Source organism: Streptacidiphilus albus JL83, assembly GCF_000744705.1.
Classification (GTDB): domain Bacteria; phylum Actinomycetota; class Actinomycetes; order Streptomycetales; family Streptomycetaceae; genus Streptacidiphilus; species Streptacidiphilus albus.
In genome coordinates, this window is the sequence record NZ_JQML01000001.1 from 9,767,101 (window position 1) to 9,823,596 (window position 56,496).

The window sequence follows — 56,496 nt, forward strand, 5'->3', positions numbered from 1 at the left end:
ACCGGGCGAGCTTCCGCCGGGAGCGGCACCCCACGGGATCCCATGGGGTATCACGGGGGGTACGGACACCGATCAGGACAGGACGGGACACGGCAACGGTATGGACATCGACCTGCGCAAACTGCGGTACTTCGCGGCGGTCGCCGAGGAACTGCACTTCGGCCGCGCCGCCGAGCGACTGCACATCGCCCAGCCGGCCCTCTCCCGCCAAGTGCGCGCGTTGGAAAGCGACCTGGGCGTTACTCTCTTGCGCCGCGACCGCAGGGGCACCGTCCTCACGCCCGCCGGAGCCCAGCTCCTCGACGACGTGGGCCCGCTCCTCTCGGCGGCCGAGGCCGTGGTCCGCCGGGTCACCGCCGCAGCCGCCGCCGCACGGGTCTTCACCGTCGGCTTCATGCCCGGCATCACCGTCACCCCCGGCGTGCGGGCGCTCACCGCCCGCCATCCCGGACTCGACGTGCGGCTGCTGCGCACCGGCTGGGAGGACCAGGTCGAGGTCCTGCGCGACGGACGGGCCGACGTCAGCATCGTGCGTCTGCCGATCGATCAGAAGGGGCTGCGCGTACTGCCACTGTTCAGCGAACCGCGCGTCGTGGTGCTGCCGACGGACCATCCGTTGGCCGACAAGCCGGCCCTCACCGTCGCCGACCTCGCGGGCGAGCACCTCCTCCAGGACCCGGACGCCGTACCGGAGTGGCGCGACATCGCGCAGGAACTGCGCACCGGCGAACGCTCCGACATTCCCCCTATCCACAGCGTCGAGGAAAAGCTCGAACTGGTTGCCGTCGGCGCGGGCATCTGCGTGATCCCGCTGTCCACCGCGACCTTCTACACACGCGCCGACGTCGTTGCCCGGCCGGTCGAGGGCCTCGGCCCGGGGCAGGTCTGCCTGGCCTGGTCCGCCACCCGCGATTCCGGGCTCATCCGCGAATTCGCCGACATGGCACAAGCCCTGGCACCACCGCCCACCGCATCATGATTGCCCACCCGACACGGACGTGCCGCCATCGCCGCCCGCTGAGGGGCGGCGGGTGGGGTGCTCCGGCCGGCAACGGCGAGACTGATCCCGCCCGTCACCCCGGACTCATCGTTCGGCGCCGAGCCCCTGGACGCGGTTGAGGTGGGTGTGCACGAGGTGCTGCAACGAGTCCTCCGCCGGGACGGAGAAGCTGCTGGATGAAGAGGGTCTGCCAGTAGCTCACTCGAGTCATGCTCCGAACCGGCTGCCGGTGGTCTGCCGGTGGTTCAGTAAGATCCACTGCATGCCTTGGATACGACGGCGTGCTCGCGACGCCGAACCGCCTTCGGACCGTCTGCCCGACCTTGAGTTCCTCGCCCTGGTGAAGGCGAGCCTTGAGGAGCATGCACCTGGTGTGACACAGGGCGCGGAGCTCAAGGGCAGTTCACTGATCAGCCCGAGCGGGTGGGTGGTGGCCGTGGCCCCGCCCCATCACGGAGGCGGCCACCACTACGACCTCGTCGCGTTGCCTGACGTGAGCCTCCAGCCGGACGTGCCCTGCTTCCTGGACTGCGTCGTGGCGATGGCCGAGGACCCCCGCAGGGCGGCCGACAGCTGGGTGCAGACGACCGGGGCCTGCCTGCTTGAGCTCCTCGACCGGCGCGAGCGCTTCGCGGACCATGCCGGCCCCGACGACAGGCGCGGCGTCCCCGGCTGGCACTCGATCACCTCCGGCGCAGTCGGCCTGGGGCTCGACGCCGCCGAGAGCCGTCGCCTGCAGACCGCACTGGTCGACGCGAACGTGCTCCACCGCATCGCGGGCACCTTTACCGCGGACCTGGAATCGCCGTTCTTCAACGGGGTCAAGGTCTTCTACGGCGGGAGCCCGGGCGCGATGCAGGCCGAGGTCCGGGTCAATGGAGAACGTCACGAAGCCGCCTCTGCCGCGATGGCGGCGCTGAAACTCCCCGAACCCACAGCGTTCACCACCGTTCGCTACTACGCGCTCCTGCTGCCGGTGCCGACGGGCGGCGGGGAGCCGGGCTATCCGTCCACTCGCCTCGACCTCGTCGACACCCCTCACACCCACGATGCGGCTTGTGGCTGCGGCGGGCACCTGGACCCGGAGCACCCCGGCTTCGATTTTCCCCTGCCCCACCTGGTCGCCGAACTCTCCGAGGAGGAACGCGCCAAGCGCGTCAAGGTCGACACGGGAGCGATCATGATCACGGATGGAGTCGGCAACTTCCTCAAGGTGCGCCTCCCCGTCCGACTCGACGACGGACGCACCGTGGTCTACCTCGCCTGGGTCTACCTTCAAGCCGAGGTGATCGACGAATTCACCGCGAGGGTCCGCAACGAGACCCTGACCGGCTACCGCTTCGAGGGCCTGTTGTGCAATGCCGTGGGTCCCTGGGGCGAGGAACTGCTGCGCGCGCCGGTCGTCCTCGGGGGCCAGCAATCCAACGGGGACGGATCGATCCGCCGCAGCGAGGTGATCGCATCCAGCCACCCGCTACTGGGCAAGGTCCTGCGGGAGCCCTGGCCATCGGAGTTCGTGCTCGGCGATCGCGATCCTCGCCTGCGCACGGGCTGACTGGCTGCGTCACTCAACGCGGGAGTCGTTCCGACGTGACTTCGGCAGCCAGCCAGTCAGCTAGCCACAACAACGGCTGACCTGGGCGCTCGCCGAAGGTCCCGGCCGGCGCTGGCGCTGGGGCGGTGCAGAGGTCGGTGGGCGGGGCCGACGGAACCGGGTAACGTCTTTGTGGTATTTCTTCCAGGCGCCGATTCACGAGTGAGAGCGTGATGGGCCCCTGCCGGCGTCCTTTCGACGTCGCTGCCCGTCCCCCCACCGATGAATCCGTAGACCACTTCACATCATTACCGGGAGAGCCCGTGACCGACAGCAAGAACATCAACAACCCCGTGGGTATGGGCGGCGGCCAGCGGAAGAGGCTGTCCCGCGCCGAACGGCAGAACAATGGTCCGCACCGCAATCTCGACCGCCAGGGTGCGGCCGACCAGAAGGCGGAGCTGTTGCGCAAGATGCGCGAGAAGGCAGGCACGGCTGAGGGCACCGGGCAGGCGGGCGACGACACTGCACAGAGCTGACGCACCGCCGCCGAAGGGCGACACTGCACGGGGCGGGCCCTGCTGCCGTACCGGGCGCGGCCAGCCCCGCCCGCCTTCTCGGCCGACCATCCGGGGCAGCTACAGATTCGGCGGCCGGCGGCACGGCGCGGGGCGGAGCCGGGAGCAAAGCGGCAGCTGAATTGTCCCCGCCCAGCCATGTGGACGCCACTCTCAACCAGGGCGACACCGGGCGGCCCGGAGTCGCCGAGCAAATGCTCGCCGATGCCGGTCTGGAATACGTCGACCGGGGAACCGCGAAAGTCGTCAACGAGTGGCCGGACCTGGACCTGGCCGTGCGGGCGCTCGCGTCGGCGGGGCCGTCCTGGCCCGCCCTGCAGGAGGCCGGCCACGAGCGATTCGCCGACGCGGTGCGCGAGGCGGTCCGCCCCCTCTACGCCGATGGTCTCGGTGTCCGGATCGTCTCCGAGTTCGGCTGGATCGTGGGGAGGGTTGCAGGCGAGTGAAACGGCGCACGACCCGGCCGAGCCGCGTCGAACGCCCGAGGCTCCGGGGAGGGCTCGGGCACAAGCCGCAGAGTGTGCGACTCGATTGAGCGACGGCTCAAGGCGTGGGTCATTGCCTCGTGCGGGGGTCGGGCTGTCGGTCTCGGCTTCGGGAGGTCATGGAGCTCCGCCCCGCCGTGAGGCGTGCGCCGGCGCGGACCGGGGGCACCAGGTGGGCGCGCCGGTGATCGCGGGCCATCGCGCCCGGGCGGACCCGACGAGGGTGAACACCATCGCGAGCGCGGCAGTGGGGCTGCCCACACCCCGGATGACCGTGAGTCAACGTGGGGAGTGCGTGTGCTCGGCAGTCCGCGGCTCGGTCGAGGTCAGTTCATCGATCAGGACGCGGACGCGGAGCTGGATGGCGTCGCGGATGGGTCGGACGGCCTCGATGCCCTGGCCGGCGGGGTCGGCGAGCTGCCAGTCGAGATAGCGCTTGCCGGGGAAGACCGGGCAGGCGTCGCCGCAGCCCATGGTGATGACCACATCGCTGGACTGCACTGCTTCGGTGGTCAGGACCTTGGGGGTCTCGGCGGACAGGTCGATGCCGACTTCGCGCATCGCCTCCACCACGGCGGGGTTGACCCGGTCGGCGGGCACGGAGCCGGCGGAGCGGGCCTGGACGCGGCCTGCGGCGAGGTGGGTCAGGAAGGCGGCGGCCATCTGGGACCGGCCGGCGTTGTGAACGCAGACGAACAGCACGGACGGGACAGCGGGCGTGCTCACGGCGAGTGGTTTCCCTCGGGGTCGGTCGGGATCGGTCGGGGCCGGCTCAGCGGCCGGGAGCGGTGGCGACGAGCTCCGGCTCGCCATCCGGCACGACGACGTCCTCACCTGCGGCGGGACGCCCGAACAGGGCAGCGACCAGGCCCACGCCGATGGCGGCGCCGAGCAGTTGGGCGGCGATGAAGGGCAGGACGGAGGCGGGGGCGATGCCGGCGAAGGTGTCGGTGAAGGCGCGGCCGATGGTGACGGCCGGGTTGGCGAAGCTGGTGGAGGAGGTGAACCAGTACGCCGCCCCGATCCAGGACGCGACCGCGACCGGCGCGAAGTGCGCGCGGCCGGTCCGCGCCAGCCCGAAGACCAGCAGTACCAGTCCGGCGGTTGCCACGACCTCGCCGAGCCACAGGTGGCCGGCGAAGCGGTCATGAGTCGACCACTTCGCCAGCGGTTCGGCGAACATGGCGTCGGCCAGGATCGAGCCGCCGACAGCACCGGCGATCTGGGCCGGGACATAGGCGGCGACCTCACGCAGGTCCGGGCCCTCGCCCGTCCCGCGGCCGGTCCACCAGGCGGAGAGGGTGACCGCGGGGTTGAGGTGGGCGCCGGATATCGGGCTGAGCAGGGCGATGAGCACACCCAGCCCGAAGACGGAGGCCAGGGAGTTGGCCAGCAACTGCACGCCGACGTCGGAGGAGAGCTTGGTGGCCTGGATACCGGAGCCGACCACGACGGCGACCAGCACGGCCGTCCCGACCGCCTCGGCCGCGGAGCGGCGGCCGAGCGGGGCCGGGGCGTTCATCTCGCGCCTCCGGCGGCGGAGACGGCTTCGGGGGCCTGGAGGAGGCCGGAGAGCTTGGCCAGGGCCGGGGGCAGGACCCAGTAGTAAACCCAGGTCCCGCGTCGCTCGGAGCCGACCAAGCCGGCCTCGCGCAGCACTTTGAGGTGGTGGGAGATCGTCGGCTGGGACACGTCGAACGGGCCGGTCAGGTCGCAGACGCAGGCCTCGCCCCCTTCGTGGGAGGCGATCAGGGACAGCAGCCGCAGCCGCACCGGGTCCGACAGCGCCTTGAACATCTTCGCCAGGTCCACGGCGGCCCCTTCACCCAGGGGCTCGCGGACCATCGGCGAACAGCAGGCCGTCCGGTCGAGCACCGGCCGTTCCAATTTCGACATGCGTCTATGTTGACATCCATCTACATAGAGGGCAACCATAACTGCATCGACAGCCGTCGATACAGCATCGGATCTGGGGAGACGCCATGTCCCGCGTTCAGCTCGCCCTCAATGTCGCCGACCTCGAAGCCTCGGTCGCGTTCTACTCCAAGCTCTTCGGCACCGAGCCGGCGAAGCGCCGCCCCGGCTACGCGAACTTCGCCATCGCCGAGCCCCCGCTCAAGCTCGTCCTGATCGAGGGCGCCCCCGACCAGGAGACCCGCCTGGACCACCTCGGCGTCGAGGTCGAGACCACCGACCAGGTCACCGCCGCCACCGGCCGCCTCAAGGACGCCGGCCTGGCCACCTTCGAGGAGAACGACGCCTCCTGCTGCTACGCCCTCCAGGACAAGGTCTGGGTCACCGGCCCCGGCAAGGAGCCCTGGGAGGTCTACGTCGTCAAGGCCGACGCAGACCAGCTCGGCAAGGGCGCCGTCTCCGGTGGCGACGCCTGCTGCGGCAGTCGACCCGAAGCCGCGGCGCTCGCCGGGGCCGCCGCCGGATGCGCCTGCGGCAGCTGAGTTCCACACACAGAGTCACCCAGCGGCGAACCGGGTATCACCCGAGCGCCCGGATCCCGCTCCGGTGATGCGGCCAAACCATTGGCCGCATGCCGATCGTGCAGGTGCGGATCGGCGGCCACTGGAGAATCGACGCGGTCCGGGAGCGATTCGACTACCCGGGCGGGACGGCCTACCAGGTCCTCCTCGACCCGGGCAGCGGGTATGTAGGCTCTCGTTTCCACTGTCCTTTTCTCATTGACGGTGGCCTTCGTCCGGCCCAAGGGACAGGGCGATGAGACGAACGCTTGTCCTCTCGCATTGAAGCTGTCGGATTCTCACGGCTTCTCGTCCGCGCTGCCAGATTCTCATGCGGTGTGGAGCTCAAGGAAGGTGATGGATTCCGTGGGGTCGCGGTGGCAGGCGATGGATCCGATGCGGTGCTCGGGGACTTCGGCCAGGAGACAGCGCAGGTCTCCTTCGTTGCGGTGCAGAACGAACCAGTCCATCACCGCCTCCAGGTAGGCGGTGTCACGGAAGTAGGTCAGGTGCGGAATCAGCAGCCGTCCGCCGGGTGCGAGAGAGGTGACCAGCGCCCGGGTAAGCGGCATCGCGGTTCGATCGCTGAGGTAGTCGTACAGGCCCGCGCAGGAAATGAAGTGAACCGTCTCCGGCAGGCGGCCAGCACGCATGATGTCCCGCACACCCATGGGCACACCGATCACTCCGTACTGGCTGTACTCGTGCTCGGCGACCTTCAGGGACTCGCGGTCCTGATCGACGGCAAGGTAGCGCGGAAAACTGCCGTTACGGATGGAGACGGACTCGTTGACCTCGCGCAGGTGCCCCGCACCTACAGCAGCGCCCGTGCCGCCGAAGTGGACGGCTGCGGCGGCGTCGGCCCGCTCGCCGCAGTGCACACGCCGGTAGCGGGCAGCGGCAAAGACCGGCAGACGGTAGGTAAAGGAGTACACAGCTCCGGCAAGGCCGTCCGTGGGCACGTTGTCGTGCATGCCGTACAGGAGGTCCATGGTCACGGCGTCGCCCGGGTAGCCGCGGGGCTTACTGAAGGCCCGGTCCGTGAGCGGGCACAGCGTACGTAGCTTGAGGGACAGTGGATGGTGCAGGGTGTATTCGCGCAGGTCTTCCCACTGGGCTGGGGTCAGGAAGCGCCTCTGGTCGCGTAGCCAGTCGCGCACTTGAAACAGGGCAGCATCAAGTTCTTCCTGAGTGATCCCCTCGCGCAGGAGGGCATGTGTGGCGTCGAGGATATCTGTCCTCACAGGGATGCCTGTGGTCACTGGCTGCTCCGAACGCTCTGGCGGGAGACTCTTGCAACTGACCGCGTCATATGTGCGGCATGGTCGTCTACAAACGATGGATCATCCGAATTGGTTGCCAACAGCTGAATTCCGGACAGATTGCAACGGGGTCCCGGTGGTCGCAAGGCGTTTTCTTTGTGTGCTCGTGACTGTGGGGCAGGTGGGATGATCTCCGATCATGGCTCGTGGGATTGGTTGAGACTTCTGATCCTCCTATTCCCGGTGGGCCGCATGTGAGGGTGGCTGATTGAGGCGGGCGAGACTACCGCCAGCGCCTACCTTGGCAGCGACGCCCTCCCTTCTCACGTGCGGTGCTTCACGATGACGAGAATCAGTTTCAGTGATGACGGTTACGGCGACTACTGGGATGCCGTGATTGAATCTACGGAGAAGCTCGATCTGCGCTCCAAGGAATCCGTATATGCGGAAGTCAGCTTCTATCACGCCGTCCAGAGGTACGACATCGACGCATCTGGGATGTGCAGCCCGGCCGCCTTATGGCGCTGGTTCGAGGAAGCTGAAGGTGCCCTTTTGGAAAGGGTGGGACTGGAGCCAGGCTTCTGTTTCCGGCTCCTGGCCGTGCACCAGGAAATGGACTACCGTCGCCGACTCCGCCACGCGGATGAGGTGGAGATCCGTCTGGCAATCGCCGGCGTGGGACGCTCTACCGTCTGCTACCGACTGCGGGCCGAGCACGATGGTCAGATATGTATGTCCGGCCGGACCGTACGCGTGCTCGTCGATCCGGCAACAGGCGGCTGCCAGCCGTGGCCGGACATGGTGCGCACTCTTCTCACGCGGTCGCCGGACAGCGATGATCGCGCACGGTAGTGGAAGCCATGTCCGTTGGCCGTGTACCACCTGGAGCGCGGGCTTCGTTCCCGCTGATGACATCGCCCCGCCCCGCCCCGGATTCCACAGAAGCCAGATGCAATGGGAATCCCGAGCCGAGTGTTCTCATCCGACCTGGCAACCCCGCAGCTCAGCACAAGATCCACAGACAGGCCCAACGCGACCGGACAAACGCTGTTGAGCGTTCACCCGGCGCGGATCAGATCCTGGGAGTGGGCCGGATGGATTCTGTGGCGTTCCAGCCGGCGAGGAGGTTGAGCGCCTCAGCGTCGCGGCTGCCGGGTGCGACACCGCACACGATCAGGGACAGGCCCCCCACCGGCGTTCTCGATCTCGGGGGTGTACGGGCTGTCGCGGTGTCCGGCCCTGCTGGCGACGACCAGGCCGGCTCCGCCGGGGGCGATGACGCGGGCGAAGGCGTCCAGGACCATCGCGGTGCCCAGCAGGTCGACCTGAAGGATCCGTTCGATGGATGCCTGGGTCGGGGAGACCCCGGCGGTGTGGACGACCTGGGTGACCGGGCCCAGGGCGGCTGCGGCATCGGCCAGGGCTTCGACGGCGTCGTGGTCGCTGACGTCGGTGATGCCAGGGCATGGGCCTGGAGAGCACCCCCGGCCAAGGCATGGGAATCTACGTCGCCGAACCCGGCGCCCCGGACCACGATGCCATGCTCCTGCTCGACATGACCGCGCCCCAGCAGGCAACCGCCACCCAGCCCGAGCAGAGAGAGCCCCCGGGCGGATTCGGATCTTCGCGGCTCCAGCCTGGCGCCGTAGGAGTTCCGTCGATGAGATTGCGGCAGTTGTACCGTGTACCCGTCGACGAAGGGAGCACATCATGCGCAAGATCATCCTTTGCACGTTCCTGACGCTTGATGGCGTCATGCAGGCGCCGGGCGGCCCGGACGAGGACGCTGGGGGCGGCTTCAAGCACGGCGGCTGGCAGAAGCCGGTGTCCGACGACGAGGTCGGCACGGCCATCGCCGGATGGTACGAGGGCTCCGACGCGATGCTGCTCGGCCGCAAGACGTACGAGATCTTCGCGTCGTACTGGCCAACCGCCGATCCCGACAACCCGTTCACCGATCGGATGAACAGCATGCACAAGTACGTGGCGTCTCGGACCCTGACGTCCGTCGAGTGGCAGAACTCCACGCTGGTGGAGGGCGACATCGTCGATGCAGTACGCAGGCTGAAGGCGTCCGACGGCGGCAACATCAACGTCGTCGGCAGCGGCGACCTCGCCCAGACCCTCATGCGTCACGGACTCGTCGACGAGTACCGACTGACCATCCACCCGGTGATTGTCGGCACCGGCAAGCGGCTGTTCGCCGACGGAGCCGTCCCCACTGCGCTTGAGACGGTCAGCGTCTCGACGACGAAGGGCGGCACTCTCGTCGGCGTCTACCGGCCGAACGGCAAGCCCAGCTACGACAGTTACTAGCACTGTCCAAGACCGTGAACCGTTCGACTCGGCCCCGCGGGTCCCGGCGACGTTCACCGGTCGCCTCGCCGATGCGCTTGTCGTTCACGCGCGGGGCAGCGACCCCCACGGCCCCGGCGGCCTCCGCCTCCAGCGCGGCGGCGGGCTTCCGCCTCGCAGGGAACGCTGTCGGCGGCGCCCCCTACCCTGGTCTCCATGACTGCGTGGGGCGACGACGAGATCATTGCCAAGATCCGTGAGTTCGCTGAGGCCAACCGGTTGCCCCCGCCTGCGCCGGTCGAGGCCGCCGTCGAGCTTGAAACTGCGGTCGGGCACTCCATGCCACCGTTGCTTCGCAGGCTCTACTGCGAGGTGGCGAACGGCGGCTTCGGGATCGACGGCGATGTCGTCTCACTCAGCGACTCCGGCAGATGGTTCAGCGAGGAGGAATCGCTCATCGACATCCATCGGAACTGGTCGGCGCCTCACGAGCAGATGGACCTCTACCCGAACCATGTCCTGCCGCTCGCGACCATGGGCTGCGCGATCTGGTGGTGCATCGACCTGAGCACGCCGGCAGGCAATATGTGGGGCTGGGACCCGAATGCGCTCTGCGAGCGCCATCGCCTCTTCCCGGAGAGACTCACGCTCGCCGAGTGGCTCACCGACTGGCTCCAAGGCCACCGGACGTTCCCGAACGTCCCCGATGTGCAGGATTGCCCAGACTGCTGAACGCAGCCGGCACGAACTGAACGCGGATCCGGATCCCGTCCTGCCGGGGTATCGTATCGGGGCCCAGCGGCGTGAACTGGTCCTCGGCGCGACACGGTGTCCACGGTCATGGGGATGCCCGGACGCGCGGTCGATGCCGTGCGGCCTATCCGGCCCAGGGATTCGGGCCTTGCCTGAGGACGACGAGCCCGCGGGCCTCGTCGGTGGGCCAGAGGTCGACTTGGTAGAGGAAGGGTCGCCCAGGCCACCGTTCGTGTTGACGACCGGTGGCTCGGACGGGATGTAGGAGACCCGGGCGCGCAGCAGCCCTGCGGGAACGGTCATGCTCGGGCCATCGTCCGGGTGGACTCCTGGGCTGGACATGGCGAGTTGGCCTGTCGGGGCGGCCAGATCGGCCTCGGCGATGTGCTCGACCTTCGGCTGTGTCTTCGGTGCCGACGGGTGGATGGTGATCAGCGACTCGACCATGTCGTCCCTGGCGGTGCCGACAGAAATCGAGTGGGGTTCCACTCCGATGCGATGAACGTGAACTGCTTCCTCGGTCCAGCCGGCCGGCGGCAGGTCGGGGTCCATTGCGTGTTCGGCCATCCAGGCGTCGTAGGGCTCAAGGTCTTGGACATAGAACTGCCCGTGATCGGCATCGATCAGGAACTTCATCGAAGCATCATCATCGGTCACGGCGGCAGGCTATAGGAGCGCGAGGCACCCGCACGCTCGCCGAGCTGCCGGCGGTCGGCGCCCTGCGCGGGCGGGGCGGACATGCGATCGATGACCAGCGCGCGCCCGCAGCTCGACTTACCCCTCCCCGCGCGGAGGTGGCTTTCGAGTCCCCTTCCGTACTGTGCCGTCACCGCTCCGCGAAGTGAAGCTGCGATCAGTGGATGCGTCGCGGTTCGCGAGGCGGGCCAGGCGTGAGGAGACGCCGGATGTCACTCGCCGGAGGTCACTGTTCGTGACTGGCACCCGCAGCCCGGGCGCGCACCTGGCCGCCGACGGGGACCGTGAGTGAGGAACCGCCGGCCCGTAACCACCCGGCTGCGGCGTCGGTCAGGGGCAGGCCCTGACCGCTGGTCGGTCGCTCGGAGCCCTCGGCCTCGCCGCTGCCACCAGGCTGGGTTGGAGGCGGCGGGCGACGTCGATGTGGTCGCCGGTCCAGATGATGCGGACCGCGGTGGCTGTGGCCTGTCCCCGTTCGTCGCTCAGTTCGTGGCGGACCGACTCGACCAGGCGTGCCGTGGCAGCGGGATCAGGTTGGACCGGGTCGGGCATGCCTGTCCCCAGGTTGAGGCCGGCGGCCAGATCCCGGTACCAGTTGGCCACGCGGGTTGTCGCACCCAGGATCTCCAGCCGGGCATCGGTCCGCTCCACCTCGGTCCGCTCCTGCCCGGAGTTCCGCCACAGGGAGACGACCGCGTCCGCCGCCAGGCGCAGGCCGACGACGCCGGTCACCAGGGCGGTCATGTTCGCCAGCGGCAGGGGCTTGGAGCCGCGTTCGGCGAGGTAGCTGCGGAAGGCGTCGTCGAGTCTGCGGGCCGAGGCGGCGGCTTCGTGGCCCTCCTGCAGTGGCGGGGAGGCGGGCTCCGGGCTCGCGGTACAGCAGCCGACGGCGTACTCCACAGCGCCGGCCAGGTAGCGGGCGCTGTCGTTGTACGCGTCCGCAAGCGCCCGGTCGACGGCGGTATCGGCGCCGCGCGGCCAGAAGAACAGGGCTACCAGTACGCTCACCCCGCAGCCGAGGGCGATGTCCTGGATGCGCAGCAGCACGATGTGCCAGTCCGGGTTGTGGCCGATGTTGAACAGCACGACCAGGGTGACGGTGAAGGCTGCCTGGCCGGCGGTGAACGAGATTGCGGCGGGGGCGATGCCGGCCAGCAGGATGGCCAGCGGCAGCAGGAACCACAGGAGGGTTCCGTGATGGCCGATCAGTAGCAGCAGCCCGGCTCCCACGATCGAGCCGACGACGGTGCCGAGCACGGCGCGCATGGCGTTCTGGCCGGTGCTGAGGGCATTGGAGCGCAGCACCGACAGGGTGCCCAGCACGATCCAGAAGGAGTGCTGAACGCCGGTCACATCGGCCAGGGTGACGGCGATTCCGAGGCCGACCGCGCCCCGCAGGCTGTTGTGCAGCCACACCGAGTGCGGCTCCAGGTGGGCCTTGGCCCGTTCCCGGGCCGCGACCAGGGGGTCGGTCAGGGCGCCGGGCTCGCGGCCGAGCAGCCGTTCGGGCCAGCTGCGCCGTTCGGCGGCTGCAGCAAGGTGCACGTTGCCCGCGATCTGGAGCACGGCGAAGCCCAGTTCCTGGGCCCGGAAGGAGAGGTCCAGGGCGGCGACGAACGCCTGGACCTCCGGTTGAGTGCCTCCCGTGGGACGTTGAACGGGCAGCAGGTCGGTGGAGCTGTGCTCCATGTCGGTCATGGCCACACGCAGTGCGGCGGAGGCAAGCCGGAGCCGGCCGGGGTCGGTGCGCAGGTTGTCGAGCAGTTCGGCCGCGCGGTCCAGGACTTCGGCGAGGGCACTGCGCACGGCACGGGCAGCGGGATCGCAGACCGGAGGGTCGTCCGTGTATGACGGGGCGTCGGCCAGGATGCCGGCCAGCCAGGTCAGCTCGTCGACCAGGCGGACCAGGGCACGCGATGTGGTCGACAGTCCGGTGGGTCGGTAGGGGGTGGCGTCGAAGGCCTGCCGCAGGTCGGCCGCCGCGCTCGCGGCCCGCTCCGCAGCGGCCCGGCACTGGCTCGTGGCCGGGGTGTCCCTCCCGCGGGCCAGTCGGGCGGTCTCGGCGCGCAGTTGGGTCGCGGCGGCACGGCAGACCCGGGCCGCCGGCCTGCTGAGCGGGTCGGCGGAAGGCCGGGGCCACAGCAGGGAGACCGCGAGCAGCGCCGCGGCTGCGGCAAGGGCCGCGCCCGCCAGCCGGTCCGGCAGTTGCGACAGCGGCACCGGGTTGGTCACCGGAAGCACGAATGCCAGTAGCAGCGAGGTCGCCGAGCCGGCGAGGACGGAACTGACCACACCGGAGAAGAGCACCAGGAAGCTCACCACGACGGTGACGGAGACGGCGAGCCAGGTCCGGTGGCTCACCAGCGTGCCGAGGCAGATCAGCACGGCCCAGGCCGCTGCCAGGCCCAGGTGGGCCCGTAGTCGCTGCACCATGGTGCCGGTGAACTCCACCAGCAGCAGCATGGCGAAGGATCCGAACGCTGCGAAGCTCGCCATCGCGGGCGAGTGGAACACCTCGGAGCACAGGGCGAACAGAGCCGGCATCACCAGCGCCGTGCGACCGGCCCGACGTGTCGCGGCCAGCCCCGGGTCATGCCCACGCAGCCACGCCAGCACCCCTGCGTTCCGGTTCGGTACCGGCATGGATCCGCACACCTCCGTCAGCACGGCGGCCGCGCGCCCCGTTCAGGAAGGGTATTCGCTGTGCCGCAGCTCAGGACCTGCTGCCGCACGGTCAGCCCACGGCGTGTCGGGGGCGGCTCACGGCGGCGATGCCGCCGGTGGTGATCAGGCCGTGGACGGCCGGGGCGACGATCGAACAACTCTGAGCAGGGGCCGGACCCGTGTCCCTCTTGTCGCAGCACTCCGAGTGCTGCCCCGAACAGCTCCTGGTAGCGCTTGGTCAGATGTCTTGGGCAGTGGCGTGTCTCGATGTGCCGGGTTGCGTTCTGGTGACGCGGTGAGTGCCTGCGTCCTGCCGCGTCGCCCCGGTCGGGTGTCTCCTAGGATGGGCACCTCGACAAGGGGGCGCAGTGGATCTCGGAGCACCGGTACCGCCTCGCAGGCTTGGGCCGTTCGCACTGACCGATGACGGCATCGCGGCGCTGTTGGCACGCTACGAGTTCCACGACTCCGGCATCCGCCGGGTGATCGTTGACCAGGATTTCGGACCGAGCCCGCAGAGGCGGGCCGTGAGGCTGGTGATCGACGCGTGGGTGGTGGACGAGGCTCTGCGGTGGGAGCCCGTGTGCCTGGACCTGGTCGACGTGAGGCGATTTCGGATCGATGAGAGCGGCGCGGGGGCTCCTGCGGGGGTGCTCTTCGATCCCCCGCAGTTCACCCGGTTCGACGGACTGATGCAGGTCGACCTGTGTGCTGAACGCTTCGGCAGCCTTCGTCCCAGCAACGGGCGGGAGGTCTTCGAGGACTCGGAGTGGGTCTTCGAGGCAGTCGAGGGCACGTGGAGTGTCCTGGAGGCGTGGAGCGTGTGACGCTCGCGCCCGCCTACGGAGCCTGGCTTGGGTGGACGGGCCCGCGGACCCCTCGGTAGGAAACCAGTGAGCGGCGGAGAGGCCGGCGGGGCCGAGGTAGCCGATGTACGGGGCCCCTCGCTGTCGTCGGCGCGCTCCAGCAGTGCCCAGGCGACCTACAGGTCCCGTTGGGCGACGCGGGCGTCGCCCAGTGCGGCGTGGTCGTGGGCGCGGACCGCGTGCACCCAGGACCGGACGGCGGGTTGGGCCCTGGTGCCGGTCCGCTGCAGGGCGCCGTCGGCCAGGTCCCGTGCGTCGCGGAAGTGCTCCGATCGGCCTGGACCCGGCTCATCTGCCCGACCCGGTTCCAGCTGGACGACAGGTCGCCGGCCTGCTGGGCGTGGGCGGCGGCTTCGCCAGTGTGCGGCAGTACCTCGGACTGACCGACGGCGTAGGTCAGGAAGCCGACGAAAGGGCGCGATCCGAGGCGAGGGACTACCAGCTCGGGCGCCGGTCCCGCAGCTCTTCCGGGGTCTGCTCGGGCAGGATGTGGCCTTGGTCCGTCCGCAGCAGGTATCCCGGGTCGGGCGGGAAGTCCTCGTTGCGTGGGGCGGGCTGGTGGAACCGCTGGGTATGCGGGAGGGCGATCTCCACCAGCTTGCTGTCGTGGAGCATCCACAGGCCGAAGCACTCGTCGTCCTGATCGTGGATCAGCACCTGCACGCTTCCGGGGTGCGGCCAGGGCAGGGACTCCAGATGCTCCAGCAGGCCGGCGCGCGAACGCATCTTCTCGAACTCCGTGGCCCATCCGAAGCCGAAGGAGCCAACCCACTGGCTCTGAATCGGCACGAACCGGCCCCTCCAAGTGCGGTCTCCGTCATCGTGGGTGAGTGGCTCCATGACCTCGTCTGCATACAGCGCCAGCACGATGACCTCAGCGTTTCTGCTCATGGGGGCAGTATTGTCACAGGCCCGGATCTCCCGGCAACCGATTTCGGTCGCACCGTCCGCCCTCGGACAGCCTTTCCCCCGGGCCAGGTGGAGAGCCTTCAGCAGCGTGGGAGAGGCGGTCTCGGTGCACGGGTGGATCGGTCCCGATCAGGGCCGCTCGCTGCCTCTCTGACTGGGGTTCAGTTCAGGAGAGCCGGTTGTGCGGGGGTTGTAGTTGGGCGTGCAGTCCGGAGGCCGCCGCTGTTGAGGCCGGCCTCGGAGGGCAACTCGCAACGAAAGCCGGCCTCAATCCGGCCCCTGACGCGTCGGCCGCCAGTGCTCATGGAAATATGCCCAGGGCGGGGTGGTGCTGACCTCCTCGGACGGACCAGGCGAAGGGTTGCCCACATGGGGGACATATCGGCCGAGCGGCGTCGCATCCTGCAGTCGCCTCCGCCCGAGCTTGTCGCGGAGGCGGCAGCCAACCCGGGCGGATCGGTTGCGGCGATCGACCCCGACCTCATCGCTGACCCCAACGGCTACGTCCCGGGGGAAGCCGTCCTGGGCGTCTGGCGGGTCGGCGAGGACGGGAAGCTCACCGGTGAGTTCGTGGAGAACCCAAACTACGGGCCGCCCAAGGACGACTTCGTCAAGCTCACAGACTCCAAGCACTGGCTGGACTGGCTCGGCCCACAACCCGCCGGCGCAGTGCGTGACTCCATCGCGGGGATCCTGGACGAACAGGTTTCCGGCGCGACCCTAGAGTGGATCAAGGTCACCGACGTCCCGCGCTACCTCACCGGAGGCCGTCCGCAACCGGACGACGAAGGCCGCATCATCGTCACACGGGCCGGCATCGCCCTGCCCTTCGCGCTCTCCGTCATCAGCCCCGGACACAAGCGGGAGATCCTCCAGGGCGCTTTCTCCTGGATCGCTGTGCGACTCGACCAGCTCGGCAACCGCAAGGACCAGGTCTGGCTCGACCTACGAGCCGATCTGGACTGGGCCGCGACTGAACTTCGTAGCCGGATCTATCGTCGTGTGGAAGGTCATCGCACTGGATCAGTGCGTCGAGTTCAAGTCCGTGTGTTTGGTCTCTTCAGTTCCCGCCCATGCGGGCCAGCCCGGCGGCATCGAGTAGTTCATGCAGGCGTTCGACTGACAGCCGTGGGTTGGAGGCTGCTGCCTCGGCGGTCTCGGGGTCTTGGAGGAGGGCTGTGATCAGGTCGATGGGAAGGAGCGGGTTGGCGGCTGCGGCGTAGCGGACGTGTGCGTCGGGGTCGGCGAGGAGCTGGAGGGGCGGCTGGGGCAGGGTGGCGTCGGCGGCGGCCAGGGCGCGAACGTCGGGGTCGTGGTGGCCGAGCAGGTGCTGCAGTCCGGTGCGGGGCATTTGCGACAGGGTAAGCAGGTGTGTGCGCTGTCGCGGTGTGGCGATGAAGGTGTCCAGGAGAAGTGCGGGCGGCGCGAGCGGATGGTGGTAAGCGAGTAGGTGACGCACGTCGGCGTCCGGGTCGCCGGCCAGGCGGAGCACCAGTTCCTCGGGCAGGTGGGGACAGGTCGCGGCGACGCGGCGTAGCAGGGGGTGCTCGGAGACGGCGCACTGCTCGTACCAGGGTGTCTGCGGCTCGGTGAGCATTTCGTGGAGCGGCCCGATGCTTTCAGCCGGGTGCCCGACGACCCGGTCGATGGCGACACCCTGGGGCCAGGTGCGTGGCAGCAGGAGGAGCAGGGCCCTGGTCCGCACGACGGGGTCCGGGTCGCGGCTCAGTTCCGACAACTGTTCCGGTTCCAGGTCGGCCCGGCTCGCCACGCGCTCGCGCACCCTGGGGTCCGTGTCGTGTGCCAGGCGCGCGACGACGTCTGCCGGTGTGTGGGGGTTGTTGGCCAGGGCCCACAGGTCGCGTCCCTCGGCGAGGCATCGCTCGACCACGGTGCGGGAAACGGCGTAGTGCATCAGCAGGAGCGACCGTCTGTGGCAGTCCGGTTCGGGGAGGTCGGCCTCCATGGCCGCCGGGTCCAGGATCCGGTCCGCAACCCTCGCGGCCTCGCGCACCTCGGGATCGGCATCGGCCAGCAGGGCGTCCCGCTGGCCTGGGGTGAGCCACAGCCACAGGTCGGCCGCCCGAACCCGCAGGGCGGGGTTGGGGTGGCCAGGCATGCGGTGGCGGAATGCCTGCGAGATTTGCCCGGACCCCACCAGTTCCTGCCGGATCTCGTCCGCGGTGACCAATTCGTCCCGACTGCTGTCGTCCTGCGCGGTCAACAGGATCTCCAGGACCTGGTCCGGCAGGGCCTCACGCGTGCCCGGGTACCGGTGCCACGCAGGGCCCCCGGCCAGCCCTGCGCGCACGATTGCATTGGGATCGCTGACCAGTCGGCCGCGCTGCTCGGCAGTGACGTGCCAGTTGCGGGCCAGACCCCGGCGCACTGTCCGCTCCGGATGTGCAACCACCGCGTCGATCACGTCCGTGGGCAGGGCCCGGTCCTCGCAGACGATTTTCCACGCTGTTCGGGCAGGTGGAGCGAGCAGCCGCAGCAGCACCTCGGACGGTGCTGCCGGGTTGGCAGCGACGCCCCGCATCCACGGTTCGGCAAGGACAGAGGCAGGAGCGGTCATCGGGACATCGTGCCAATGATCAAGGCCATACGTCGATGCCTGCGGACAGACGTGCCCCAATCCTCCGAATGGAGATCATTGACGGAATCGCGGGCAATCGTTCCTGAGCTACGTAACTCAAGAACAGCCGGCGTTGGCGGTCGGGGGCATCTCATCCAGGCCACGGATGGGTCAGGGATCGCGGCGTGGGTGTGCACCGGCTCCCACAAGCTAGCCAGTGGTATCAGGTAGTAGCTATGGTGGTGGTCATGGGTAAGCAGACCAACATCCGGCTGGACGAGGCTGTCCGCGCCGCAGCCGAAGAGCGGGCCAAGCGCCGCGGCCTGAGCCTCCAGGGCTACGTCGCCGATTTGATCGAGCAGGACGTGAATGAGTCGCGCGCCGCGTTCATGGCCGGCGCCTCGGCGTTCCTGGCGTCCTACGCCGACCGGTTCGAGGCGGAATTCGGGGAGGACCGGTACCCGGGCCTCCCGGACGGGCTGGCGCAGGACGCGCCGAGGGACGCCGCGTGAACCTGAAGGTCGATCTCGCGTGGATTCTGGCGGTGGCCCAGCAGATCCCGGGGGACCCCCAGATTGTCGACTACGGCGTGCCGATCGCCGCTGAAGCACGGCACCGTGCGGAGATCCTGGACCACGAGGTCTATCCCGAGCCGCATCACAAGGCTGCGGCCTTGTTGTGTGAACTGGCGCGGAATCCGAGCCTGGAGGTTCGGAACCTGCTGTTCGCGGCCACCGTGGCCGCGGCGTACCTGGCCGCGTGCGGCCTTCCGGTCGCTCCCGGCCTGGACACCGTGCTGCCGCTCGTCCGTGCGGCGCGCGACGGGCTCCCGGTGCGCGAGGTCGCGGCCCAGCTCAAGGCCTGGACGACCTGAACGGGCGCTCCGCCAAGTTTGCGGCGCACCGCACCGCACCGCAGCGACGCGCCGGGGACAATGAACGGCTGCGTGCTAACTGATTCCTCGTCGAGGGTGCTGGCCCCCAGTGCTTGCATCCCTGCCCATGCCCGCAGCTCAGTCAACAGACGGACGAACTCGGCCAGATCCTCGGCCCCGTCCGGATCCGGCAGAGAGACAACAGGCCGACGTACAAGTCGGTATCCCGAAAGTGGCGGAACTCCCCGACGGGACCGGTCCCCGACCTTGATCGCCTCGGCCTCCAGGTGTCCTGGGCGGAGTACGGCTCCACCGCCTCGGCGAGCTCGTCGGCGGCCCGGCAGGCGGCTTCCAGCTGCCGCAGGAGGGCGAGCATCTGCTTGCCCAGTGCGTCCTCGACCGGCTGCGGCCGGTGCGCGTACTGGCCTCGCGGGACCTCGTGCAGTCGCTCGGCCTCGGCTTCGATCAGGCGCTTGCGGCCGGACCGCCGGACCGCCGCAGCGCGGCGGCGAGCAGGGCGCGGGTGAGCCTGGCGGCCCGGGTCGAGGTCGGTGCCGTCCTGAGCAGCTCGCGGGCCTCGGCGCGGCACAGGGCAGTGGCGAGTTGCTCGAAGCTGGTGATGGCGCCCACCCTTCCGCCCCACACCCTGTGACCTGCAGATTTCAGGACGGAGGTCCCCCAGTAGGCTGAATCGCTGAAGTCAATGGGAGCTGCTTGCCTGAGGGCGTGTTAGATCTATGTGACATGCGATCATGTGGTGCATTGAGACGCTCCGTCAGAGTGCCGGGCCTGCTGGCCGTGGTGCTTGTCGCGGCTGTGGCGGTGCCGTCGGCGGTGTCTCCGGGCTGGGCAGCGACCGCGCGCCGTGCGCGGGTAGGGACGGCCGCGTCCGGCTCCGCGGCGGTGCGCTCCGCGAACGGGCAGCGCCTGGCGTTGCGGTCGGCCGACGTGCCCTGGGACTTTCGGGCGCTCGGGTCGCTGCTGTGCGATCGGGAGCAGGCTGCGGAGGCGAGTCCTGGCACCAAGCTGGAGTTGTTCCCCGATGTCGCGGTCGATGTGGCCGGGGGGAAGGTACAGCCGGGGCCTTCAGGCGCGGTCGACTGGTCGGCAGAGGTGGTGGGCGGCCAGGACGGCACCGCGGACTTCCACTTCGACGGCCTGTGCACGGGCCCGGGCGGGACTTCCGACACGGACTCGGCTTCAGCGCGGGTGGCTGCGGAGATCTCCACCGACGGCCACAACTACGCAGTGGCCTCGACGTCGCCCGGCATGGTGCACGTGGATGAGCTCAACCCGTCGGTGAGCGAGTACACACCGGGCCAGGTGGACAACCCGGTGCTGCCGGACGAGCCGGAGGTGACGGCGGCCCCGGCAAGGGCAGCCCGCACCAAGGGCACCCGGGCAAAGGCGGGTGTCCCGCAGGGCGACGAGTCGTCCGGCTGCCAGGGCGCGAAAGACGTGCACACCATCGACATGGCCGTCTTCTACACCAAGGAGGCCGCGGACAAGGTTGGTGGCGAAGACGAGGCCAGAGCCCAGGCGAAACTCGGCGTGGACCTTGCGAACCGGGGCTTCATCAACAGCAGACTCCCAGTACGCGTCCGACTGGTGTACACCGGTCCGGCCGCCGAGGAGGCGGGACTCCCGGAGGAGCAGGACGACCTCGGGGTGTACCGGCAATGGGCATCGGACAATGAGCTGTGGAAGAAGTACTCGGTCGACGACATCGCGGTGTTCCAGAGCATCGGGACCGGCGTCGGGTCCTTCGTCCAGAACCCGAAGCCGTCCAGCGGCAAACGCATGATTCTGACGATGAACGTCTCCTACGTGCCGAATCTCACGCTTGGGCACGAACTGGGCCACAATCTGGGGCTGGACCATGACTGGGTGACGGAGCCGGCTCCGACCGATTACCCGTACGCTCACGGCTGGATCGCGCCGAGCAAGAAATGGCGCACGATCATGGCGTATCCCGGCGGCTGCGCCGGCTGCGAGCGGATCAACCGCTACTCCGACGCCAACGCGACCTATGAGGGTGAGCCCCTGGGCGCGCCGGACTCCGCACCCCAGCCCTCGGACGCGGTGCGGATGATCCGCAAGAACGCGCCGATCGTAGCGGCGATGCAGCCGGAGCAGAGCCCGGCCGTCTACTGCCGCTTGATGGTGAAGTCAACGCCGGACAACGGCGGCAGCGCCATGGTGGACGTGCCCGGGCCGTACACCATGGGGACCGTGGTCCAGGCCAGTGCCACAGCGAACCCGAACTTCCGGCTGATCGGCTGGTCGCTCAACGGCAAGCCCCTGGACTCGGCGATGACGGACAGTTCGGTGAGCGTCCCGATCGACACCGACTCCACCCTGGAGGCTCACTACGCGCCGATCAACTGCACGCTCGCCCTGCATGCGCGGCCGAGCGTCGGGGGAACGGTCGCGGCGGACCGCCGGCCACCTTATGAGTGCGGCTCCACCGTGACTGTGACGGCCACCGCAGCACCGGACTGGCACTTCGTCGGCTGGAGCAGCGTGAACGGCCCGATGACGCGCGATGCTCACCCGGCGACACCGGTGTATCGATTCGCGCTCGACCACGACACGGTGATGACCGCGAACTTCGAGAGGACGTCCGTGGCCCCGCCCAAGCCTCCCGTCCCGCCCAAGCCCCCGGTTCCGCACCCGCCGGTTCCGCCCAAGCCCCCGGTTCCCAACCCGCCGGGCCCGCCGAAGCCCCCGGTTCCGCACCCGGGGCCACCGCTGCCCGACACCGGCAGCCACGTTCCGCTCGTCGAGATCTCCCTGCTCGGGGGCCTGGCCATCGCCGTCGGCGCTGCGCTCATCGTTCGACTGCGGCGCAAGGCCCGCGCGTAGGACCGGCGCGCCCGGGACCGCCCTCTCGCTCTGCCTGACTCGCTGCCAGTCCAACGCGACCAGACCCGCACCTCCTGCTCGGGCACGAGGTGCGGGTCCGGTCGCGTGGTCGGCCAGACCTCGAAGCGCAAGCGCGGTGCGCAGTTGCGAGACGCCTGGCCCTACTCCAGGATCCGGTCTCTCAGTTCTGGCTTCCACTGGACGTACTCGGCTTCGGCGCCGTCGATGTGACGGGCGAACAGGTAGGAGCCGGTCGGACCCTCGGCCGGCCCGAAGGTGATCTCGGCACCGTGCGTGCGGAGCAGCGCCTGTGTCTGTGCGAGATCGCTCACGATGACGGTGGCGGTCGCCCTGGGGAGTTCGGCTGCGGCTTGCTCGGTGCCCGCGATCACCAGGAAGTCCCCGACGGCGGCTATCTCCACCGAAGCGAACGTGAAGCGGAGATCGCATTCCGCGCCCACCAGTTCGACCAGTGGCGGGAGTGCCTGGTCCAGGTCCGTGCTCCACAGCCGGGCGTAGGTCTTGAGGACGGCCATGCTGCTCTCCTTCGCTGTTCTGACTCTCCAACAGTTACCTGTGCACCGTAGGAGAGCTAGGCTTGACCGGCAAGAACGTACTTTTCGGTGCGCGAGGAACCCAGAGGTGACCGTGGAGAGCGACACCACAGGACGGATCGGCTCCCTGGCCAACGAGGTCTTCACTGGTATCGCCACCAAGTGGGCGCTGCTGATCATCGACGCCCTCGGTGCGGAGACTCTGCGTTTCAACCAGTTGCGCGCGCAGGTCGAGGGCATCAGCCACAAGATGCTGGCCCAGACCCTCCGCACCCTGGAGCGGGACGGCATCGTCGACCGCACCGCGTACGCCACCGTGCCCCCTCGGGTGGACTACAACCTCACCGCAGCGGGCCGGGAACTACAGGCCACCATCCACGGCATCTGCCAATGGACGCACCACCACCTCGACCACATCCAGGCAGCACGCGACCGCTTCGACGGCCGGGTGCAATAGCTCTGCCACCGCTTCCGATCCCACGTACCGACCGCAAGGTGTGCCTGGGGCTGGAGGTGCGGGACACGACGCTGCTGGACGTGGCGGACACGCCCGAGAACGAGCGGGTCTTCGGCCGCCCGCCCGGCCGGCGTATCGACATCGTGCAGGCGCAGGCGCAGGCTCGGGCGCAGCGCGGTGCGTATGACGCGACAGCGGCGCGGTTGGCCGGACGGCCCACCAGTGAGCGACCCAACCGCAGCTACCCGCGCGAGCCCAGGCAGTCCTGGCCCTGCTACTCACCGCCCGGCAGCCTCGCGACCCCGGTCCGGCAAGCGTCATGGGATCAGCAGCAGACTTCGTCGGGTCCGCTTGGCGCTCGCCGGACGTGATCGCCAGGCCGATCGCCCTGCTGGATCCTGGTGATTCCGGCCGGCGAAGGCCACAGCTCACGGCTGTGAGCGTGCTGTCCGCGATCTGCGCTATTCGGATGAACCTGGTTGCCGCGCCGGTGGCATGAGCGGAGGGCTCGATTTGCAGTGATGTATATCGTCGTATTAACGAATTCAGAGCTACGTGGGCGCGGACTGCCTGGTTACCGCAGCACTCCTCCGCGGCGACGCCGCCCCCGCCCTCCTCACCGAGGCCCGCGGTGCGCTCACCCCCGACGGGGCCCGTATTGAGCCGTGATCACTGGATCGCTGACGCTTGACACGTTGACGTCTTTGATGGATGAAGGACTCATACGATGGTGGTACGGGGTCTGCGTGCGGCCGTTCGCCCGTAACGCGTGGCCCGCCGGGTGAATGGGGTGGCCGATGGCGAAGATGACGCCGGAACAGGATGCTGCCTACGCAATGAGGTTCGGCGTCGCGAGGAGCTCGCTGTCCGCCGAGGCGCAGATCGTCTACGACCGACTGGCGGAGCAGCAGAAGCGTTCACAGTTTCCGGCACCTCCCTCCACGGGGGACGCGCAGGCCGTCGGCAGCCGGGTGGCGATGCCCAGGTTGGCGAGTGCTGCGATCACAGTCCTGTCCTTTCCCATGGGTCCGGGTCTGGTGGTCGTGCTGCTGCCGTTCTTGATCACGCGATGGCATGAGGGTGCGTCCTACCCGCTGGTGGTGCGGGTCCTGGGAGTGGCCCTGATCGCGGTGGGCGGCTTGCTGATGGTCGCGGCTTTTGTGCGGTTTCCCGTCGAGGGTGAGGGCGTTCCGTTTCCTACTATCCCGCCCAGCTCGCAGCGGGTGATCGTCGGTGGCCCTTACCGGTATGTGCGCAACCCCATGTACGTGGCGTTCGGCGCGGCGATTGCAGGGCAGGCGCTGCTGCTCGGCCGCCCAGTGCTGCTGGTCTACGCGGCTGCGCTCCTTGCCGCCCTGGTTGCGTTCGTCCGCCTGTATGAGGAGCGCACGATGCTCGCCCGCTACGGCGAGTCGTACGAGGCGTACCGCAAGCGGGTCCCCGGCTGGTGGCCGCGCCTGCCGGGCCGAACGCCCTGACGTCACCGGGACGGTCGTGGCCGGTCGGCTGGTGTCCTCGCCCTCGTCCTCGTCCTCGTCCTCGCCCTCGCCCTCGCCCTCGCGTGGGTGGAGTGGACGGGTGGCTGCTGCGGGTTCTCGAACGCCGGGCGCTGAGCCGTTCCCCCGCGGCGAAGGTGTCGTGGGTGGTGTGCGGGCCGGAAGGGCGGGGCGCCCGTTCGCGGTGGTGTAGGCGGCAGTGCCCCCGGGTCGGGAGGCCGTGCCCGGGCCGCTGGGGCCCGGCCCGCCCGGGGGCGGAAGAACAGGCGCCCGTCCCGGGCTTGAAGTCGTCACCCACAGCTACCGTCAGTGGGCTGTCCCGGTCCACGGCCTGGGCGTGCGGGGGCCTGTGGCCTGCGTCGCGGTGATTGCGGTGCATAGTCCGGAGGGCTGGGGGCAGCAGCCTGGTGAAGGAGGACGATAACAATGGGTGCTGTTCTGCTTGTTCTTCTGCTCGCTCTGATCCTGGGTGGCGCGGGGTTCGCGATTCATATTCTGTGGTGGGTCGCGGTGATCGTGCTGGCCCTGTGGGTCATCGGGTTCTTCGCCCGTAGCAGCGGCGGAGGCGGTCGCTGGTACCGATGGTGACCCGGCACACGCCGTAGCCGAAGCACACGCCTGGGGGCGCACCGACCGGTGCGCCCCCAGGCACGTGTCGTCCCGGCCGTATCGCCTGTTTCGTACGTCGCGTGCGCCTCGGCGGTCTTCCCGGGTAGGGGAGAGGGGAGGGGTCGGCGCCGGGCAGCCAGCGTGTGACCCGCACGTATCCTCCGGGCGCCCCGCCGACCCCTGCCCCCGGTACCCGGTTGTGTCCGGCCGGGACCCGCCACGGCCAAGAACGGTCCGTGCTCCGCGTACGGGAGGCAGCCACCGCCGGCGTCGTCGACCGGATCAACGCCTCGATCCCCCTCGGCCGCATGGCCGAACCCCACGAGGTCGCCGACGTGGCCGCGGCAGCGGCGGGCTTGAGCGGGGCACCGACCAGGGCGGCCTTGGGGCCGGAGACGGTGAGCTGGGTGTCTGCGGAGGCGCCGCGGCGGGCGTTCAGGACACCGCGGTTGCTGCTGCCGGACCGTCCGCGGGTGGGCGGCATGGCCAACGCCACCGTCCTGGAACGGGTGGCGGCCTGAAAGGGGCACCGCAGACGGCGGGAGCGCCGTCCTCGGTGCCCGGGACGAATCAGGTGGCCGACTCGGTGAGGGTCTCGGCGGGAGTGAAGACCATGCTGTGCATGGGAGCCATCTCCGCCATCCGGGCAGCGTCGGCGGAGGCGGCCTGGCCTTCGGGGGAGGCGAAGGCGGCGCGAAGGTCCTCCATCGAGTCCCACTCCAGCTGGGCGATCAGGTAGTACGGATCGCCGCCGCGCACCGGCGAGGCGTCGCGGGCGACGGTGTAGCTGCGCAGCAGCGGCAGGTGGTGGGCGAGCGGCAGGTGGACGTCGCGGTAGTACCGGTCGAACGCGACTGGGTCGGCGGGGGTCCCGTAGAGGACGATGAAGCGAGCCGTCATGGCGGTGCTCCTTTTCGAGATTGGTGACACTGGTACATACCGGCGAGGGCACCGTGACTCATCGCTCCTTTCGCGAGATTTCCGTAGGCGTTGATCGGGACTGCGGGGACGATGCGCGAAGCAGGCGGATGGGTGCTCAAGCAGTGGTTCGTGCGCCGCAGGTGTCGGTACGACTGCCGGACGATCAGGTGCTGCGGGCTGCGCTGCGCGAGCGCCGCCAGGAGGCCGACGGATCCTGGTGGGCGCTGGTGGCCATTGCCTTGACCGTCCGGTTCCGGTCGGCCGACGGTCGCCTGATCGCGGAGCCGGGGCCGGCCCCGTCCTGGGCTCCGATGACACCGGGCGTGGTGACGCCGATCGAGGGCGAGGACTAACGCGAGGTGCCGACCGTCCGGCACCTGCGGTTGCCGCGCCGCCGGACCCGGACCCGGGCGCGGGCGGTGACCATCCAGCCCAGGGCCTGCTCTTCGACAGCGATGATCACGATCGGCTCGGTGCGTCCGTAGCCGCGCGAGCGTGTGTGGTGGCATTCCAGTTCGGCCGCGAACCAGGCGTGCGGCCCGCTCTCTTTCGAGTTCTCGCAGGACTGGGCTGCGGGTTCCGGTCCGGTGCTGAGGCCGTGCCTTCGGGTGGTGGACACCTCCAACGACATCCCGGTCGGGATGCTGGAGAGCGGCGACGCGGCCTTCCGCATCCTGGTGCGGGCCCGCGCGCGGAGCACGTTCGAGAAGGGGGTCGACGCCCGCGAGTTGACGGAGCTGTTCGAGGCCGCCCGCCTCCTGCCGCCGTGCGACCTGCCCGGCGGCGCAGCGGGGGTGCTGGAGGTGCTGCTGGCGGGAGCGGGCGACCGGACATCTCTGGGTCGCTGACCGGCTCCTGCACGCCCCATGACGACGCCGACGCCGACGCCCACGCCGGGGCCGGGAGCCTGCCTTGACCGACTCCGCCGCAGCGCCACGGTCGGGCTCGGCCGGGCGCTGCTGTCCCGGATGACCGGCGGTACCCCTGGGTCGCCCTCACCGTCAGCACGCACCGTCCACTGTTCTGGTTCCTCGGCCGCCCGGGCCTGCCCTCCCTGACCGACCTGACCGACCTGACCGACCTGACCGACCTGACCGACCTGGCCGGCCGACGGCTTGCGGTGCACGTCCCCCACACCGCACCCGGATGCTTCGCCCGCATCGTGCTGCGCCGGGCCGGTCTCGACCCGGACCGCGACGTCCACTGCGTCGTCCGGCGTCCCGGCGACTACGGCATGGACCTGGGCCAACTGCAGGACAGCGGGATCGACGCGGCCTTTGTCGGCGGCACCATGGCGCCGGAGGCGGTGGCTGCCGAGCACGGCGGGCGGGTGCTGGCCCGGGTCGGCGACCACTTCCGGATCCCCACCGTGGGCGTGGCCGTCGATCCCACTCACATCGAGCCGGGCGACCCCGCTGTCCAGGCCGCCGTGCGAGCACACAGGCGCGCCCTGCGGGTGATCCGCAACGATCCCGACACCACGGTGCGGTACATCCGGACATTCCTCGGCCGACTTACCGAGGACGAGGCCCGAGCCCACTACGAGACGTTCATCGCACCGTACTTCAGCCCCGACGGCCAGGCGGACCTCGTAGTCGGGACCACTGCCATTGCTGCGGTCGCCGCCGAACTCGGCTTGCCCGCGACCGTCACCGCGGCCGAGTTCTACCGCACCGCACCCTGAGAATCCCCGGGAGGCCGGGCGCCATCAGCACAGCACCGTTCCGGGCACTGGCGCCCGGCAGGATGGCCGCGGCGGTGTTCGGCGCCGTGGCCCGGTGACCCTGCCCGCCGGCACAGCCCACTGCGGCGAGTTCCGGTCGTTCACCGACGACTCCCTGACCGGGAGCGGTGCCCGCTGCCAGGCTGGGCCGGTCCGCAGCGTTCGACGGAAGGCACGACGATGAAGGCTCCGAAGTTCGCCGACCTGGCCGGCCCCGAGGAGTTGACCGAGGCGATCCGGCTGCTGGCCGACGTGGGCCGCACCCTCGCGGACCTGCAGGCAGTAGGCCCCGACCTGCTTGAGCTCCGACTGGAGCAGTACCGGTACGCGGCCGACCTGGCCCAGTGGATCTCCCGCGCGGCCTCCGCGCTGCACGCCGCCACGGACGCCGAGCTCGACCCGCCGCAGCCACGGCGGGCCACGCCGTGAGCACCGGACCGGCCGTAGCCAGTCCTCTCTGAACATCCGTATCCGCGGGGCATCATGAGGAGCATGGACGCGCGCACCAACGCCCCACGCCCGATCCGTACCCACCGGTCGCGAACGACTGCAGGATGGCGTATTCGTGGGTGGGCCAAGCGGCTCGTACCGCCTGGCGAGGCCGGACACTGGCACCACCCGACACAGGGCGTGCCGGGACCGGCTGCGACGCATCCGACTTCGAGTGGGACGAGAACGACTTCGACGTCCGCTGCCCCCGCATCTTGTGACTGAGCGCTAGATGGTCGGCCAGCATGGTCGAGCGGATCGTGTTTGTCGGATCTCTCGGAGTCGGCCGCATCCTTACGGTCGTCGCGGATGCCAAGTACTCTCGGTTCGTGGCCAGTTGTTGTGGCGTCGAGAGCTTGGCGGGTCCGCCGTGATGTGTGGGACCGTCTGAGGGAAATGGCCTGTTCAGCGCGTTGCGCCGTTCAGTCGCGGTCCCGAGTCCGCGTCGACGGGGGGAGGAGCGGTGCGTGCTCACTGAAGTTGCGGCGATCGGCTACGCGACGGTCGGGGCAGCCACGCTCCAAGGGCTGGTGTTCCTGGAGCGCCTGCGTCGATGGCAGGCCGCACGCCAGTCGGCGCGCGCCACTCTCGGGGCCGGGGCTGAGCTGCCTGCACTGTCCGCGTTCGTCGACGCTCCGGCGGACCTGGCCGTGGCCTGCGCCAGCACGGCGTTCGGTGCCCTCGGCGGCTGGCTGCTCGCCGGCGAGATCAGCGGCGTCCCGCTTGCACTGATCGCCGGGGCCGCCGCCCCCGAACTGCTCGCGCACGTTCTCCGGAGCACCTCGTTGATGAATCTGCTGCTCAGCCGTGCGGGGGCGGCCCAGGCCGAACCCGCGGCGCGCGCGGACGGCGCTCCACCCGATGCGGCCGGCACGCGCGACGCGCCTGAGGCAGCCGGCCCGGGCGCTGCGCCGATCGAACAGGGAACATCATGACCACGCGAGGCTCGGCGACCAGGAACGGATTCGGCGACCGCCTCCTCGCATCCTTCCTTGGAACCCTTGGAACCCCCGGAGACCTTGGAACCCCCAGAGACCTTGGAACCCCCGGAGACCTTGGAGATCGAAGCGGGACGCGGGCGGCCGGGCACCGTCGACACGCAGGCTACGGGTTCGGCCGGCGTTTCCTCGCATCCTTCCTGAGGGTCGATCTACCGCATCAGACGCGGGCGGCCGGGATGCCCTGGGCGGCCCCACCCGCTGCGGTGCGGCGGCCGGGGTCGCCGTGGTTCTCCCTGCCCACGGTGCGCCCGGTGACGGCGAACACGGTGATGGCGGCCTCGGGCGAGCGGATCGCCGCCGCGCAGTCGCCGGACGGCTCGGTGGAGTTCTCCCTGTACCGCGAGGCCGGCGGCCCGGAACCGGACTACGCACTCGAAGTCGTGCTGCGCTCGGCGACCACGTTCCCGGCGCTCGTCCAGGTCAGGTATCCGGCCGAGGGGCAGGTCCGGCCGGCCGACCTGATCATCCCGGTCATCGCCGCACCACTGGGACTCCCGACAAGCCGGATCACCCTGCCGGGCTTCGTCCCAGGCCTGGCCTGGGAGAGCGCCGGGTTGATCACCCCGGATGCGGCGGCGACGCTCGGCCAGTGCGCTATCGAAGCCTCCATCGCCGCAGCCTCGACCAGAGCGACGCTCGACGCATGGAAGCGGGTCTGCGCAGGCGGCGACGCCTTGGCCGCAGTGGCCGCCCTGGCCGCCTTGGCCGAGGGGATACAGGAGTGAACCTGGCACGCACCGCTCGCCGTCAGAGCCGGTTCCGCGAACTCGCCGAGCGGCAGTTCGCCGCACTCGACGCCGGACAGACCACCCCAACGGCGTTGCACGCCCGGCTCACCGGCCCCGAGCAGCTCTGGTGGCACTGCTGCCAAGAGGCCGTGCACTACGACGGCAGCTGGCTGGAGCACCGCGCACCGCAGATCCTCGAATTCATCAAGGCCCGCTCCCTACCCGGCGACGGTGCGACGCGGCGCGCGGAGGCCACATACGAGGCCGCACAAATCCTGTGCCCACCAACGACGGACCAGGCCACCCGTCGACTGGACAAGGTCGCGGAGTACTGGGCCGATGCACCTGCCGCCGGGGTGTACCAGGGGCCGCGACCACGCTTCGACCTGCCGGACCTACCCGCCGGCTGGTGGCCCGCACGCCCCGGACCACTCGCCGGGGCCACGGAGTACGTCGCCGAGGCAACGGGGCACGCCGCGCGGGTACTCGGTCTTCTGTCGCTGCTCCACCTGGCAGAGAAACCGCGACGCGGCGTCAGGCCGGTGCGCGTGGCGGTCGTGTTCGCCGCAGCGCCGGGGAGCGGTGGGCAGGGCCGCCTGGCGTATCTGGAGCTGCGCGACGCGCACATCGGTATCGCAGGGATCTTCCCCGACCCGGCGGCCGGGCACCCGGCCACCGATCACGCGTTCGCCACCGCCGTCGCCCGCGCCTGGTCCACCGTCGCGCCGCGCCAACGCGACCTGTGCGTCCTTTGGAGGCTGGCGTTCGTCGACGAGTCCGCAGCGGGGGCGGCGCGAGTCGACGGCATCGACGGCGGATCGCTCGGTGCGGCCTTCGCGTTGGCATTGCGCGAACTGACTCGGTACCCGCGGGACGTGCGGCCCGCGCTGCGCGCCGTGCACCACTACTTTCACGGCTTCCGCCTGCGGACGGCGGTGACCGGAGCGCTCGACGCCGAAGGCGGACTGTCCGCGGTCGAATCGCTGGACGCGAAGGCCGAAGAGGCCCGCAGGCACGGTTGGCGGCTGGTCGCCCCGGTGGCGAACGCCGCGACCGGCACCGTCCCGCGCAGCGGGGTAGCCCTCGCGCGCACCGTGGCCGACGCCGACCGGCTGTCCCGGTACTGGAACCGCCGGCACCTCCTCGTCAGCGTCCTGGTGGCGGCGGCGCTGACCATTCCACCCGGGATCGTCCTGCACGAGAGCGACCAGCGGCTCGATCAGGCACAGGCCGACTCGACAGTCGCGATCTCCGATCAACTGGCTGCCACCAGCCTGACCACCGATGTGACCACTCCCGCCTCGGCCCGGCAACTGGCCCTGGCCGCCTGGGCGGAGTCACCGACCTCGGCAGCCGACGCGTCCATGGCCAAGCTGCTGTCGGAACAACAGCAGGACGGCATGCACATCGGCTCCACGGACGGTTCCAACGTCACCACCATCGCTTTCGCCCCCGACGGCCGCCTCCTGGCCTCCGGTGGCCTCGACGGCTCCGTGCGGTTGTGGAATCCGCAGACCGGCAGTGCCGTCGACCGATCGGTCAGCGCGGGTGAACACAACCCCATAGACGCACTCGCCTTCACCGCGCAGGGCACGGTGCTCTCCGCCGTCGCCTGGGACGGAATGCTGCGCCGCTGGGAGGTGTCCGACCAGCACGAGATCGGCACACCTGTGCTTGCCGCTCCGGCCCTGTCCGGAGGGGGCGCGTTCGCGCCCGTCTTCAGTCCGAACGGCACTGTGCTGGCCACGTCGTACCAGAACCGGACCGTGCGACTGTGGAACACCGTGGCAGGAAAGGCGCTGTGCACGATTCCGCTGGCCGGCTCGTCGAACCAGGTGCGTAGTGTGGCCTTCGATCCGGTCGACTCGGTGCTGGCCACGGCCGAATCGGACGACGACATCCAGTTCTGGAATCCGGACGACTGCCGACCGGACGGAGCCGCGATCGACCAGGGAACCTACAACGACTCGATCGCCATCGCCTTCAACGCCCGCGGCACGATGCTGGCCGCCACCGGGCTCAGCGGGTCGGTCCTCCTGTGGAATCCGATCAGTGGCGCTCGGGTCGGCACCCTGAGCCAGGGCGCCGACAGCACGAACTTCGCAGAGACGCTGGCGTTCTCCCCGGACGGTCGGCAGTTGGCCACCGGGAACCGTGACGGGACCGTGCGGCTCTGGAACCTTACGACCTCTCAGCAGTTCGCACAGCCGGACGACTCGGTTGAGGGCATGGTGGTAGCCCTCGCACCGAACGGCGCGTTTCAGCAGCTCGCACAGTTGTCCGGCTCGGTTCAGGGCATGGTGGACCAGGTGGCCTTCGACCCGAACGGCGCGTTCCTGGCCAGCGGCGCGAACGACGGCACCGTCCGACTGTGGTCGCTGCCGTCGCGCTTGCCGGTCGGCTCCGAGTACCAGTTCCCCCCCACCACCGGCGGCGTCGACGCCACCGCCTTCGACCCGGTCTCCCCGCTGATGGCGACGGCCGGAGGCATGGGGACGTTCCAGCTGTGGAGTACGGCGGACCCGCCCGAACCGGTCGGCAACGCGATCGATGCCGGCTCCGGATCAGGCCTCGACGCAGTCGCTTTCAGCAGGGACGGTCGCTACCTGGCCTCCGGCGACGCGCACGGGACGATCCGGCTGTGGGACACGGCCGACTGGCAGGAGGTCGGCCCTCCGCTTCGCGCGACTCCCGCCACAGCGTGCCGGTCCCTCGCGTTCACCTCGGACGGAAGCGTCCTGGCCGCCGGGTACGACGACGACAGCATGCGCCTGTGGAACCTCGCGCCCGGATCCGGCTTCGGCCGACTGATCAGAACGGACCTCTCCGCGGGCTCCGACGGAGGGTCCGGGCTGCTGGTCGACCCGTCCGCCGACATCGTCGTCACATTCTCCGACAACGGCACGGAACTGCGACGCTGGAACGGAAGCACCGGGGCGCCGATCGGGGCGCCGTACCGTTTCCCCGCCGCGTCCGACATGATCGACGTAGCCGCCTTCGATCCGGCGACCGGCCTACTGGCGATCGCCGCCGGGCCATTTCAGGTGACCTGGTGGAACCCGCTGACCGGGCGGCAGTCGGGCACGCCGTTCACAGTGGCGTCGTACACGATCGCACTCGCGATCAATCCGAGTGGATCGCTCGTGGCCGTACTGGGAAGTGACCGTTCCGCCCAGCTCTGGAATCCCACCACAGGTCGACCCGTCGGCGCACCGATCCCGGTGAACAACCTCGACGCCGAACAGGTCTTCACCTTCACGCCGGACGGCTCGTCGCTATTCGCCTACGGCGGCCTCACCGGCGCCAGCCAGTGGCCGACGGCGACGTGGTCCGACCCGTACCAAGCCTTGTGCGACGAGGTCGGACCTTTGCCGGCAGTGCTCTGGCACCGCTACGTGTCCAACGACGCGGAGCCCGCGATGTGTACCGGCTCGTCGCCGCAGGAGGCCGCTCCCTGAAGGCTTGCGGATGATGACCTGGCCCCTGACCGAGTGCCGTCCGCCGGCCTGACGGATCCTTGGCGCGTCGACCCGGCCATGACCCTCTCTGACAGTCTCGACTGACACGCCCGATATGTCGGGTTGGTCCAGATGGGCGAGACGAGGATCATTCCGGCATGGCCAGCACCACCGACCCCGAGCAGGACCCGGCGCCGCGTCCGAAGCGGCGGACGCTCCCGGCGGAGCACAAGCTGCCGATCGTTGCGGAGTACGACGCGGCCCCGAACGGGGAGAAGGGCGCGATCCTGCGCCGCGAGCGGCGGTACCAATCGCACATCATCGAATGGCGGGCCGCGCGGGACGCCGGCGCGATGGTCACCCTGGTCGACAGGCGCACGTCGCCCGCACGGCCGAAGAAGGCGGCCGAGCAGGCGGAGCTGGAGCGGCCGCGCAAGAAGGTCGCCCGGCTGGAGGCCGAGGCCGCGCGCAAGGACGCCGCACTGGAGCTCACGGGAAAGGCCAACGCGCTCTTGGAACTGCTCTCCAAGAGCGTGGACTGAAGCCTGCCGCGGACCAGGTCATCGACGACCTCTTCCCCGCGCTGGAGCAGGAGTTGACCACCACGGCCGCCTGGGCAGGCTATTGAGGCAGGCTCGGCGGTCCATCACCGTGCGTTCGACGGCGCGGGTGAGGTTCTGCCACAAATGGAAGCGGTCCGCCGCCTGCTGGGCCTGGGGTGCGCCGGTGTCGCCGGCCTCCGCGTAGGCGCTGGCCCGGTCCCGGCAGATCACCTCGATCTGTGGGCGCGCGGCCAGCCAGGGGACGAGGGTGGCGCCGTCGCGTTCCGGGAGCAGATCCAGGACCCGGTGGGTGACCGCATCGGTGACCACCGTGCCGTAGATGTGGCCCTTGCGCAGAGCGAAGTCGTCGACCCCGACCGCTGCCGGGGCACCGACGGGACGGTCGGGCAGTTCCATCACGCGCCGCAGCAGAGTACTGCGGCTGCCGCCAATGCCCAGCAGCGCAGCCATCCGCGCACCGGCGCGGCCCGCGAGCGCCAACCCCAGCTCGGCGACCGCCGATCGTAGCCTTTCGGTGCTCTGCCCATGACGACGCGTCAGTCCGTTGATCTGCTCGACGAACGTGCGTCTTGGGCACGTCCCGTCCGGGCAGGCGAACCTGCGCACCCGTAGCGCGAGCACGATCTGCCGCCCCGCGGTCGGCAAATCGGCCGGGACGCGCAGGTAGGAACCGTGGACCCGCTCCGACCAGGCTCCACAGCCGGGGCAGACGGCACCGGCTGAAGTCGCCCCTGCCTGCACCCGCACCACGGGACTGCCCGCCTCAATGCAGACCACCGCCACCGCCGAGAGGGCTGGAAACAACAACTCGCGTATCAGGGACCAGGATTGCGTCACAGCCGCCGACTGTCGGCCTCACCTCGCGGCTTGCTGATGACTTTCGGACGATCTCGGAGCCTGGCAGGACGCCAAGATCGCTCACCCAGCGTCACCGATCACAACTCCTGGGCCAGACCCCACTTCGGACCGTTGACGCCAGAGGTGTCCGAGGCGGCCCAGGGTGCGAGGGGTGGTGGTGGGTGGATCCGCCTGGGGAAATGAGCGGCAGGGGCTCCCTGGTATGCGGTACGGTGCGCCGATGTCAGCGATCAGGAAGTTCCAAGTCACCTTTGACTGCGCAGAACCTGAGCGCCTCGCTCGTTTCTGGTGCGAAGTGTTGGGGTACGTCGTGCCGTCGCCACCGGAGGGGTTCACCACCTGGGACGATTTCAACCGCACCCTGCCTCCTGAGGAGCAGGGATCATGGTTCGCCTGCAGCGATCCCTCAGGCGTGGGCCCGCGCCTGTACTTCCAGCGCATCGCCGAAGGCAAGGTCGTCAAGAATCGGGTGCATCTCGATGTCCGGGCCGGCACCGGGCTCGTGGGGGACGAGCGCCTCGCCGTGCTTGAGGCCGAGTGCGCACGACTGGTGGCGCTCGGTGCGACCCACGTGCGAACACTGTATGCCGATGAGGAAAACGAGTCGTGCATCCCGATGCTGGACATCGAGGGCAACGAGTTCTGTATCGACTGAGTACTCTCCGAGCAAACTTGGTTCAGTCAACGAGCCTCACGGGGTCTGGCCGCCCGAGACAACGCGGGCGATTCCGCTGGCAGACTGCTCGGCGCCGTGGGCGGGTTACTGACCTTCAAAGGGCGATGTCGCAGCTCTGGCGCATGCGGTCGAAGCTCCCTTGGCGGTGCCGTCGATGTCCTCGTTACCTGGGGTTGTCAAGCGGCCTGGCTGGTGCGGCTGTTGCGTCAGCTCTGGACAAGTACGGCAAGTTGCCTGGCTAACCCCATCGGGAGCGAGCGGTGAGGGACGTCTGCTGGGTAACGGGATCGGTGTTGTCCAGGCGGCCGACCAGGATCGGCTGTGCGGCCGCCGGTTCGCCTTCTGGTGGGTGGTGGTGGCGTCCGAAGCGGAGCACGACCACACACACGGCGAGTATGGCGGCGAGGATGGTCCACGGGGGTGCGCCGGTCAGGGCCCAAGTCCCGGCGGCCAGGACCGCGACGGCGGCCGCACGGATCAGGTCGGGACGGAAGACGGTGGTGCAGTCGAACAGGAGCTGTCCGAGGAGACAGGCGGCCAGGCCGGCCAGCAGCAGTACGGCGGTGGTGTGGGGTAGCCTGCCGCGTCACTGCACAACCGCCACGATGAGGTGGCGAACTTCGATACCGGTATACCGCTTTAAGGAGCAACGCATGGCCATCGCCACTCTGGGAGTGGTCGTCCTCGACTGCCCCGACCCGCAGGCGCTCGCCGGTTTCTACGCCCGCGTGCTCGGCGGTGAGGTCGTCAGCGACGCGGACGGGTCCGTCCTCAGGCAGGGCGACAGGATGCTGCTGGCCTTCCAGCACTCACCCGGGCATACGGCGCCCGAGTGGCCGCGGGCCGACCGCTCGCAGCAGTTCCACCTGGACCTGGAGCTGCCGCGGGAGGAGCTGGATGCCGCGCACGAGCAGGTCGTCGGCTGGGGTGCGAAGCTGCTGGACGACGGCGGCGGCGACCGCAGCTGGCGGGTCTTCGCGGACCCGGCGGGCCATCCGTTCTGCCTGTGCGGTGTGCGGAGCTGACTGAGCTGGCAGGGCCGAAGGCAGCGCAAAGCCCCCGGTCCGCCGGAACCGGGGGCTTTGCGCTGTCAGGTCTCTTCGATCCGTTCGGTGATCGCGGCCTCGTCCCGTTCAATCGCCCGACGGGCCGGCCCCTGGTGTGACCAGCCGTGGCGACGCAGCAGGTAGTGGGAGACAGGTGACCGTGACCGGCACGGATCGCGTCTCTTGGCGTGGTGTAGCCGATCAGGGTGGGGTGGTGCGCCGGGGGCGTGTGCCCGGGTAGCTTCCGCTCCCTGTCGACAGGGTGGGCCACCGTGCAACTCTCCGTTGTGAACGGGCGGTTCAACGCGGGAGGTGCAGGGTGGCGCTGTCTGCATCACGGGACGGAAGCAAGTAGCTGGTGGCAGGCCCCGGTAACCGGCTCTGCCGCGACTCGCCTCGCCGGTCACCACCCGGCGGCAGCCTCACGGCTCCGTACCGGGAATCCGGCTCTGACCTGCACTGGTGACAGAGCTGGTGGCTCGACTGGTTGCTCGGTGACGACCATCGGCGGCCTCCCCGGCTTGGCCGGGGCACTCGCCGACAGCCCCCGGGTCATGCCGACTGCCGCCGCAGGATCGGGCGGTGTACTGCCCCGCGCGGCCCGGTGAGGACCGGGCCGCGCGGGGGCAGCTGCCTCGTCGTCGGGCAGCGCCGGACGAGGTGCAGGCGCGTGAGGACGAAGGCGAGCACCGCCGGGACAACAGCAGTGACCAGGCCGCCGGCCCGTGGGCAAGGATCGCTCCCCGCGTGTTCGACGGGTCCCGACGACCACCGCGGCGGCGGGCAGGAGCGGCCGGGCGGCGGTTGCGCACTGTGCTGGACATGAGGCCTCCGAGGTTCAGCGGGATCGGAGCAGGGCCAGCCGGCCAGACCCTGCGCGGCCTGCGGTGCGAGGCGGCCCCCGCTGCGCCCGCCTCGTCAGGCGACCGGGAACGTGCATCCGCGGCCTGGCACCGGCACGGACGAACAGCCGATCAGACGTCCACCAGCACCCCGGTCTCGCAAGCTGCCGGGGGTGGTGGTCGTGTCGTGGTGGGGTGTCGGTTGGCTGGGTGAATGCGGGATCCCGCCCGATCGTGTGGATCGGGCGGGATCGTGTCCGCCGTTCAGGGGGTTTCCCGCGGGCGGTTCGTGCCGTGGTGCTCGTGCTGTTCTGTTGGCGTGTGCGCTCGTGTCACTGCCTGCGGCGGCGAGTGGCGATCGTGGTGGTCAGGACGCCGGTGCCGGTGAGCAGGGCGACGGCCAGGGCGGTCCGGCCAAGGGGCAGGTCGTTGCCGGTCTTGGCAAGGTCGGTGTCGGGTTTGGCCGGGGGGAGGATCTTGCCGTGGGTGCTGCACTCGGGGTCGGTGGAGCCCTTGGCGCAGTTGGAGCCGCCGGGGACCGTGACGGTGTTGTCCAGGCGGCGGTTGCCGTTGTCGGGCTTGCGGACGGTGACGGTGTAGGTGATCTTCGTGGTGGTGCCGGCGCGGACCGTGCCGGTCCAGTGCAGGGTCGGGGCCGTGTAGGTCGCGGTGCCGGTGGTGGCCTTCGCGTCCTGGTTGTAGGTGGCGTCGTCCAGGACCTTGGTCAGGTCGTCGGACAGGGTCAGGCCCGGGTAGTCGGCCTTGGAGTGGTTGGCCAGGGTGAGGGTGTAGGTGACGGTGCCGCCCTCCTTGGGGTTGGTCGGGGTCATGGTCTTGGAGACCTGGACGGTGGGCAGGGGGGCGTTGGTGTAGCAGTCCGGGTCGAGGGCGGCGGCGCGGCGGCTGCGCTGCATGGGCAGCGGGCAGTTGGAGGTGCTGGAGCCGGTGACCTGGTTGTGGAGGTTCTTGTTGCCCTTGGGCGGGATGGCGACGGTGACCGAGTAGGTGATGGTCGCGCTCTGGTGGGGTGCCAGGGTGCCGTGCCAGGTCAGGGTCGGGGCCTTGTAGGCGACGGTGCCGGCGGTGGTCTTCTGGTCGCCGTTCCAGGTGGCGTCGTCGATGACGCCGCTGAGGTTGTCGGTGAGCGAGCCGGTGTAGGGGGCGCTGCCGATGTTGGTGACGGTGACCGTGTAGCCGACCTTGCCGCCGGGCAGCGGCTTGGGGGTGTCGGTAGTCTTCTTGATCACCGGGTTGGGCATGCGTCCGCCGTCCGGGGTGCAGGCGGGGTCGGTGGAGCCGGGGGCGCAGTTGGAGTCGGGCGGGCCCACCACGGTGTTGCTCAGGACGGTGTCCCCGGTGACGGGGTTGTGGACGGTGACGGTGTAGACGGTGGTCGCGCTCTGGCCCGCGGCCAGGTCGCCGGTCCAGGACAGGGTCGGCGCCGTGTAGGCCGTGGTGCCGGCGGTGGCCTTCGCGTCCTGGTTGTAGGTGGCGTCGTCCAGGGCCTTGGTCAGGTCGTCGGTCCACGAGGCGCCCTTGTAGGGGGCCTTGCCGGTGTCGGTGGCGGTGATGGTGTACGTGACCGTGTCACCGGGCTTGGGCCCGCTGGGGCTCATGGTCTTGGTGAGCTTCAGTTCGGCCACGTTCGTGCCGGTGGTGCAGGCGGGGTCGGTGGAGCCGGGCGGGCAGTTCGAGTCCTCGGGGCCCACCACGGCGTTGGTCAGCAGGTGGTCGCCGGTGCCGGGGCTCCTGACGGTGACCGAGTAGGTGATCGTCACTGTCTGCCCCACCGCCACGTCACCGGTCCAGGTGAGCTTGGGCGCGGCGTAGGCCACCGTCCCCGAGGTCGCGGTGGCGTCGGCGTTGTAGGTGGCGTCGTCGATGACCTTGGTGAGGTCGTCGGTGAACGTGGCACCCGGGTAGTCGGCCTTGCCGGTGTTGGCGGCGGTGACCGTGTAGGTGATCTTGTCGCCGGGCTTGGCCGGGGTCTTGGCGTCCGAGGTCTTGGTGAGCTTCAGTGCGGCCACGCTGCCGCTGGTGGTGCAGGCCGGGTCGGTGGAGCCGGGCGGGCAGTTCGAGTCCTCGGGCCCCACGACGGCGTTGGCCAGGGTGTGGTCGCCGGTGTCGGGGTTCTTGACGGTGACCGAGTAGGTGATCGTCACGGTGTGGCCCGCGGCCACGTCACCGGTCCAGGTGAGCTTGGGCGCGGTGTAGGCCGCGGTGCCGGAGGTGGCGGTGGCGTCACTACCGTAGGCGGCGTCGTCCAGCACGCCGGTGAGGTCGTCGGTGAACGTGGCACCCGGGTAGTCGGCCTTGCCGGTGTTGGCGGCGGTGACCGTGTAGGTGATCTTGTCGCCGGGCTTGGCCGGGGCCTTGGCGTCCGAGGTCTTGGTGAGCTTCAGTTCGGCCACGTTCGTGCCGGTGGTGCAGGCGGGGTCGGTGGAGCCGGGCGGGCAGTTGGTGTTCGGCGGGCCCACGACAGTGTTGGTCAGCACGTGGTCGCCGGTGTCGGGGTTCTTGACGGTGACCGAGTAGGTGATCGTCACGGTGTGGCCCGCGGCCACGTCACCGGTCCAGGTGAGCTTGGGCGCGGTGTAGGCCGCGGTGCCGGAGGTGGCGGTGGCGTCACTACCGTAGGCGGCGTCGTCCAAGACGCCGGTGAGGTCGTCGGTGAACGTGACCCCCGGGTAGTCGGCGCTGCCGGTGTTGGCGGCGGTGACCGTGTAGGTGATCTTGTCGCCGGGCTTGGCCGGGGTCTTGGCGTCCGAGGTCTTGGTGAACGTCAGGATCGGCACGCCGGCGATGTTGACCTTGGCGGAGGAGGGGTTGGAGGGGACGTCGGCGCCGCCGGGGTCCGTGGCGGTGGCGGTGGCGGTGTTGGTGAACGTCCCGTCCGGGCTGGTGTCGGCGGCGGTCAGGGTGTGGGTGCCGGTGCAGACCATCGAGGCGCCCGCGGTGCCCGCTGCGCCCAGGGTGGTGCGCGGGCAGGTGACGGGGGCCACGTGCGGGTCGGTGACGGCGGCGTTCGTCAACGGCTGGGCGCCGGAGTTGGTCAGCAGGAACTGGTAGGGCACGCTCTGGCCGATGGCGTAGGAGGCAGGCTGGGGCTGGGTCTTGTCGACCTGCTTGACCAGGTTGAGGCGGGACAGCGGGGTGACGGTGCTGATCGCGACGTTGCGGATCAGGTGCACGTCGGTGAACTCGCCGGTGCCGGCGGCGAACCCGAACTTGTAGGTGGCCGGGACCGGGGTGGTCATGGTGTGCGACAGGATCGTCCGGTAGCCCCTGCCGTCGTTGAAGTCGATCTCGACGGTGACGGTGGGCAGGGTGTCGGGGCTGACGGTCACCCGGGTCCTGCGGACCGCGTCGGCCACGGTGGTGCCGCGCAGCACCCCGGGCAGAGTGGAGGCGACGCCCTGGGCCGGAATGGTGCCGGCCAGGTAGCAGTAGCCGTTCCGTCCCTCCCCGGGGCCCCGGATCCCGACCGCGTTGATGACCTGGTTCTCGTTGGGGCGCGTGGGGCAGCCGCCGCCGAGGGCCGCGATGTTGTAGTTGCCGTAGGCGTCGAAGCCCACCCCCAGGTAGCCGGCGTGGACCCCGTCGGCGTACCCGTTGATGGCGGCGTAGCCCAGGGCGCCGCCGGGTGCGCCGGCCGTGGTCAGCTGGGCGGCCCCGTCGGTCAGGAAGAAGCTGATGCCGTCGGCTCCGCTACCGCCGTACTGGTAGGTCTCGAACTCCGCGACCAGTCCCGCGTTGCCGGGCAGCGGCTTGTTGTAGAGCACCCCGCCGGAGGCGTTGTTGCTGTTGTCGGTCAGCTGCAGGTACCCCGGGGTGGTCCCGGCGGCGGGGGCGCTGTTCGAGGAGGCGCACGGGCCCAGCGCCGAGGCCCCGGCCGGCGGGGTGCTGCCGGCCGCGGCCCCGGTCAGGCAGGCGGAGTTCAGCGGGAGCAGGTCCGGGTCGGGCGCGGAGCCGCCCTGGAAGGTCTCGTTCAGCAGCTCCGTGCCCGTGCCCGCCCGGCGCGCCCGCAGACCGCGCAGCGCTTGGCCCTTTCCGGTGGCGTGCCTGGGAAGCGCGGCGTGCGCGGGCAGCGCGTCGCAGCCCAGCAGTTTGGACAGGGCGAAGGCGCCGCTGTCCCCGCCGGCCACCGACAGGGACAGTGTGTCCACGGCCGTCTGCGACCAGACGTCCGCGCCCGACGCCGCGGATGTCGGCGCGGCGGTGGCGGAGGGGGCGGAGGGGGTGCTCGCGGACCGGGCCGTGGAAGCCGGAGTCGCCGACCGCGACGCGTTCGCGGCCCCCGCAGCCGAGGTGGCCGGCGGGGGAGTACCGATGGGGACCGTCGCCGGGGCGAGGGTGCGCATACCCAGCTTGACCGGCTTTCCGGCCCCGCTCGCGGTCAGCGCCACCGCGCGCAGGGCGCCGGCGGGCCCGGCCAGCGCGAACCGCACCCGCTGCGCGTGCGGCAGACGCAACGTGAGCTGGTACGGGACCTGGGCGGTGCCCTGCGGAAGGCGCAGCGCGTCCCCGGCGATCAGCGCGGACACCGGCATCCCCCGTGTCTCCTGGGACAGCGGCGCGCGCCGGTAGCGCAGCTGCGAGCCGGCCGCGTTACCGGAGAACACCCCCGCCAGCTCGCCCCCCGCCACCGGAGTGCGCAGTGACCTGCCCAACGGCACGGCGCCCAGGGACACACCACGCCAGTCGGCCAGTACCGACGGATGAGGGCAGTCCGGTACGGCGATCTCGCCCAGGCGCGGCGCGAGGTGGGGCGCGGCGTCGCCGTAGGCCGCGGCCCCAGGGCCCAGCCCCGCCACCGCCACCGCCACCGCCGCGGTGACCGCCCACACCACCGCCCGCAGCCCGCGCGCGTTCCCCGCGCGCTCCGCCGCCCTGCGGCCGGGCCAAGATCTGTACTTCACGCCGTACTCCGAGTCCTCTTGGTGCCGATACGTCAGATCAGCCGGACCCAGGGCGCCGAGAAGTGGTCATCCGCGACTCGGCCCACCGAGCACCGGCCGCAGCGCACGTACCAACACCTGACGGGCGATCATGTGGCATCCGTACGGGAGCAACCCCCACAGCCGAAGAAATAGGACCATGTGCGCGATGGGCATCGGCCTCCGCGAGGAGGCCCTGCGCCGACGGTTCGGCCATGCGGTCCTGTTTCCTGCGCACAGCATCACCATGAGCGGGCCAGGACCCGGTGCCGTGCCCGGCGGCTCCAACGGCACCGAGGGCTGGCACTGCAACCGCATCCGGGGTTATTGCCTCGGTGTTTGCCGTACGGTGGCCCACTGCCTGCCGAAGTCGCGTGGGGTGCCGGTGTTGAACCGGGTCTTCTGCGTCTTGGTGTGCTTCTGGGGGGACTCGTCCGTGGGGTCGGGGTGTCGTGGTGTCGCTCCTGCCGGCTGGCGCCTTCGAGTGGACTCGGAGGCGGCTCCCCTGCTCCCGGTGGCGGCCTCCACCGTCGCGGGGGGTGACGGTGCCCTGCGGGCGGGTCGTGACCGGGCCGCCTGTGGGCGGGTCGTGACCGGTGGCGGGCGCGGGGCCTTGGCCGGGGGCTCCTTCGTGTCGTACGGCGTGGCCGGGCCCGGGCGGGTTGTCGCACTGTGGTTGTGCCGGTGGTCGCGTGCGGGTGCTCCTCGGGGTCGGGGCCGGCGGCAGGGCCCACGCGGTTCGTGCGGGTGGCCGGTCGTGTTGTCGTCCCTGTCGTTGTGGGTGTGTGTCTTCGACAGGGTCGGCGAGAGCCACCCCGACATGTCGATCATGAGCCACCGTTTGGGCAGCGGGAGTGGGAGCCACTCCCTCAGACGGGCGGTGGAGTGAAGCATTTGGCGCAATCCAATACCCGTGTTGCGGGTGTCCCGCTGTGCGCGTTATGGACAGCGGTTGCGTCACTGGAGCACGGCCGCAGGCGCGGCCATCTCCTGAAAGTGATGGGGTCCCGCCTGTCGACGGATGCACAGATGGACGGTGAAGCCCTTCTGTGCCCGCTGGGAGCACGACATGACAGCCCGGCAGGCGTCAGCACCGTCGGGCTTCACAGCCTCGGCAGCCAGGAGGGATTACCGCCTATCGATCGGCACAAGCCGCTGGATAGCCGTGGCGTGGCGGGTCCGGCTGCGCGGGTTGCGGCGTGCGGAGGGTGTTGTGCGCTGGCAGGTGCGGGATGCGCGCCCGCTGGATGGGGGGCGCACGCCGTCCTGTGTCGTGCCGGGAGTCGGCAGGTGTGTACGTTCTGCGCTGGTCCGATGCACCAAAGCCCGCCTGCAGTAGGGCCTGGGAGCGGTGCAATGTGTTGCGGGCGGTACGCGGATGCGGCCGCCCCGGTCAAAGAGGAGAGGCCCTCATGGCGGTCGGGATCGCAGGCGCGGGTTACGCGCTCGGGTCGGAGACGGTCAGCAGTACCGATCTGGCCCTGTCGCACGGTCTGGAGCCGGACTGGTTCGTCCGGCGGACCGGCACCCAGCAGCGCCGGGTCTATGCCGAGGGGGAGAGCCTGATGACCCTGGCGGCCGAGGCGATCGGCAAGGCGTGTGCCGAGGCGGGCGTGGCCCCGCAGGCCATCGGCGGCGAGACCCTGCTGATCTTCGCGCAGGTCAGCATCCCCGCGTACGTGGCCCCCTCGCAGGCGGTCCTGCTGGCCCAGCGGGCGGGGATCGGGTGCGCGAAGACCATGAGTGTGGACGGCTCGTGCGCGGAGGTGATCCCCGCGCTGGAGACAGCGGTCACCATGCTGGAGACGGGCCGCTGCGAGCGGGCGATCGTGGTGGGCGGCCAGGATGCCGTCAGCCTGACGAACCACCAGGATCTCAGCCTGGCCGGCATCTTCGGGGCCGGAGCCGCAGCCGTCGTCCTTGCCCGCGACGAGAACTACGGAACGCGGCTCGACGTGCGCGGGAGCCAGTGGGAGACCCACACGGCCGACTGGCAGCTGGGCACCCTGCCCGTCCACGAACGCCGCAGGGCCGAAGAGGGCTTCGAAGTGCGCACCGGCTTCTACACGATGGAAGGCGTCGAGATCGTCCAGGCCGCCCGCCGGCACGTCCCCGGGGTCGTCGACTCGGCCCTCGCCCGGGCCGGCTGGACCACGGCTGATCTCGACCTGGTCATCGCCCACCAGCCGAACACCCGCACCCTGCAACTCGTCATGAAGGCATGCGGGATCAGCATGGACATCGTGCCCAACCCGTGCGCCGACATCGGCAACCTGGGCCCGGCCAACGTCCTGACCACCCTCGCCATCGCCCGCCAGGAGGGCACCCTGAAGCCGGGAAGCCGGGCCCTCCTCGTGTCCTACGGCGTCGGCTTCTCCTGCGGAGCGATGGCCGTCACCTTCTGAACCAGGAAAGAACACTCGGACAGTGCGGCCGGGACCCGCTCGGCCCCGGCCACACCCCCCATGGCCGGGGCCGCCCCGCGGACCGTGCCCAAGACGAGGGCGGCCGGGCCCGTTCGAGGGCATGGTGCCGATCCCCCAGATGGGGCAGACCGGTGGCCAGGGGCCGGACGATGGCCCCAGACCCTCGACACCAGCACCTTCCCATCTGCGTCACAGACCCCTTGGAAGTCACCCGATCGGGGTGGAGCCCAAAACCGCTGCCGATCATGGACTAGCGGTCATCCCAATGACACTCGGACGGGCCAAGAGTGGCTCATGATCAACATGTCGGGGTGGCTCTCGCCGACCCGGTCGAAAACAGGGTGGGGGTGTTTTTGTTAGTGGTGGGGTGGGGGTTGGAGTTGGACGGTGGCGGTGATGACGGGTTGGTTGTTCTGGGTGGCTGTGATGGTGCAGTGGGTGTGTGTGGTGTTGGGGGTGGGGTGTGGGTGGGTGTGGATGGTGCAGGGGGTGTCGAGTTCGGCGTAGTGGTGGAAGGTGCAGTGGAGGGCTGTGAGGGTGGTGCGGGGGTGGGTGGTTGTGGTGTGGGCGGCTTGGCGGGCGGCTTCGAGCAGGAGCATGCCGGGGGCGTGGTCGAGGGGGTGGTCGAAGAGTCCGGGGTGGGTGGGGTCGGTGCGCAGGAGGTGGGTGGTGGGGGTGGGGGTGGGTGACAGGACGACGTCGCGGGTGTGGGTGCGTGCGACGTGGGCGGGTGGTAGCGGGGGGCCGGGGGTGTGGGGGTGTGGTGCGGGTCGGCGTGGTGTCCGCGCAGTCGGTTGTAGACGGTGGGGGAGTGGTTGGTGAATGTGGTGGTGGCTGTGGCGAGGTGGCGTCCTTGTGCGGTGATCTGGACCTGCATCCTGGCGGCGGCCGGTCGCCGGGCGCGCATGACCACCTCGGTGCAGGTGATGTGCAGGTCGAGGGTGGTGGGTCCGGTGCCGGCGGCCAGTGCGGCCAGTGCGGTCGGGTCGAGCCGCAGGCCGAGGTCGCGCCAGGCCTGGCGGTCGCCGGGCGGTGCGCCGTAGGCGGCGTGGGTGAGGAGCGGGATCGACTGGCGGACGGCTTCGGCGAGCAGCAGCGGGTCGTGGAGTCCGTGCCGGGGCCGGTAGAAGCCGTGGGTGGGGGGCAGTTCCGCCGTGACGTGGTGGGTGTCGGGGCCGGTGGTGCGCCATCGGGTCAGCAGGACGTCGGCGGTGCGGGTCTTGTGGACCAGTTCGGCGATGGTGGCGGCCGGCTGTGTCGAGGCCGGTGCGCTGTGTTCCAGGAGTGCTGTGGACATCAATCCCCCTCGTCCGGGCAACAGGCGGCGCTGGCCGCCCAGGCACCACAACATAACGAGTGTTCGGTTTTATGTCACAGCAATCCCGTAACGGTTCGATAACGCAGCGGGAAGTTAATTCTGTTCTTACACCGCCAGCCGCCAGCCACCGGTCGCCGGTCGGGCGGCCGCCAGCCGCCGGTCACCAGCCACCGGTCGCCGGTCGGGCGGCCGCCAGCCGCCGGTCACCAGCCACCGGTCGCCGGTCGGGCGGCCACGAGCCGCCGGTCACCAGCCACCGGTCGCCGGTCGGGCGGCCACGAGCCGCCGGTCACCAGCCACCGGTCGCCGGTCGGGCGGTCGGGGGCGGAGCTGCGGGTGCGGGATCCCGGGGCGCCGTACGGCCCGGCCGTCCGGGGTGCCGTCGTCCGGGGAGCCCTGGGGGGCCCTGGGGCGTGTCCGGTGTGCCGGGCGAGTCCTGGGGCGTGGTCAGGGAAATCTGGGGCGTGCCCGGCGTGTCCGGCGTGTCCTGGGGTGTGCCCGGGGCTCTGGGGTGTGTCCGGCGTGTCCGGCGAGTCCTGGGTACCCGGGGAACTTTCGGGGCGTGTCCGGGGGCTCTGGGGCGTGTTCGGCGGGTTCCGGGGTGTGCCTGGGGGGCTTTCGGGGTGTGTCCGGCGTGCCGGGCGAGTCCTGGGCCGTGTCCGGTGAACTTCGGGGGCGTGTCCGGGGCTGTGGGGTGTGTGTGGGGGGTTCCGGGGTGTGTGTGGAGAAACAGACCAAGGGCTGGCATCCCGCCCAAAGGGCCGGATAAGATAGCGAGCGTTCTTAACTTTTTGGAGGGGTTGTCGTGGTGGGAGAGCCGAAGCAGGAGCGGGCGATCCAGACCCGTGCCCTGTTGTTGCGGGCCGCGGCGGAGGTCTTTGACGAGTACGGCTACGACGGTGCGAGTGTCAGCAAGATCCTGGCGAGGGCGGGTGTGACGCCGGGGGCGATGTACTTCCATTTCAAGAACAAGGAGGCTCTCGCGGAGGCTGTCATCAACGCCCAGCCGGAGACGATCGTCCCGCACCTGGAGTCCGAGGGCCTGCAGCGTCTGGTGGACATCACCATGGTGTGGTCCAAGCAGTTGCAGGTGGACCCGGTGCTGCGTGCCGGTGTCCGCCTGGTCGTCGAGCGCTCGACGTTCGGGGAGCACGATGCCAGTTCCTACCTGGACTGGGCCCAGATCATGACCGGGGTCCTGGACGAGGCCGTCCGCAAGGGGGAGTTGCAGGCCGGGGTGCGGCCCGAGGAGGTCGCCCAGTTCGTCGTCGGGGCCTGCACCGGGATCCAGTTGTTCGCCGAGGCCGCCACCCGCCGGAGCGACCTGCCCGAACGCGCCGTGCGGATGTGGCGCCTGCTGCTGCCGGGTATCGCCGTCCCCGCGGTCCTGGCCCGGACCCGGGTGGACCCCGACCTGTTCACCGTGCTGGGCGGCGCGCGGTAACGGCCCGCTTCACACGCGCCCGGACCGCCGTCCGCACCCCCCGTCCGCCCCCGGCCCGGCCCCCGGCTCCGGCCTGGCTCCGGACCTGTCCCCGGCCCGGCCCCGGCCCCGGCCCGGCCCCCGGCCCCGGACCTGTCCCGTCTCCGGCCCCGTCCCGTCTCCGGTCCTGTTCCTGGCCTGTCCCGGCTCGGGTCTGTCCCGGTCTGTCCCCGGCCCGGCCCCGGCCCCGGCCCGGCCCCCGGCCCCGGCCCGGCCCCGGCCCCGGCCCGGCTCCGGACCTGTCCCCGGCTCCGGCCCGGCCCCGGCCCCGGCCCGGCTCCGGACCTGTCCCCGGCTCCGGCCCGGCCCGGCTCCGGACCTGTCCCGTCTCCGGCCCCGTCCCGTCTCCGGTCCTGTTCCTGGCCTGTCCCGGCTCGGGTCTGTCCCGGTCTGGCCCCGGCCCGGCCTGGTTCCGGTCCTGTTCCGGGCCTGTCCCGGCTCGGTCCGGTCCCTGGTCTGGTTCTGGTGCGGACCGGCCTCTGGGTCGGTCGCGGGCTCGGGTGGGTCGGGGGGCGGTCCGGGTCGTGTTTGGGGGTCGGGTGCCGGGTGTCCTTGGCCAGTGAAGTTAGTCGATGCTGACGTCCTGACCTGGGGTGACTGGGTTCGTTGGCAGAGGACCGAACGCGGGTCGTATGTGCTGCCAATACCTGGTGACGGCGGCGAGCCTGTCCACGAACTCCGTGCGGTCCGCGGACACCGCCATGGTGCCCGGCAGCGTGAAGAACTTCGCGTCGACGGTGCGCACTGCGATGAACACACGCGATGCCTTGCCGCGCCGCCCGTTGGTGCGCGGCTCGACCGCGACGATGTCGCTCCAGGGAACGACTCTGAGGCGTCCCAGGCCAACCGTCCTCACTGCGGCAGGGGTCAGCGTGGTCCATCCATAGCTCACGAACAGGGCGAACAGCAGAAAGAAGAGGAACGAACCGATCGCCAAGAACACGGCCAGCCGCCTGGAGACGGCGTCCGGTGCGCCCTCGACGTAGCCGCGGATGAACTCGGCCGCACCCATGCCGACGCCGATGAGGATGTACCTGATGATGTCCGTGCCGAATCGCTTGAGGGTGCCGCGATCCATGCCGATCCTGACGTTCTGCATGGTCGGGATGGTACGAGGTGGGAACCAGGAACCGAGAGCCGGCCCCTGGCACCCGAAGCGACTGGATTCATTGTCAACGCCTCGGTTGGATGACAACGGACACCGGGGCCGTGCGGGGTGCCGTCAGGGGGGTGGGGAGGGGGTGATGGCGCTTCTTGGAATCGACCACCCCCTACTCGGGGCGATCCCGCACCTGCTCTGTGGAGCTCCCCACTCAGGTGGGGCTTGGCCTGCGGCCGGATGCCTCACCGAGAGGTCCGGCCGCTGGCCCGGGTGAAGCACTGTCGTAGGGACCCGGTGCTTGTGACGTCATGGATGGAGCCGACGGGTCTCGTGCCGACACCCAGGACATCGGAGCGTTGCGGGACGCTTTCGCCGTGGAGTGGCGGGAGCCGCCACCGGGTTGGGACGCGTTGCGGGTCTGGGAGGGCCGGCACGGCGTCGTCCTGCCCGAGCCCTGCCGGACGTTCATCGCAGAGACCGCCAACGGCTCCTGCCTCGGGCCGCCCGAGGACGGCGGCCTCCTGCCGCCGGGCCGGCTCCCGCCCGGCTGGCCCGACCAGGACCAGCCCCGTGAACCCGCGGCCGGGTTCCCCCTGGACCACAGCTGGATGTGGGAGGACGGCAATCGCGGCTACCGGGCCCTGGCCCCCATCGTCCATGCGGTCTGCAACCACGGCTCTGCCGTCCTGGGTGCCGAGGACGGCCCCATGTACTGGCTGCTGGCCGTCACCGGCCCCAGCCGCGGCAAGGTCTGGCTGGTGGCCGACGTCGGCGCGCACCTCTGCCCCCAGGACCCTGGCATCGGCTTCACGGACTGGGTCCGCCGCTGGCAGGCCGGCGACGGATGGCAGGACTGACCCGACCCGTCAAAAGCCGGCCGAGCATCGCTCCGAGGGTCCTTGACCCGCCGTCCGCCCACCCCGCAGGGCAACCGGCCGGTGACGGACACGCTCACCGCTGCTCCCCGCCTCGTTGACGAGCGGACTAAGTGGATCAGGGAGCAGCCCTGGCCGATTTCCGGGATCCTCATCAGGGGTGGGGCCCTCTGACGGTGGGGGTCCGGGCCCGGTTACACTCCGCGCTGCAGCTACAACCGGGGGCCCGGCCCCCGGCCGACACCGGGCGAAGCACCAGGATGCGGGAGCGATGAACACGCGGATGCTCGAAGGCAAGGTCGCCGTCATCACCGGGGCGTCCAGCGGGATCGGTGCGGCGGCGGCGCGCCTGTTCGCCGCCGAGGGTGCCGCCGTGGTCCTGATGGCCCGTAGGGCCGACCGTGTCCGCGACCTCGCGCGGGAGATCACCGAGGCCGGGGGCAGTGCCTGTGCGGCCCCCGGCGACGTCGCCTCCCCGCGCGACGCCGCGCGTGCGGTCACCGTGGCCCTGGACGCCTACGGCCGCCTGGACTGCGCGTTCAACAACGCCGGCTACGCCACCGCGGGGGTGCCGTTGCACGAGATCGGCGACGAGGTGTTCGAGCGCACGATGGCGGTGAACGTCGCGGGGGTGTGGAACTGCCTGCGGGCCCAGGTGCCCGCCATGCTCAAGCACGGCGGCGGGTCGATCGTCAACACCTCGAGCGTCGCGGGCCTGCAGGCCACCGGTGCCTCGGCCGCCTACATCGCCGCCAAGCACGCCGTTATCGGGCTGACCCGGGCGGCCGCGTCCGACTACGCCCGGCAGGGCATACGCGTCAACGCCCTGGTGGTCGGCAGCACCCTGACCGAGATGATGCACGACATCCTGGCCGCCGTGCCGGAACTGGAGGAGGAGTTCCTCTCCAACAGCCTGCAGCAGCGCATGGCCGCGCCCAGCGAGGTCGCCCAGGCCGCCGCCTGGCTGTGCAGCGACCGCTCCTCCTTCGTCACGGGCACCGCCATGCCCGTCGACGGCGGCGCCACGGCCATGTGAGGACCGCGTCGCGGCCGGTCGGCACGCCCGCGGTCGACCGCCCGCGCGGGAGCGGCGGGTCCCGCGCCCGCCCGGGCGGCGGGGCGCCGCCCCCCCGGTCCCCGGCCCGGAACGGTCCGCACGGGGCCGCCGGTGGTCCCGCCCCTGCCGGGTTCGGACGCCCAGGCCCCGGCACCGACACCCGCTCGCCCCGCTCGCCTCGGCCGTTGCCCGGCGCCCCCGGCGGCCGCCGGCGGTCCTGGCCCTGCCGGGAACGGTCCGCACGGGGCCGCCGGTGGTCCCGCCCCCGCCGGGTTCGGAGGGCCCGGCCCCGACACCCGGCACTTGCTCGCCCCGGCCGTTGCCCGGCGCGCCCTGTCGGCCGCCGGTGGTCCTGGCCCTGCCGGGTTCGGACGGCCGGGCCCCGACAAGCCGGCATCTGCTCGCCCCGGCCGCTGCCCGGCGCGCCCCCGCCGGCTGCTGTCCGGCGTCCCCCGCCCCGCGTCGGCCGCCGGCGCGGTCCCGGCCCGGTCCCGGCCCGGGGGCGGCCGGGGGCCGGACAGCAGGCGTGATCGAGGACTCCGGGTCGATGCCGCCCTGGCTGCTCGCGGGCTGCTGGGGCCGCTGGTGCTCCGGACCGTGACGGGGACGGACGGGGACGTGGTCGCGGCACCCCGTCGGCCGTGCGGCGGGCCGCCTGCGGACGGTACCGGCCGGCTCCGCCCCCCGGTTCCGGCGGTCCGTCTGCCGGGGGCGGTTCGCCGATCCGGGCCGGCGGCGCCCGCGCCGGGCGGCGGGCCCGGTGGCGGGCCTGTTCCGGGTCCGGGGCCCGGTGGCGGGCGGTCCTCGGCGCGGGCAGCGGGCGCGGCCGCCCGGGCCTTCCTCTGACCCCTCCCCCTCCGGCGCCGGCGCGGGCGCGGGCGCGGGCGGGCGGTGCGGGCGGCGCGGGCGCGGCCGCCCGCCGCGCCGGGTCGGCCGCCCGGGCGGTGCCCGGGCGTGGTGCCCGTGCATCACACCCTCATAAAAAAGCGAACAACCGCTTTGTTTTCTGTGGTTCCGGGCGCTACAGTCGTGCTGCGCGCCGGCGGGGCCCGGGGCGGCCGGGCGAGGGAGGGGAGGGCGGACCATGGGTCGGACACGTGGCGCGGGCCGGTCGGTCCGGGCGGAGAGGACCCGCGCGGAACTGGTGCGCGCCGCCGCCCGCCAGTTCGACCGCGACGGCTTCGAGGGGGCGTCCCTGCTGCGCATCAGCGGCGAGGCGCAGACCTCCCTGGGTGCGCTGACCTTCCACTTCGCCTCGAAGGCCGGGCTGGCCGACGAGGTCCAGGCGCAGGCGCGCGCCGTGGTGCGGGCCCTGGTGGCCGGGGTCTGCGCCCGGGGCGCCGGGCCGCTGGAGTCCGCGCGCCTGCTGACGGTCGGCCTGGCCGGGCTGCTGGAGCGCGACGAGCGGGTGCGCGGCGCGGCGAGGCTGCTGCGCGAGCGCGCCGGCCAGGGCCCGGCCTGGGCCGCGGAATGGCTGGCGGCGCTGCGCGTGCAGCTGGAACTGGCGGCGCTGGCGGGCCGGCTCGCCGCGAGGGCGGGTCCCGGTGAGGTCGCCGCCCTGGTCCAGTGCCTGATGGTGGGCGTCGAGGCGGCCGTGCGCGGGCGGGAGGGCGGCGTGTGCCCGCTGCCGTGGGCGCGGCTGTGGGACCTGCTGGAGCGGGGCATCGCCGCGCCGTAGCCCGCGGGCCGCGGCGGGTGTCCCGAAAGAATCACGGGTGCACCGGACCATCCCCAAGAAACAAAGCGAACATTCGCTATTATAAGTTGGCCGGCTGGGGGGACGGGTCCACAGCCACGACGAGGAAGGCGTGACTGCACATGACGATGACCTATCCCGGTGCCGCTGCGGACACGGACGTGCGCATGTTCGTCGCCCGCGAGGTCCACGACCGGATCGGCAGCGGGCTGGCCCTGGCCCTGCGCCGGCTCGACTTGCTCGAACACGCCCCCGACGGCCGGGCCGACGCCCGCCAGCGGCGCCTGAACGACCTGCGCGCGGCGCTGGCCGACGCCCTCGGCGTCACCCGCGAACTGGTCTCGGGCCTGCGCGGGACCCCCGACGCCGCCGAGCCCGCCCACGGCCTCCCCCTGGAGGCGTCCCTGCGCGCCTACCTGCGCGACACCGTCCCCACCGGGACCGAGGTACGGCTCCGGGTCCACGGAGCGGACCAGTGGATGCCCCGGGACGTGGCCGGCGAGGTCTTCGTCATCGTCCGCGAAGCCCTGCGCAACGCCCTGGCCCACGCCCGTGCCCGCACGGTCACCGCGATCGTCACCATCGCCCCGCACGAGGTCTGCGCCAGCGTGCGCGACGACGGCGCCGGCTTCGACCCCCGCGCCGTGTGCCGGCCGGGCCGCGCCAACGGACTGCTCGCCATGGAGGAGCGCGCCGCCGCCCTCGACGGCACCGCCACCATCGCCTCCGCGCCCCGCCGGGGCACCGAGGTCGCCCTGTGGATCCCGATCAACGAAAGGAGCAGCGGCCGTGAATGACCGCCAGATCCGCATCCTGGTCGCCGACGACCACACCCTGCTGCGCGAAGCCCTGTGCGACCTGCTGGACACCGCGGCGGACTTCGAGGTCGTCGCCCAGGCCGGCGACGCCGAGACCGCGGTGCGCCTGGCCGCCGAGCACCGACCCGACGTGGCGCTCCTGGACGTCCAGATGCCCCACAACAACGACCCGGTCGCCACCGTGCGCCGCATGCTCCAGCACTGCCCCGCCCTGCGGATCGTCATCGTCAGCATGGACGACCACCCGGTCCTGGTGCGCCAGCTGGTCGCCGGCGGCGTGTGCGGCTACGTCCACAAGAGCGCCGGCTGGCACACCCTGGCCGCCGCCGTGCGCCAGCTCAGCGGCCCGGGGCAGCCGGTGGTCACCCTCTCCCTGCCCACCCCCCGCACCCCCGGCGCCCGGGCCGGGGCCGACCAGCAGCTGTCCGCCCGCGAGGTCGAGGTCCTCGCGCTGGTGGCCGCCGCCCTGAGCAACCGCCAGGTCGGGGCCCGCCTGGGCATCACCGAAGGCACCGTCAAACGCCACCTGCGGAACCTGTTCGACAAGCTGGGCGCCGTCTCGCGGATCGACGCCGTCAACAAGGCCGTCGCCATGGGCCTGGTCCGGCCCCACCGGACCCCCCGGGCAGTCGCCTGAGCGGCCCCGGACACCCCGCGCCGGGCCGGGCCGCTCACCGCGCGGCGGCCGGGCCGGGCCGCTCACCGAGCCCCGGGCCGCGCCCCGCGCCGGGCCGGGTCGCTCACCGAGCCCCGGGTCGCTCACCGAGCCCCGGGCCGCTCGCCGCGCCCCGCGCCGGGCCGGGCCGCTCGCCGCGCGGCGGCCGCGCTGCTCACTGTGCCCCGGCCCCGGCTGCTCACTGTGCGCCGGCCGGGCCGCTCACCGCGCCCGCCCCGGGCCGGGCCGCTCACCGCGCGCCGGGCCGGGCTGTTCCGACCCGTGGCCTGCCGGCCGTCCGGTCGCCCGCTGCCCGGGCGGCTCGCCGCGCCGGGCCGCGCGGGGCCGCGCCCCGAGCCGCCCCGTGCCGGTCCCGCTGTGCATCGGCGCCCCCTTCTCCGTCGGCACCGCTGTGCAGGGGCGCTCCTTCCCCCTGCCGGTCCCGCTCCAGGCGCGGGGCGCCCCGTCCGGCGGGCAGCGGGGCAGCGGGGGCTTCAGACGCTCAGGTAGCCGCCGTCCACGGGGATCGCGGCCCCGGTGACGTACGAGCCGGCGTCGCCGGCCAGGAACAGCAGCGCCCCGTCCAGCTCGTACAGCTCACCGGCCCGGCGCATCGGCGTGCGGCGCTCCACCCACGACCGGCCCTTGTCGCTGTCGAGCATGTCGGCGGTCATCTCCGACCGGAACCAGCCCGGGCACAGGCTGTTGACCCGCACCCCGCGGTGGGCCCACTGCGCGGCCAGGTCCCGTGTCAGGTTCACCACCCCGCCCTTGCTGGCCGCGTACGCAGCCTGCGGCAGGCTCCCGCTGCCCACCATCCCGTAGACCGAGGCCACGTTGACGATCGACCCGCGACCGCGTTCCAGCATGCCCGCGCCGACCACGCTGCTCAGGGCGAAGACCGCGGACAGGTTCACCGACACGATCGCATCGAAGCTCTCCGGGCTCTGCCGTTCCGCGGGCACCACCTCCGACAGCCCCGCGTTGTTGACCAGGATGTCGATCGGGCCGATCTCGCGGGCCACCGTGCGCACCAGGTGCTCGCGCTGGTCGGCGCGGGTCACGTCGCACGCCACCGCCAGGCTCCCCGGCAGGTCCCCGGCCAGTTCGCGCAGCGGCGCCTCGCGCCGTGCGGCCAGCACCACCCTGGCCCCGGCGGCGCTGAGCACCCGGGCGAAGTGCGCCCCGATCCCGCTGGAGGCGCCGGTGACGACCGCGGTGCGCCCGTCCAGACGGAACGCGGCGGTGGGGTCGGGCACCGCGGCGGTGGCCGCGCCCGCGGCCGGCCCGGCGACGGTCGGGTTCTTGATCGCTGTGGTCATCTCACATCACTTCCACGATGGCGGCGGACCGGGTCAGGCCCGCCGGCGCTGAGCTGGACGAGGAACTCGCCGGGGCCGACCGGGTCGGCGGACGGCAGGGCGGCGGGCCGGCCGGGCGGCGGTGTCGGCCGCCCCGGCGGGGTTGGCGGTGTCGGCCGCCCCGGCGGGGTCGGCGCCGGCCCCGGCCGGCCGGTGGTCCCGCCCGGGCCGGCCATCGGTGCGGCGCGGGCCTGTCGGAACGCGGGTGTGCGGGCGCCGTTCATGACGTGGCGGGCCGGGCGCGGCAGGCCCGCCGCGTGCAGCCGCCGCCCGCCGCAGTCCGCCCCGGTCCCGGTCCCGGTACGGGCCCCGGCCCCGGCGCGGGCGCGGGCGCGGGTGTGGCCGGTTGCCTCGGTGACCGCCCGCCGTCTCGGTGACCGGCCGGCGGCGGTGGCCGCGGGTGCGGGGGGTACCGCGGCGTCAGACCGCATCGCCCGCCTCCCCGGTGGCGGGGCGCGGCACCCGGGTGCTGCCCAGCACCACGTGCAGGGTGGCCACGGTCGTCCCGTCCTGCTCGAAGTCGACCTTCGCGCCGACGGCGCCCGGCCCGTGGCCCCCGGTCGGGCCGACGCGCACGGTGATGTCCGAGTCGAGTTCGGCGAACCGCAGGTAGGAGGCGTCCACCCGCTGCAGGAACAGTTTCGGGGCGGCCAGGCCCAGGTGTTCCGCGGCGGCGAACAGCACGGCCTGCCGGGCCGCTTCCATCATGACCGGCCCCGGGACGTGGTCCTGCGGGTGGTCGAACATGCTCGGGTGCGTCACCGGCACCCGCAGGCGCGCCACGGCGCCGTCGTCCTGCACGCGCATGTCCTGCACCACCACGTTGGCGCTGCGCTCGCGGCCCACCAGGTGCGGGGCCGGGGGTGCGCCGTCGCCGTGCGGGGCGACGGAGTCGGAGTAGGGCGGCAGGGTGGTGCGGTGGCCCAGCCGCAGTTTCCGGTAGACCGCGTCGGGACGCTGCGCGGTGTCGACGGTGACGGTCCCGACCTGGCTCCCGCCCGCCATGACCCGCACCTGGTGCACGACGCGCGAGATCTTGCCCTGGTACTCCTTGGCCAGCAGGACCGAGCCGAGCAGGACCAGATCCAGCGGTCCGGTGACCTGCAGCGGCCCCGGGTCGGTGATCTCCATGCGGGCGGTGGCGGTGATGGACTTGGTGGCGCGGTCCGCGTCGTGCTGCAGGTGCATCGCGCACAGCAGCATCTGGCGGACGCCCTCGAAGACCGCGAGCGGGTCGTGCATGGCCGGGGTGCCGGTGTGGTCGCCGTAGTAGGCGTGGCCGGCGGGCAGTTGGGCGGCGGCGTGGAACGTCTCCTCGTCCACGGAGCGGAAGTCGGTCAGGAAGACCTCGGCCAGGGCGGCCCGGTGGACCAGGTGCCGGGAGACGGTGCGCTGGGTCGCCAGGTCCGGTGCGGCGGCGTCGAGGGGCCGGGCGTCGGTGTCCGGGGGCAGGGTGGTGAGGGTCATCGGAAACTCCAGGGGTGGGGTGGGGTGGGGTGGGGTGGGGTGGGGTC

At 71.1% G+C, this 56,496-nt stretch carries 51 protein-coding genes and 3 pseudogenes; 33 read left to right on the plus strand and 21 right to left on the minus strand.

Translation table 11 applies throughout. The annotated features are described in order from the left end of the window. Window positions 1-100 precede the first annotated feature (100 nt). The 4 genes from BS75_RS42410 to BS75_RS42425 all read left to right on the plus strand — a co-directional run bounded on the left by BS75_RS42410 (window position 101) and on the right by BS75_RS42425 (window position 3,558). On the plus strand, window positions 101-979 hold the full coding sequence (locus BS75_RS42410; protein ID WP_034092031.1) for a LysR family transcriptional regulator: 879 nt from the start codon (window positions 101-103) through the stop codon (window positions 977-979). Window positions 980-1,262: 283 nt separating this feature from the next. Further along, window positions 1,263-2,555 carry a DUF6348 family protein gene (locus BS75_RS42415; RefSeq protein ID WP_152645967.1) on the plus strand — a complete coding sequence of 431 codons (1,293 nt, stop codon included), beginning with the start codon at window positions 1,263-1,265 and terminating at the stop codon, window positions 2,553-2,555. Between the two features lie 302 nt (window positions 2,556-2,857). After that, the gene (locus BS75_RS42420; RefSeq protein WP_034092033.1) at window positions 2,858-3,073 is read left to right on the plus strand and encodes a DUF6243 family protein; all 216 of its coding nucleotides are present in this window, start codon (window positions 2,858-2,860) and stop codon (window positions 3,071-3,073) included. A 179-nt stretch (window positions 3,074-3,252) separates the two neighbouring features. Continuing rightward, on the plus strand, window positions 3,253-3,558 hold the full coding sequence (locus tag BS75_RS42425) for a hypothetical protein (protein ID WP_034092034.1): 306 nt from the start codon (window positions 3,253-3,255) through the stop codon (window positions 3,556-3,558). 109 nt (window positions 3,559-3,667) lie between these two features. Here the strand turns inward: BS75_RS42425 and BS75_RS52455 are convergent. The 4 genes and pseudogenes from BS75_RS52455 to BS75_RS42440 all read right to left on the minus strand — a co-directional run. Beyond that, window positions 3,668-3,870 (minus strand): annotated as a pseudogene (locus tag BS75_RS52455) (hypothetical protein); the annotation flags it as partial. Window positions 3,871-3,876: 6 nt separating this feature from the next. Beyond that, window positions 3,877-4,323 carry an arsenate reductase ArsC gene (locus tag BS75_RS42430; protein ID WP_034092035.1) on the minus strand — a complete coding sequence of 149 codons (447 nt, stop codon included), beginning with the start codon at window positions 4,321-4,323 and terminating at the stop codon, window positions 3,877-3,879. Between the two features lie 46 nt (window positions 4,324-4,369). Further along, window positions 4,370-5,119 carry an aquaporin gene (locus BS75_RS42435; RefSeq protein ID WP_034092036.1) on the minus strand — a complete coding sequence of 250 codons (750 nt, stop codon included), beginning with the start codon at window positions 5,117-5,119 and terminating at the stop codon, window positions 4,370-4,372. Continuing rightward, window positions 5,116-5,442 (minus strand): ArsR/SmtB family transcription factor, encoded by a 327-nt coding sequence (locus BS75_RS42440; RefSeq protein ID WP_034094907.1) that lies wholly within the window; start codon window positions 5,440-5,442, stop codon window positions 5,116-5,118. The genes BS75_RS42435 and BS75_RS42440 overlap by 4 nt, the downstream gene beginning before the upstream one ends. Window positions 5,443-5,579: 137 nt before the next feature. Between BS75_RS42440 and BS75_RS42445 the strand changes: the two genes are divergently transcribed. Beyond that, complete coding sequence (locus BS75_RS42445; RefSeq protein WP_034092037.1) at window positions 5,580-6,053, plus strand: ArsI/CadI family heavy metal resistance metalloenzyme; 474 nt, start codon at window positions 5,580-5,582, stop codon at window positions 6,051-6,053. Window positions 6,054-6,400: 347 nt separating this feature from the next. On the opposite strand, the gene BS75_RS42450 is transcribed toward BS75_RS42445, so the two are convergent. After that, window positions 6,401-7,333: a hypothetical protein gene (locus BS75_RS42450; RefSeq protein ID WP_034087928.1), complete on the minus strand. Its 933-nt coding sequence runs from the start codon at window positions 7,331-7,333 to the stop codon at window positions 6,401-6,403. 342 nt (window positions 7,334-7,675) lie between these two features. On the opposite strand from BS75_RS42450, the gene BS75_RS42455 reads away from it, so the two are divergent. The 3 genes from BS75_RS42455 (at window position 7,676) to BS75_RS42465 (ending at window position 10,360) form a co-directional block, all read left to right on the plus strand. Then, window positions 7,676-8,185, plus strand: coding sequence for an acyl-CoA thioesterase (locus tag BS75_RS42455; RefSeq protein WP_156164349.1), 510 nt, complete (start codon window positions 7,676-7,678; stop codon window positions 8,183-8,185). Window positions 8,186-9,043: 858 nt separating this feature from the next. After that, on the plus strand, window positions 9,044-9,649 hold the full coding sequence (locus tag BS75_RS42460) for a dihydrofolate reductase family protein (protein WP_034092039.1): 606 nt from the start codon (window positions 9,044-9,046) through the stop codon (window positions 9,647-9,649). A 195-nt stretch (window positions 9,650-9,844) separates the two neighbouring features. Beyond that, on the plus strand, window positions 9,845-10,360 hold the full coding sequence (locus tag BS75_RS42465; protein WP_034092040.1) for an SMI1/KNR4 family protein: 516 nt from the start codon (window positions 9,845-9,847) through the stop codon (window positions 10,358-10,360). A gap of 1,047 nt (window positions 10,361-11,407) precedes the next feature. On the opposite strand, the gene BS75_RS42475 is transcribed toward BS75_RS42465, so the two are convergent. Next, window positions 11,408-13,720, minus strand: a complete 2,313-nt coding sequence (locus BS75_RS42475; protein WP_052070474.1) for an FUSC family protein — start codon at window positions 13,718-13,720, stop codon at window positions 11,408-11,410. Window positions 13,721-14,109: 389 nt separating this feature from the next. Between BS75_RS42475 and BS75_RS42480 the strand changes: the two genes are divergently transcribed. Further along, a complete protein-coding gene (locus BS75_RS42480; protein WP_034092042.1) occupies window positions 14,110-14,568 on the plus strand; it encodes a hypothetical protein in 459 nt (152 codons plus the stop codon). Between the two features lie 474 nt (window positions 14,569-15,042). On the opposite strand, the gene BS75_RS42485 is transcribed toward BS75_RS42480, so the two are convergent. Then, on the minus strand, window positions 15,043-15,498 hold the full coding sequence (locus BS75_RS42485; RefSeq protein ID WP_034092043.1) for a hypothetical protein: 456 nt from the start codon (window positions 15,496-15,498) through the stop codon (window positions 15,043-15,045). Window positions 15,499-16,576: 1,078 nt separating this feature from the next. After that, window positions 16,577-18,019 carry a hypothetical protein gene (locus BS75_RS42490; RefSeq protein ID WP_231608071.1) on the minus strand — a complete coding sequence of 481 codons (1,443 nt, stop codon included), beginning with the start codon at window positions 18,017-18,019 and terminating at the stop codon, window positions 16,577-16,579. A gap of 323 nt (window positions 18,020-18,342) precedes the next feature. On the opposite strand from BS75_RS42490, the gene BS75_RS42495 reads away from it, so the two are divergent. Continuing rightward, window positions 18,343-18,606: a hypothetical protein gene (locus tag BS75_RS42495; RefSeq protein ID WP_034094909.1), complete on the plus strand. Its 264-nt coding sequence runs from the start codon at window positions 18,343-18,345 to the stop codon at window positions 18,604-18,606. Next, window positions 18,603-18,968: a hypothetical protein gene (locus BS75_RS42500; protein ID WP_034092045.1), complete on the plus strand. Its 366-nt coding sequence runs from the start codon at window positions 18,603-18,605 to the stop codon at window positions 18,966-18,968. Before BS75_RS42495 ends, BS75_RS42500 begins: the two co-directional genes overlap by 4 nt. A 465-nt stretch (window positions 18,969-19,433) precedes the next feature. Here the strand turns inward: BS75_RS42500 and BS75_RS48975 are convergent, their stop codons facing one another. Beyond that, a complete protein-coding gene (locus BS75_RS48975; protein WP_156164350.1) occupies window positions 19,434-19,598 on the minus strand; it encodes a hypothetical protein in 165 nt (54 codons plus the stop codon). A 150-nt stretch (window positions 19,599-19,748) separates the two neighbouring features. Between BS75_RS48975 and BS75_RS45435 the strand changes: the two genes are divergently transcribed. After that, window positions 19,749-21,833, plus strand: coding sequence for an InlB B-repeat-containing protein (locus BS75_RS45435; RefSeq protein ID WP_052070478.1), 2,085 nt, complete (start codon window positions 19,749-19,751; stop codon window positions 21,831-21,833). Between the two features lie 161 nt (window positions 21,834-21,994). Here the strand turns inward: BS75_RS45435 and BS75_RS42515 are convergent, their stop codons facing one another. After that, window positions 21,995-22,369, minus strand: coding sequence for a hypothetical protein (locus tag BS75_RS42515; protein ID WP_034092047.1), 375 nt, complete (start codon window positions 22,367-22,369; stop codon window positions 21,995-21,997). Window positions 22,370-22,475: 106 nt separating this feature from the next. Between BS75_RS42515 and BS75_RS42520 the strand changes: the two genes are divergently transcribed. The 4 genes from BS75_RS42520 (at window position 22,476) to BS75_RS49755 (ending at window position 25,470) form a co-directional block, all read left to right on the plus strand. Continuing rightward, window positions 22,476-22,844 carry a winged helix-turn-helix transcriptional regulator gene (locus BS75_RS42520; protein ID WP_042440690.1) on the plus strand — a complete coding sequence of 123 codons (369 nt, stop codon included), beginning with the start codon at window positions 22,476-22,478 and terminating at the stop codon, window positions 22,842-22,844. Window positions 22,845-23,641: 797 nt separating this feature from the next. Next, window positions 23,642-24,322, plus strand: coding sequence for a methyltransferase family protein (locus tag BS75_RS42530; protein ID WP_231608072.1), 681 nt, complete (start codon window positions 23,642-23,644; stop codon window positions 24,320-24,322). A gap of 444 nt (window positions 24,323-24,766) precedes the next feature. Beyond that, entirely contained in the window at window positions 24,767-24,928 is a 162-nt protein-coding gene (locus tag BS75_RS42535) for a hypothetical protein (RefSeq protein ID WP_034092049.1), read from the plus strand. Window positions 24,929-25,185: 257 nt separating this feature from the next. Then, window positions 25,186-25,470, plus strand: coding sequence for a hypothetical protein (locus BS75_RS49755; RefSeq protein ID WP_034092050.1), 285 nt, complete (start codon window positions 25,186-25,188; stop codon window positions 25,468-25,470). Window positions 25,471-25,519: 49 nt separating this feature from the next. Here the strand turns inward: BS75_RS49755 and BS75_RS42545 are convergent, their stop codons facing one another. Beyond that, window positions 25,520-25,849, minus strand: a complete 330-nt coding sequence (locus BS75_RS42545) for an EthD family reductase (protein ID WP_034092051.1) — start codon at window positions 25,847-25,849, stop codon at window positions 25,520-25,522. A gap of 128 nt (window positions 25,850-25,977) precedes the next feature. On the opposite strand from BS75_RS42545, the gene BS75_RS42550 reads away from it, so the two are divergent. After that, window positions 25,978-26,223, plus strand: coding sequence for a hypothetical protein (locus tag BS75_RS42550; RefSeq protein WP_152646315.1), 246 nt, complete (start codon window positions 25,978-25,980; stop codon window positions 26,221-26,223). Here BS75_RS42550 and BS75_RS42555 read toward each other — a convergent pair. Then, the gene (locus BS75_RS42555) at window positions 26,220-26,489 is read right to left on the minus strand and encodes a hypothetical protein (RefSeq protein WP_034092053.1); all 270 of its coding nucleotides are present in this window, start codon (window positions 26,487-26,489) and stop codon (window positions 26,220-26,222) included. The genes BS75_RS42550 and BS75_RS42555 overlap by 4 nt on opposite strands. Between BS75_RS42555 and BS75_RS42560 the strand changes: the two genes are divergently transcribed. From BS75_RS42560 to BS75_RS42590, 7 genes are all read left to right on the plus strand, one after another. Next, window positions 26,482-26,718: a hypothetical protein gene (locus BS75_RS42560; protein ID WP_152646314.1), complete on the plus strand. Its 237-nt coding sequence runs from the start codon at window positions 26,482-26,484 to the stop codon at window positions 26,716-26,718. The genes BS75_RS42555 and BS75_RS42560 overlap by 8 nt on opposite strands. 272 nt (window positions 26,719-26,990) lie before the next feature. Beyond that, entirely contained in the window at window positions 26,991-27,554 is a 564-nt protein-coding gene (locus BS75_RS43760; protein ID WP_231608073.1) for a substrate-binding domain-containing protein, read from the plus strand. Between the two features lie 219 nt (window positions 27,555-27,773). After that, window positions 27,774-28,022, plus strand: coding sequence for a hypothetical protein (locus BS75_RS42570; protein ID WP_034092055.1), 249 nt, complete (start codon window positions 27,774-27,776; stop codon window positions 28,020-28,022). 527 nt (window positions 28,023-28,549) lie between these two features. Continuing rightward, on the plus strand, window positions 28,550-29,017 hold the full coding sequence (locus BS75_RS42575; protein ID WP_034092056.1) for a hypothetical protein: 468 nt from the start codon (window positions 28,550-28,552) through the stop codon (window positions 29,015-29,017). A 317-nt stretch (window positions 29,018-29,334) separates the two neighbouring features. Beyond that, window positions 29,335-29,808, plus strand: coding sequence for a hypothetical protein (locus BS75_RS42580; protein WP_034092057.1), 474 nt, complete (start codon window positions 29,335-29,337; stop codon window positions 29,806-29,808). Next, window positions 29,805-33,269, plus strand: a complete 3,465-nt coding sequence (locus tag BS75_RS42585) for a WD40 repeat domain-containing protein (protein WP_034092058.1) — start codon at window positions 29,805-29,807, stop codon at window positions 33,267-33,269. Before BS75_RS42580 ends, BS75_RS42585 begins: the two co-directional genes overlap by 4 nt. A 158-nt stretch (window positions 33,270-33,427) precedes the next feature. After that, window positions 33,428-33,811: a hypothetical protein gene (locus BS75_RS42590; protein ID WP_034092059.1), complete on the plus strand. Its 384-nt coding sequence runs from the start codon at window positions 33,428-33,430 to the stop codon at window positions 33,809-33,811. Window positions 33,812-33,829: 18 nt separating this feature from the next. On the opposite strand, the gene BS75_RS42595 is transcribed toward BS75_RS42590, so the two are convergent. Next, window positions 33,830-34,669, minus strand: coding sequence for an ISL3 family transposase (locus BS75_RS42595; protein ID WP_052070480.1), 840 nt, complete (start codon window positions 34,667-34,669; stop codon window positions 33,830-33,832). Between the two features lie 241 nt (window positions 34,670-34,910). Between BS75_RS42595 and BS75_RS42600 the strand changes: the two genes are divergently transcribed. Then, the gene (locus BS75_RS42600; protein WP_034094914.1) at window positions 34,911-35,345 is read left to right on the plus strand and encodes a VOC family protein; all 435 of its coding nucleotides are present in this window, start codon (window positions 34,911-34,913) and stop codon (window positions 35,343-35,345) included. Window positions 35,346-36,019: 674 nt separating this feature from the next. Continuing rightward, on the plus strand, window positions 36,020-36,391 hold the full coding sequence (locus BS75_RS42610) for a VOC family protein (RefSeq protein WP_034092061.1): 372 nt from the start codon (window positions 36,020-36,022) through the stop codon (window positions 36,389-36,391). Between the two features lie 68 nt (window positions 36,392-36,459). On the opposite strand, the pseudogene BS75_RS52410 reads toward BS75_RS42610, so the two are convergent. After that, a pseudogene (locus BS75_RS52410) lies at window positions 36,460-36,552 on the minus strand (winged helix-turn-helix domain-containing protein); the annotation flags it as partial. A 1,034-nt stretch (window positions 36,553-37,586) separates the two neighbouring features. Further along, the gene (locus tag BS75_RS51800; protein ID WP_156164351.1) at window positions 37,587-42,173 is read right to left on the minus strand and encodes a DUF7927 domain-containing protein; all 4,587 of its coding nucleotides are present in this window, start codon (window positions 42,171-42,173) and stop codon (window positions 37,587-37,589) included. 1,430 nt (window positions 42,174-43,603) lie between these two features. On the opposite strand from BS75_RS51800, the gene BS75_RS42620 reads away from it, so the two are divergent. Further along, a complete protein-coding gene (locus BS75_RS42620) occupies window positions 43,604-44,596 on the plus strand; it encodes a 3-oxoacyl-ACP synthase III family protein (RefSeq protein ID WP_034086693.1) in 993 nt (330 codons plus the stop codon). A gap of 377 nt (window positions 44,597-44,973) precedes the next feature. Here the strand turns inward: BS75_RS42620 and BS75_RS52415 are convergent, their stop codons facing one another. Beyond that, window positions 44,974-45,540 carry an AfsA-related hotdog domain-containing protein gene (locus BS75_RS52415; RefSeq protein ID WP_408022610.1) on the minus strand — a complete coding sequence of 189 codons (567 nt, stop codon included), beginning with the start codon at window positions 45,538-45,540 and terminating at the stop codon, window positions 44,974-44,976. Continuing rightward, window positions 45,447-45,968: pseudogene (locus BS75_RS52420) on the minus strand (AfsA-related hotdog domain-containing protein); the annotation flags it as partial. The gene BS75_RS52415 and the pseudogene BS75_RS52420, both read right to left, overlap by 94 nt. A gap of 772 nt (window positions 45,969-46,740) precedes the next feature. On the opposite strand from BS75_RS52420, the gene BS75_RS42630 reads away from it, so the two are divergent. Further along, window positions 46,741-47,379, plus strand: coding sequence for a ScbR family autoregulator-binding transcription factor (locus tag BS75_RS42630; protein WP_408022507.1), 639 nt, complete (start codon window positions 46,741-46,743; stop codon window positions 47,377-47,379). Between the two features lie 604 nt (window positions 47,380-47,983). Here the strand turns inward: BS75_RS42630 and BS75_RS42635 are convergent. Then, window positions 47,984-48,517 (minus strand): hypothetical protein, encoded by a 534-nt coding sequence (locus BS75_RS42635; RefSeq protein ID WP_152646410.1) that lies wholly within the window; start codon window positions 48,515-48,517, stop codon window positions 47,984-47,986. Window positions 48,518-48,828: 311 nt separating this feature from the next. Here BS75_RS42635 and BS75_RS42640 point away from each other — a divergent pair, with 311 nt between their 5' ends. The 5 genes from BS75_RS42640 to BS75_RS42660 all read left to right on the plus strand — a co-directional run bounded on the left by BS75_RS42640 (window position 48,829) and on the right by BS75_RS42660 (window position 53,603). After that, window positions 48,829-49,377: an SMI1/KNR4 family protein gene (locus tag BS75_RS42640; RefSeq protein ID WP_152646411.1), complete on the plus strand. Its 549-nt coding sequence runs from the start codon at window positions 48,829-48,831 to the stop codon at window positions 49,375-49,377. A gap of 289 nt (window positions 49,378-49,666) precedes the next feature. Next, complete coding sequence (locus BS75_RS42645) at window positions 49,667-50,431, plus strand: SDR family NAD(P)-dependent oxidoreductase (RefSeq protein ID WP_231608074.1); 765 nt, start codon at window positions 49,667-49,669, stop codon at window positions 50,429-50,431. Between the two features lie 1,105 nt (window positions 50,432-51,536). Beyond that, window positions 51,537-52,130, plus strand: a complete 594-nt coding sequence (locus BS75_RS42650) for a TetR/AcrR family transcriptional regulator (protein ID WP_034092062.1) — start codon at window positions 51,537-51,539, stop codon at window positions 52,128-52,130. Window positions 52,131-52,270: 140 nt separating this feature from the next. Continuing rightward, window positions 52,271-52,945: a sensor histidine kinase gene (locus BS75_RS43770; RefSeq protein ID WP_052070489.1), complete on the plus strand. Its 675-nt coding sequence runs from the start codon at window positions 52,271-52,273 to the stop codon at window positions 52,943-52,945. Continuing rightward, a complete protein-coding gene (locus tag BS75_RS42660; RefSeq protein WP_034092063.1) occupies window positions 52,938-53,603 on the plus strand; it encodes a response regulator in 666 nt (221 codons plus the stop codon). Before BS75_RS43770 ends, BS75_RS42660 begins: the two co-directional genes overlap by 8 nt. A 512-nt stretch (window positions 53,604-54,115) precedes the next feature. On the opposite strand, the gene BS75_RS42665 is transcribed toward BS75_RS42660, so the two are convergent. The 3 genes from BS75_RS42665 to BS75_RS42670 are packed head-to-tail and all read right to left on the minus strand — an operon-like array spanning window position 54,116 to window position 56,449. Continuing rightward, entirely contained in the window at window positions 54,116-54,943 is an 828-nt protein-coding gene (locus BS75_RS42665) for an SDR family NAD(P)-dependent oxidoreductase (protein WP_052070491.1), read from the minus strand. Then, window positions 54,940-55,413: a hypothetical protein gene (locus tag BS75_RS48990; protein WP_156164352.1), complete on the minus strand. Its 474-nt coding sequence runs from the start codon at window positions 55,411-55,413 to the stop codon at window positions 54,940-54,942. Before BS75_RS48990 ends, BS75_RS42665 begins: the two co-directional genes overlap by 4 nt. Next, window positions 55,403-56,449: an AfsA-related hotdog domain-containing protein gene (locus tag BS75_RS42670; protein WP_052070492.1), complete on the minus strand. Its 1,047-nt coding sequence runs from the start codon at window positions 56,447-56,449 to the stop codon at window positions 55,403-55,405. The genes BS75_RS48990 and BS75_RS42670 overlap by 11 nt, the downstream gene beginning before the upstream one ends. Window positions 56,450-56,496: the final 47 nt, after the last annotated feature.

What these genes read in the sequence shown, in the direction of transcription:
- BS75_RS42410 (WP_034092031.1), top strand. Translation starts at nt 101, where the DNA reads ATGGACATCGACCTGCGCAAACTGCGGTACTTCGCGGCGGTCGCCGAG.
- BS75_RS42415 (WP_152645967.1), top strand. Translation starts at nt 1,263, where the DNA reads ATGCCTTGGATACGACGGCGTGCTCGCGACGCCGAACCGCCTTCGGAC.
- BS75_RS42435 (WP_034092036.1), bottom strand. Translation starts at nt 5,119, where the DNA reads ATGAACGCCCCGGCCCCGCTCGGCCGCCGCTCCGCGGCCGAGGCGGTC.
- BS75_RS42440 (WP_034094907.1), bottom strand. Translation starts at nt 5,442, where the DNA reads ATGGTCCGCGAGCCCCTGGGTGAAGGGGCCGCCGTGGACCTGGCGAAG.
- BS75_RS42445 (WP_034092037.1), top strand. Translation starts at nt 5,580, where the DNA reads ATGTCCCGCGTTCAGCTCGCCCTCAATGTCGCCGACCTCGAAGCCTCG.
- BS75_RS42455 (WP_156164349.1), top strand. Translation starts at nt 7,676, where the DNA reads ATGACGAGAATCAGTTTCAGTGATGACGGTTACGGCGACTACTGGGAT.
- BS75_RS42460 (WP_034092039.1), top strand. Translation starts at nt 9,044, where the DNA reads ATGCGCAAGATCATCCTTTGCACGTTCCTGACGCTTGATGGCGTCATG.
- BS75_RS42465 (WP_034092040.1), top strand. Translation starts at nt 9,845, where the DNA reads ATGACTGCGTGGGGCGACGACGAGATCATTGCCAAGATCCGTGAGTTC.
- BS75_RS42475 (WP_052070474.1), bottom strand. Translation starts at nt 13,720, where the DNA reads ATGCCGGTACCGAACCGGAACGCAGGGGTGCTGGCGTGGCTGCGTGGG.
- BS75_RS42485 (WP_034092043.1), bottom strand. Translation starts at nt 15,498, where the DNA reads ATGAGCAGAAACGCTGAGGTCATCGTGCTGGCGCTGTATGCAGACGAG.
- BS75_RS42495 (WP_034094909.1), top strand. Translation starts at nt 18,343, where the DNA reads ATGGGTAAGCAGACCAACATCCGGCTGGACGAGGCTGTCCGCGCCGCA.
- BS75_RS42515 (WP_034092047.1), bottom strand. Translation starts at nt 22,369, where the DNA reads ATGGCCGTCCTCAAGACCTACGCCCGGCTGTGGAGCACGGACCTGGAC.
- BS75_RS42530 (WP_231608072.1), top strand. Translation starts at nt 23,642, where the DNA reads ATGGCGAAGATGACGCCGGAACAGGATGCTGCCTACGCAATGAGGTTC.
- BS75_RS42535 (WP_034092049.1), top strand. Translation starts at nt 24,767, where the DNA reads ATGGGTGCTGTTCTGCTTGTTCTTCTGCTCGCTCTGATCCTGGGTGGC.
- BS75_RS42545 (WP_034092051.1), bottom strand. Translation starts at nt 25,849, where the DNA reads ATGACGGCTCGCTTCATCGTCCTCTACGGGACCCCCGCCGACCCAGTC.
- BS75_RS42550 (WP_152646315.1), top strand. Translation starts at nt 25,978, where the DNA reads ATGGGTGCTCAAGCAGTGGTTCGTGCGCCGCAGGTGTCGGTACGACTG.
- BS75_RS42570 (WP_034092055.1), top strand. Translation starts at nt 27,774, where the DNA reads ATGAAGGCTCCGAAGTTCGCCGACCTGGCCGGCCCCGAGGAGTTGACC.
- BS75_RS42590 (WP_034092059.1), top strand. Translation starts at nt 33,428, where the DNA reads ATGGCCAGCACCACCGACCCCGAGCAGGACCCGGCGCCGCGTCCGAAG.
- BS75_RS42600 (WP_034094914.1), top strand. Translation starts at nt 34,911, where the DNA reads ATGTCAGCGATCAGGAAGTTCCAAGTCACCTTTGACTGCGCAGAACCT.
- BS75_RS42610 (WP_034092061.1), top strand. Translation starts at nt 36,020, where the DNA reads ATGGCCATCGCCACTCTGGGAGTGGTCGTCCTCGACTGCCCCGACCCG.
- BS75_RS42620 (WP_034086693.1), top strand. Translation starts at nt 43,604, where the DNA reads ATGGCGGTCGGGATCGCAGGCGCGGGTTACGCGCTCGGGTCGGAGACG.
- BS75_RS42635 (WP_152646410.1), bottom strand. Translation starts at nt 48,517, where the DNA reads ATGCAGAACGTCAGGATCGGCATGGATCGCGGCACCCTCAAGCGATTC.
- BS75_RS42640 (WP_152646411.1), top strand. Translation starts at nt 48,829, where the DNA reads ATGGATGGAGCCGACGGGTCTCGTGCCGACACCCAGGACATCGGAGCG.
- BS75_RS42645 (WP_231608074.1), top strand. Translation starts at nt 49,667, where the DNA reads ATGAACACGCGGATGCTCGAAGGCAAGGTCGCCGTCATCACCGGGGCG.
- BS75_RS42650 (WP_034092062.1), top strand. Translation starts at nt 51,537, where the DNA reads ATGGGTCGGACACGTGGCGCGGGCCGGTCGGTCCGGGCGGAGAGGACC.
- BS75_RS43770 (WP_052070489.1), top strand. Translation starts at nt 52,271, where the DNA reads ATGACGATGACCTATCCCGGTGCCGCTGCGGACACGGACGTGCGCATG.
- BS75_RS42665 (WP_052070491.1), bottom strand. Translation starts at nt 54,943, where the DNA reads ATGACCACAGCGATCAAGAACCCGACCGTCGCCGGGCCGGCCGCGGGC.
- BS75_RS48990 (WP_156164352.1), bottom strand. Translation starts at nt 55,413, where the DNA reads ATGCGGTCTGACGCCGCGGTACCCCCCGCACCCGCGGCCACCGCCGCC.
- BS75_RS42670 (WP_052070492.1), bottom strand. Translation starts at nt 56,449, where the DNA reads ATGACCCTCACCACCCTGCCCCCGGACACCGACGCCCGGCCCCTCGAC.